Below are 57671 nucleotides of genomic sequence, written 5' to 3' on the forward strand. Positions count from 1 at the left end.
ATGACCTGCTTATTCGCACCTTCCTTAGCGTCAGGGGGTAAATGTGTTGCGGGTTATAAACCCGTGGCTAAAGGCAGCAAAGAGACGCCGGAAGGCTTGCGGAACAAAGATGCGCTAGTGCTGCAAAGCGTTTCTTCCCTGGAATTGCCTTACGAGGCGGTCAATCCTATTGCGCTCAGCGAAGACGAAAGTAGTGTGGCGCATAGCGGCCCGATCAACTACACCCTGTTGTCCAATGGACTCGCCAGCCTGAGCGAAAAGGTTGATCACGTGGTGGTCGAAGGGACCGGCGGGTGGCGCAGTCTGATGAACGATTTGCGTCCGTTGTCGGAGTGGGTGGTTCAGGAACAGCTACCCGTGCTGATGGTAGTGGGGATTCAGGAAGGCTGTATTAATCATGCCATCCTTACGGCGCAGGCGATTGCCAGTGACGGACTGCCGCTGATTGGTTGGGTAGCGAACCGCATTAACCCCGGATTGGCGCATTACGCTGAAATCATCGACGTGCTCGGCAAGAAATTACCTGCCCCGTTGATCGGCGAGTTGCCGTACCTGCCGCGCGCAGAGCAGCGAGAGCTGTCACAGTATATCCGACTGTCAATGCTCGGCAGCGTGCTGTCGGTAGATAGAGTCATGGCGTAACGTTCGCGATAGCACGGAAGCCACGACGCAAGCAATCAATAAGCCGGGGAGTAGACGATACTCCCCGGTCATTTCACAGACCATCAGCGTAGACATAATCGGTGCGTGCGTTGTCGCCGCCAACAACGTCGCCATCCCGGTTAATCCCAGCAGCACCGCAATCTCATCTGTACCGGGAAGCCAGAATCCCCACAGGCGACCCAACAGCATACCAACCGACAGGCCGACAAACAGGGTCGGTGTGAACACTCCGCCTGGCGCGCCAGAACCACTGCTGGCCAGTACAGCCAGTAATTTGCAGATAAAAATCCCGGAGATAACCGAAAGCAGCGGCGGGGAGAGTAAAAACGACTGCACCACGCTGTAGCCATTTCCCCAAACGGTTGGTGTGAATATCGACAGCACGCCAACGATCAATCCCCCCAGCGCCAGCTGCCACGGTGGTGAAAGTTTCAGGCGTAAAAAACCGGTGTGGCTGGTGGTCATCAGCCACATAAAGAGAGGGCCGCAGATCCCTGCCGCCACGCCGGTACTGACAATCATCAGATAGTCCAGCGCGTGCAGCTCTCGCGACAAATGCACGGTATAAAGCAGCGCGTTGCTGTCACTGAGTAAATGAGTGGTGAGCAAGGCGACAACGGCGGAGACGACAACCGGTCCCAGCGATGCCAAAATTAACGTGCCAAACAGGACTTCAGCAATAAACAGGCTGCCGGCCAGTGGCGCATGGTACGCACCGGCCATGCCGGCGGCAGCACCGCAGGCAATCCATAACTTCCATTCCGTGCGTGGGGTAAAGCGTTGTGCAAAACAGGATGCTGCCAGCGCCGCCAGTAAGATCATGGCGCCTTCACGTCCGATGGCACTCCCGCTGGCGACCACCAGCAATGACGCCAACGACTTCACCAGGCTGGCGCTAACGTCAAACTGGCCGTCAGTTTGCAGTGCTTCCATATAATCCGTAGGCGCCTGCGGGCGCTGCCGGTTAAATTTCTGCCAGCCCCACAGCAGTAAGCCTGCGGTAAGGCCGCCCAGAGCCGGGGTCAGCATGCGTCGCAGTGGTGACAGACTGGACGCCGCATTAACCAGACTGCCGGTATCATTACTCAGGAAAAGCCACTCCAGGAGCAACATGGCGTGGCGGAACCCGGCCACCGCCAGTGCTGCCAGGATACCAATCAGCGCAGCGAACACCAGACGGCGAAGCATCGCGCGCAGGTCGGGATAGGCGTGCAAATGATGCATTAACGAAATAATGGCTTCACAGCGACGGGGATCAGCAACTGCGACTGCCAATGCGCCAGCGTGAGTCGGGCCAGTTCCCCCAGGGCCTGATAAAACGGATGATCGGCTTTCTCGATAAAGACTTCGAGGAAACGGCCCGACCAGGGTAACAGATGCCAGGCCAGCAGTTGTTCGCACGCGTTGTGATGGCCATTTTCAGCAAGCCAGGCGGTTAATAGCAGCAGAGAGCCGAAGTGATCTTCGGGTTCGTTTTGCTGCATGTCGAACTGGATACCGTTGTCGCGCATCCACTGACGCAATGCCAGCGTGGATTCACCAAACAAGACGTTTTCACGATCCAGCCAGACGGAACCCCATGGTGGAGAAGGCAGTGCGTACGGACCAACGAACAAACGCTGCCAGGCCTGTGAGAGTGATTCATCGGCTTCAATCTGAAACTGGCTAACCAGTTCGCACAGCGTATCGTCAGACAGTGGCCATTGCGTCTGCCAGCCATTGACTCTTAGCGCACTAATGAGCGGGGCCGCTTCTGCGCTGTCTGGCGCATAGTAAAATAGTGCACCCAGCACGCGCGCTGCGGTGGAGAAGTTGTCACGTTGAGAAAAAGAGGTCATGCAAACAATCCTGAAAAGTGCGGGCTTCCCCGCACTCGTGAGTTAACCTGCAACAGCCATACCGACTGTCATATGCAGACCGTAAAACAATCCGCGGCCAATGATTTCACCGGCAAGCAGGAGAATTAAGCCGAGCGCCAGACCTGTAATATGAGGTTCTTTGCGGCGGATCAGGGGGCAAATCCAGCAACCCAGACCGGCGGCGAGCAACAGGATGCGCCAAACCTGCAAACGGCCATACTCGGGTACCAGCGCCGTTGCGTGTTGCACCGAACTGTGAATTTCACCGAGCGACACGCCCTGTAGAGCAATAACCCCAATGCAAACCAACAGGGCCAGAACGCTAATGCTGGCGTATGTCGCGGCGTTAAATGAGACGCGAACGGTACGCAGTAGCAGGGCAGCAAACAGCGGGCCACTCAGCAACACCGTCATGAAAAAGGCCACGGTGGTGTAACCATTATACCAGGTCGGCACGGTCTCTATCTGGTAAACCTGGGTCATCGCCCAGACAAATACAACGCCGAGGAGCATGCTCACCAGCAGCCAGATTTTACCCAGCGCTGCGGGCATTTTACCGAGAAAAGCCACCAGCCACCAGACGCCACCGATGGCGAAAAATAACGATCCGCTGGCTATTTCGTTACTCAGCGCCGAGGCACCGACCCGGTTTAGTGAATTAAGTGCCCGCAGTGGAGAGCCCAGGTGCATTACCGAGGCGAGAAACCCGATGCCCATCACCACCCACAGAAAGAACATGCTGCGAACGAGACGCTGTCTTGTCGCATCATCTTTGGCGGAGAGCCAACATAGCCCGCTCACAATCAGCGCGCCAACGACGCATTGTCCTAGTACCGTAAACAGTACCAGCGGCCATTCATGCCATCCATTGCCCATGTTACACCTCCCTCGGGTTTGCCAGATAACCGGTGGTATCCCCGGTTGGACGGCTGTTGGCGTTGGGTTTAATCACAATGTTCGGTTTGGTAAAGTGTGCACCCGGTAGTGGAGCCACCGCCGCCAACGTCCCGTGCTTTTTGCGCAGTTCATCAATGGGGCCAAAGTCCAGCGCGCGTAACGGGCAGGACTCAACGCAGATGGGTTTTTTACCGTCGGCAACGCGGTCATGGCAGCCGTCACATTTGGTCATATGTCCTTTGGTCGCGTTGTACTGCGGAGCGCCGTAAGGGCAGGCCATATGACAATAGCGGCAGCCAATACACACGTCCTCATCAACAACGACAAAGCCATCTTCACGTTTATGCATGGCTCCGCTCGGACACACCTTAGTGCAGGCCGGATCTTCGCAGTGGTTACATGAGATCGACAAATAATAGGCGAAGACGTTTTGCTGCCAGACGCCGTTATCTTCCTGCCAGTCACCCCCTGCGTATTCGTAAATACGCCGGAAGCTAACATCCGGGGTTAAATCTTTATAGTCTTTACAGGCCAGTTCGCAGGTTTTGCAACCGGTGCAACGGGCGGAGTCGATAAAAAATCCGTACTGCGCATTCATGAGCTATTCCTTAAACCTTCTCAATCTCAACCAGGTTAGTGTGCTGCGGGTTACCTTTGGCTAACGGTGACGGGCGCTGGGTGGTCAGCGTGTTAACACAGGCACCATGGTCAATTTTGTCGCCAGACATATCGGCATCGTGCCAGGCACCCTGGCCCATTGCGCTAACGCCGGGGAGAATACGCGGGGTCACTTTTGCGGGAATACGCACTTCGCCACGATCGTTATAAACACGCACCATATCGCCATTGGAAATACCACGCTTTTGCGCATCCAGTGGGTTAATCCAGACTTCCTGGCGACAGGACGCTTTGAGAACGTCGATGTTGCCGTAGCTTGAGTGGGTTCGAGATTTATAGTGGAAACCAAATAGCTGTAGTGGGAAATGACTGCGTTTGGGATCGTCCCAGCCTTCAAAGGTCGATGCGTAAACAGGCAGCGGACTAATCACGTCATCTTTCTCTAGTTCCCAGGTACGGGCAATTTTTGCCAGTCGACTCGAGTAGATCTCAATCTTGCCTGACGGTGTCTTCAGTGGATTGGCATCAGGGTCTTCGCAGAACTTCTTGTAGGCGACATAGTGCCCGTTAGGATCTTTACGCTTATAGATCCCCATTTTTTTTAGCTCATCATACGAAGGCAGTGCAGGGTCTTTAGCCAGCATTTTGGCATACAGGTACTGCAGCCATTGTTCTTGCGTGCGTCCTTCGGTAAACCGTTGGTAGATGTCGTCTCCAAGACGTTTCGCGATTTCGCTCATTATCCAGTAGATGGGTTTACGCTCGAATTTTGCGGAAGTCGCGGGTTGAATAAAAATCAGGTATCCCATATTCCCGGCGTAATCGTTCGGAATAATGTCTTCTTGTTCAACGGTCATCAGGTCGGGCAGCAGAATATCGGCATATTTGGCGGAGGATGTCATGAAATTCTCAATGACCACAATCATTTCGCATTTCGAATCATCCTGCAGGATCTCATGCGTTTTATTGATATCCGAATGCTGATTGATAATGGTATTGCCCGCATAGTTCCAGATAAATTTAATCGGTACATCCAGCTTCTCTTTTCCGCGCACGCCGTCGCGGGTGGCAGTCATCTCGGTTCCACGTGCGATAGCGTCGGTCCAGCTAAAACAGGATATTTGCGTCTTGATGGGATTGTCGGGCAGCGGCATGCGCTCAATCGTAATGGTATAGGTGGATTCGCGTGCGCCACTGTTACCGCCGTTGATGCCCACATTACCGGTCAGAATGGGTAACATGGCAATGGCGCGGGAAGTCAGCTCACCGTTTGCCTGGCGCTGTGGCCCCCATCCTTGACAGATGTACGCTGGTTTGGCGCTCCCAATCTCTCTGGCCAATTTAATAATGCGCGCGGCTGGGATCCCGGTGATGTGCGATGCCCATTCTGGTGTTTTTGCAATGCCATCGTCGCCGTCACCCATTATATAAGCTTTATAATGTCCGTTTGCGGGAGCGTCGACCGGAAGGGTTTTCTCATCATAACCAATACAGTACTTGTCGAGGAACGGTTGATCGACAAGCTCCTCAGTAATCAGTACCCAGGCAATTCCTGCCACCAGTGCGGCGTCAGTGCCCGGACGAATCGGGATCCACTCATCTTCACGACCCGCTGCGGTATCGGTATAACGAGGGTCGATAACAATCATTCTGGCATTTGAGCGTTCCCGGGCTTGCTCCAGGAAGTAAGTAATACCGCCACCGCTCATACGCGTTTCGGCAGGATTATTGCCGAACATAACGACCAGTTTCGTGTTTTCGATGTCTGAAGTGCTATTGCCGTCGTTTGAGCCGTAGGTGTAGGGCATTGCGGCTGCAATTTGGGCCGTACTGTACGTCCCATAGTGGCTGAGGAAGCCGCCATAGCAGTTCATCAGGCGCGCCACTAGCGAGGCATAAGGGGAAGAACGGGTAATGTTGCCACCGACAATGCCGGAGGTGTAGTTAATGTATACCGCTTCATTGCCGTATTTCTGTATGGTATTTTTTAGACCGGCGCTGATGGTGTCCAGGGCTTCCTGCCAGCTAATACGTTCAAATTTACCTTCACCACGTTTACCAACACGCTTCATAGGATAATTAAGCCTGTCAGGGTGATTAATACGTCGGCGGATAGAACGACCGCGCAGGCAGGCGCGGACCTGGTGATTACCATAGATGTCATCGCCGGTATTGTCGGTGTCTACCCAACAAACTTCGTCATCTTTGACATGTAACTGCAAAGCACAGCGACTGCCGCAGTTAACTGAGCATGCGGCCCAGACGATTTTTTCTTCAACCGGCGAGATTGATTGCTGTACCGCAGCGGCGGCGGTACGCATCCCGAAAGGCAGTGACACGCCACCTGCGGCAAGCGCGAGTGTACCGATAGCCGAGGACTTCACTAACGTCCTGCGGCTAATACCTCCATATTGGTCAACTTCAGACATAACCCACTCCATTATAGGTATCGCTATATATTACGTGTCACAACGAAATTAATAGCATGCTAATGATGGGCTGAGTTTACCTATTCTGGGGTAGGGCTTATTAATGCATATCAAATTAAGCGTAACCCTCCGCGAACGGAGGGCAGGTTTATTGCGGTTCGGCGGGGTGACCGTCCTGAGATGGCGTACTATTGGCGGGGGCGTTGCCGCTGCTGGTACGCGCGTAAAGGATTTTATGCGTGTCGTTGGCACAATGTCCCACGACCAGAGAATCCGGTCGATCGGCCTGGTCGTTTGGCACGATACTTAAGGTGAAGCTGTCTTGTGCAACGCCATTATTAATAATACGCTGCTCAATATCGCTCCTGACTCTCTCGCACGATTCAGGCGCCGCCAGAACCTGTGGGGAGGCGAGGATAAGCAAACTTGCGACAATTCCTGTAGAGAATTTCATCACCAACTCCTTTCATGACAGACATTTATTAAGATTAGCATTTCTGGTGTAAATAACTGTATTTGCTAATATGATTGAGAATAATCTCTTTATGCCGGTGAAAAATGTGAAGAAACAGACCTTGTTAGGTTTCCTGTGCGTCGTGTTGATCGGCTGTGATAACGGCAAGGAGTTGGTTTCCTTCACGCCGGAAATGGCCAGTTTTTCCAATGAATTCGAGTTTGATCCGCTGCGTGGTCCGGTAAAAGATTTCAGCCAGACACTGCTGAATGAGAACGGTGAAGTGGCCAAGCGTGTGCGTGGCACTCTCTCGCAAGAAGGCTGCTTTGATACGCTGGAATTACACGATACTGAGAGCAACAGCGGAATGGCGTTAGTGCTGGATGCTAACTATTACCTGGACGCCGAGACGCTGGAAAAAAAGATCCGTTTACAGGGGAAATGCCAGTTGGCGGAATTACCTGCTGCCGGGGTGGTGTGGGACACCGACGATAACGGCTTCGTTGTTTCAGGATCGGGGAAAGAAATGCAGGTGCAGTACCGGTACGACGCGGAGGGCTATCCGCTGGGAAAAACCACCATCAGTAAAGACAACACGTTACGTGTTAATGCGAAACCGTCAGCCGATCCGCTGAAAAAACTGGATTATACGGCAGAGAGTCTATTGAACGATCGTTCGTTGGGAAACGTCACGCAAACGTGTGAATACGATGATCATGCGAATCCGCTCAACTGCCAGCTTGTCATCGTTGATGATAGCGTGAAGCCGGCAGTTGAACACCATTACACGATTAAAAACACCATTGATTACTACTAACCGCGTTACTGTGCAGTAGCCTGCAACAGGTTGGAACCGGGTGTTTTATGTTCCGCCAGATACTGATGCTGGAAGATACACATGCGGATGGTGTTACGGTACTGTCCGTTAATAAAGAACTCGTGAATCAACTCGCCTTCCACCATAAAACCAAGTTTGCGGTAGATGTGAATGGCTTTTTCATTCTCTTTATCAACGATCAGATACAGCTTATATAAATTGAGTACGGTGAAACCGTAATCCATCGCCAGTTTTGCCGCGCGTGTGGCGAGACCTTTGCCCTGGAAATCTGGCGAAATAATGATCTGGAATTCGGCACGGCGGTGTACATGGTTAATTTCCACCAGTTCCACCAGACCGGCTTTTTCACCGTTGCACTCCACCACAAAGCGGCGTTCGCTTTGGTCATGAATATGCTTGTCATACAGGTCCGACAGCTCAACGAACGCTTCGTACGGTTCTTCGAACCAGTAACGCATCACGCTGGCATTGTTATCAAGCTGATGGACAAATCGTAAATCTTCACGCTCCAGCGGGCGCAGCTTAACACTGAGGGCGCTTGTCATAACGTATCCTTTCCATTTCCTTTATTGGGCATAAAAATTATGGCGCGACGGTACGGCCGGTGCGGCGGTCAAGGCAGCGCAGGGTGTTCGGTTCCCAGTAGGCATTAATGTTGGCGCTTTGCTCGCATTTATCGCGGCTGTCAAAGGCCACGTCGGCTTTATCCCACTCTTTCTCAGTGCGCGTATTTACTTTCTGGCGTAACTGACGCGTGTCGTTCCACTGTTCCTTTTCCATCGCCGCCTGTTGACGACTTTGGGCACTGTCGCCGGACTCAATGACCAGTTTGCTGGTTTCAGCAAAGGCGGAGGAGGTGTATACAACCGCCGCCAGCGTCAACATGGCCGTCAGGCACAGGCGTTTGCTCAGTGTGTTGTTCATGGTGAATTCCTTTAATGAGAAAGGCAAAAAACGATAAAACAGGGTTAAATTCTACACCATTCCTGTTCCGGGTCATACCCGCCTGGCGGATATGGATAAACTGCTCGCATTCTGTCGTATCATGTTTAAACCAAACGTCACTGAATACTGTCCATGCTTAAAACGACATTACTTTTTTTTATCACCGCGCTGTGCGAAATTATCGGCTGCTTTTTACCCTGGCTCTGGTTAAAGCGAGGCGCAACGGCCTGGTTGCTTCTTCCGGCCGGGGTGTCACTGGCCTTGTTTGTCTGGTTGTTGACGCTGCACCCGACCGCGAGCGGGCGCGTATACGCGGCGTATGGCGGCGTGTATGTGGTGACCGCACTGATGTGGCTGCGCATTGTCGATGGTGTAAAACTGAGCTTGTACGACTGGTCTGGCGCGCTGATCGCGCTGTGCGGGATGTTGATCATCGTGGCTGGATGGGGGCGCGCATAGCGCCTTTTTTTGTGATCAGCTAGCGATTTTACGATCATTATACTTGTATGGTAGTAGCTCAGTTGAGTAGATTTCCTGCATCAGACACAGCGATGTAAGGAATAGAGAATGAAGATTGTAGGGGCTGAAGTTTTTGTCACCTGTCCAGGGCGTAATTTCGTCACGCTGAAAATTACCACTGAGGACGGGATCACGGGGTTAGGTGATGCCACGCTGAACGGACGTGAGTTATCCGTTGCGTCCTATCTGAGGGACCATGTGTGTCCGCAACTTATTGGCCGCGACGCGCACCGCATTGAAGACATCTGGCAGTTCTTCTACAAAGGCGCGTACTGGCGTCGTGGTCCGGTCACGATGTCGGCGATATCTGCCGTTGATATGGCGCTGTGGGATATCAAAGCGAAAGCCGCGAATATGCCGCTTTATCAGCTGCTGGGTGGCGCGTCCCGCGAAGGCGTGATGGTTTACTGCCATACCACTGGCCGTACCATTGATGATGTGCTGGAAGATTACGCACGCCATCAGGAGATGGGCTTTAAAGCTATTCGCGTCCAGTGCGGCGTGCCGGGTATGAAAACCACCTACGGTATGTCAAAAGGCAAAGGCCTGGCCTATGAGCCAGCGACCAAAGGGCAATGGCCGGAAGAGCAGTTGTGGTCGACGGAAAAGTACCTTGATTTTACCCCTCAGTTATTTGACGCCGTGCGTAATAAATTCGGCTTCAACGAACACCTGCTGCACGACATGCACCATCGCCTGACGCCGATTGAAGCCGCGCGGTTTGGCAAAAGCATTGAGCAGTATCGTTTGTTCTGGATGGAAGATCCGACGCCAGCTGAAAACCAGGAATGTTTCCGACTGATTCGCCAGCACACGGTGACGCCGATTGCGGTAGGGGAAGTCTTCAACAGTATCTGGGATTGCAAACAGCTGATCGAAGAACAGCTGATCGACTACATCCGCACCACTATTACCCATGCGGGCGGCATCACCGGCATGCGTCGCATTGCGGATTTTGCGTCGCTGTACCAGGTGCGCACCGGCTCTCACGGACCTTCTGATTTGTCACCTGTCTGCATGGCTGCTGCGCTGCACTTTGACCTGTGGGTGCCAAATTTCGGCGTACAAGAATATATGGGTTATTCCGAGCAGATGCTGGAGGTCTTCCCGCATAACTGGACGTTCGATAACGGCTATATGCACCCTGGTGACAAACCGGGTCTGGGTATTGAATTCGACGAAAAACTCGCGGCGAAATATCCGTACGATCCGGCCTATTTGCCCGTCGCGCGCCTGGAAGATGGCACTTTGTGGAACTGGTAAGGAGTGGTTTGCTATGAAAAGTATTGTGATTGAAAAAGCGAATACGCTGGTGATTGAAGAAAGAGCAATTCCTACTCCAGCGTCGGGCGAAGTCAGGGTCAAGATTAAGCTGGCAGGAATTTGTGGCTCCGATAGTCATATCTATCGTGGGCATAATCCCTTCGCAAAATATCCACGCGTCATCGGCCACGAGTTTTTTGGCATTATTGATGCGGTAGGCGAGGGTGTTGATCGTTCGCGTTTAGGCGAGCGAGTATCTGTTGATCCCGTGATCAGCTGTGGACACTGTTACCCCTGCTCAATAGGTAAACCGAACGTCTGCACGTCGTTGGTGGTGCTGGGCGTCCATCGTGATGGCGGCTTCAGTGAATTTGCTGTTGTACCGGCAAAAAATGCCTGGCCGATCCCGGACTCAGTGAAAGATGAGCATGCCGTTATGGTTGAGCCTTTTACTATTGCGGCAAACGTGACCGGACAAGTTAAACCCACAGAAAACGACATTGCGCTGATTTACGGTGCGGGGCCGATGGGGCTGACGACCGTTCAGGCACTTAAACGTGTTTATAACGTAAAAACGGTGGTGATTGCCGACAGGATTGAAGAACGTCTGGCAATGGCTAAACAGTGTGGTGCTGACTGGACCATAAATAATGGTCAGCAATCGCTACAGGATTTTCTGGCTGAAAAAGGGTTAAAACCCACAATCATCGTGGATGCAGCTTGTCATCCATCTATTTTACAGGAGGCTATTACGCTGGCGTCGCCAGCGGCACGGATTGTGTTGATGGGATTCTCCAGCGAACCTTGCCAGATTGTACAGCAGGGCATTACCGGGAAAGAACTTTCCATTTATTCATCACGGTTAAACGCGAATAAATTCCCGGTGGTTATTGATTGGCTGGTTAAAGGGCTTATCGACCCGAATAAATTGATTACCCACACTTTTGACTATCACCACGTTACAGACGCAATCGAATTGTTTGAGAAAGACCAGCAGCACTGCTGCAAAGTTTTACTCACATTCGCTGAATAATATTAATTACTGCGAGTAAGTGGTACGCATCTTACCTCTTAGAGATAGCCAATATGAATCAAGAAAAACACGAAAGATCAACGAAAGATCTGGTGAGAGCCGCCGTTTCAGGATGGTTAGGCACGGCTCTCGAATTTATGGATTTTCAGTTATATTCTTTGGGTGCCGCACTGGTATTCCATGAGATATTTTTCCCGGAACAATCAGCCGCCATGGCGCTCATTTTAGCGATGGGCACATACGGAGCTGGTTATATTGCTCGTATCGTTGGGGCATTTATATTTGGAAAGATGGGGGACAGCATCGGGCGTAAAAAGGTGCTGTTCATTACCATTACCATGATGGGGATTTGTACCACGCTAATTGGCGTGCTGCCGACCTATGCGCAGATTGGTATCTTTGCGCCAGTGTTGCTGGTGACGCTGCGTATTGTGCAGGGATTGGGTGCCGGTGCTGAAATTTCTGGCGCGGGAACCATGCTTGCAGAGTATGCGCCAAAAGGAAAACGCGGCATTATTTCCTCCCTTGTTGCGATGGGAACAAACTGCGGGACGCTCAGCGCCACGGCCATCTGGGCGGTGATGTTCTTCGCGCTTGATCGCGAAGAGTTGTTAGCCTGGGGCTGGCGTATTCCGTTCCTGGCTAGTGTGGTGGTGATGATTTTCGCCATCTGGTTACGTATGAATCTCAAAGAAAGCCCGGTATTTGAGAAAGTAAATGATGGGGAAAATGCACCTGCATTGAATGACCCTTCAGAGAGTTCGCTGGGTGCGATGTTCAGCAGTAAATCTTTCTGGTTGGCAACCGGATTACGCTTTGGTCAGGCGGGTAACTCAGGTTTAATTCAGACCTTTCTTGCCGGTTATCTGGTACAGACGTTGTTATTTAATAAATCAATACCCACCGATGCGTTGATGATAAGTTCTGTTATTGGATTTATTACTATACCGCTTCTGGGGTGGTTATCTGATAAATATGGTCGTCGTTTGCCTTATATCATCCTGAATATATCAGCCATCATTCTGGCTTATCCAATGCTGTCTATTGTGGTTGATAATTCGTATAGTCCTGGCGTCATCATGACCGCGCTGATTGTTATCCATAACTTTGCCGTATTGGGGTTATTTGCCCTCGAAAATATCACCATGGCTGAAATGTTCGGTGCTCGTAATCGATTTACGCGTATGGCCATTTCAAAAGAGGCTGGCGGATTAGTGGCCGTTGGTTTTGGTCCCGTGTTAGCCGGTATTTTCTGTAACATGACCCAGTCCTGGTGGCCTATTTTAGTGATGGTCATTATCTACTCACTGATCGGTTTAGTTTCAGCACTCCTGATGCCTGAAGTTAAAGATCGTGACCTGAGTGTTCTGGAAGATGCGGCTGAGGTGAGTAAAACCGAGAAGATCCGTGCCGGTGCGACTCAGGTCAGTTGATGCGCTAATCAGCATGGTCGGGAATTCGGCCATGCTGTCACATAACTTCAAATGATGTCATACCAATAGTAAAAAGTTTAATGCAAATCAAAACATACAACCATACAGGCGTTACTCTGAGACAGTCCTGATTTCATTGATAAGTAGGTCATACCATGCAAAACAAACTCTTGGCAGCTAAGGCTGCACTTCCTGACTACGATCGTAGCAAACTGGTCCCACGTATTGTTCATCTGGGGTTTGGTGCGTTTCACCGTGCGCATCAGGGCGTTTACGCGGATATCCTGGCGGCCGAGCACAACAGTGACTGGGGATATTGCGAAGTTAACCTGATCGGCGGCGAGCAGCAGATTGCCGACCTGAAACAGCAGGATAATCTGTATACCGTCGCGGAAATGTCGGCCGATGCCTGGACGGCGAGAGTGGTTGGCGTTGTCAAAAACGCGCTGCATGCGCAGGTTGATGGTCTTGAGGCTGTTTTTGCCGCCCTGTGCGAACCGCAGGTGGCTATCGTTTCTCTCACTATTACCGAGAAAGGATACTGCCACTCCCCGGCAACTGGACAACTGATGCTGGAAAACCCGCTGATCGCCGCCGATCTGCAAAATCCGCATCAGCCCAAATCTGCGCCGGGCGTCATTGTTGAAGCGCTTGCTCGCCGCAAAGCTGCCGGTCTGGCCGCATTTACCGTGATGTCCTGCGATAACATGCCTGAAAACGGTCATGTCATGCGTAACGTGGTTACTGCGTACGCGCGTGCGGTGGACGCCGGGCTGGCAGACTGGATCGAACAGCATGTGACGTTCCCGTCGACCATGGTTGACCGTATTGTTCCTGCCGTAACGCCCGATACGCTGGATAAAATTGAACAGCTTACCGGCGTGCGCGATCCGGCGGGCGTGGCGTGTGAACCGTTCCGTCAGTGGGTGATTGAAGACAACTTTGTTGCCGGTCGTCCACAATGGGAAAAAGCAGGAGCTGAGCTGGTGGCCGATGTTATCCCGTTCGAAGAGATGAAGCTGCGTATGCTTAACGGCAGCCACTCTTTCCTCGCCTATCTCGGCTATCTGGCGGGATACCAACACATTAACGACTGTATGGGGGACGACAATTATCGTGTTGCCGCCCGTGCGCTGATGTTGCAGGAGCAGGCCCCGACGCTGAAAGTGAAAGGCGTTGATTTACAGCAGTATGCCGATCGTTTGATTGAACGTTACAGCAACCCGGCACTGCGTCACCGTACCTGGCAGATAGCGATGGACGGCAGCCAAAAACTTCCGCAGCGTATGCTCGATTCCGTACGCTGGCATCTTGTGCACGGCAGCCGTTTCGACCTGCTGGCGCTGGGTGTGGCGGGTTGGATGCGCTACGTAGGTGGCGTGGATGAACAGGGCGACGCGATTGAGATTAGCGATCCGTTACTGCCGGTTATCCAGAATGCGGTGCAAAGCAGTAAAGAGGGCGAAGAACGTGTTCAGGCGCTGCTGGCAATCGATGCTATCTTTGGTCGTGAGCTGCCGCAGGTTGAGTTGTTCAGAACCCGCGTTACCGAAGCGTATCTGGCGTTACTGGCGGAAGGGGCGAAGGTGACGGTGGCGAAGTATGCCGCGAAATTGAAGTAACGACGTATAACATTGATGTCGCCATCCGGCTTATACTCCAGCCAGATGGCGCGTTATTTGCTGGCACTCACACCAATCAGTTCATACCCAGACGAATCAATTCCAGAGGGGCGTATTTACCTTCACAACCCTCGATTTCCACTGTTTTCCCGCGGCGAATTTGCTCTGCGGTCAGGCCATCGGAATCAATAGCCTTGATGCGGCCAGTAATGCCAGTGTCACTGATCATGACGCGGCTGCCGGTGGTGATTGCGTTACGGTTACGATCGTATGTTTTCATGGTGGTTTCTCCTCTCCAACTTACCGTCAAAGCCCGTGGGCTTTTAGACCCACGTAACGAGCGCAATATAAATACGCTTCTCGTTAAAGAATTTTTTTGTTTTCGATCAAAATCACAGCTTTTTTTTGGCGGTTCAGAGGGGGAGATAAAGGGATGCATAAACTCACCCCGGAACGAGGTGAGGGAGTGATTAATCTTCGCTAAACCAGTCGCTATTTTCCTGACGAATCAGCTGAACAGATTCACCAATTTCCTGCAGGTGCAACATCATCGCGCGCTCAACGGCATCGCTGTCATGCTTCTCCAGCGCGGCAAAAATGTCGTGATGCTGACGCAGGAGCATTTCCGGCGGGGAGACGTGATCGAGGCTCATATAGCGAACGCGATCGATGGTTGCCTTGATGTTTTCCACGGTGTCCCAGGCGAGCTGACAATCCGCTATTAACGCCAGCTTCTGATGAAACTCATCGTCCAGCAGGAAAAAATCGTTAAGCTGTTTACGGTCAATAGCGATGCGCTGCTGATGCAGATTCTGCTCGAGTTGATAACACTGGTTATCAGTGATCATCGACGCGGCGCGACGGGCAACCGCGCATTCAATTGCCTGGCGAACAAAACACCCATTTTGCACCTGCGACAGCGAAATCTTGTTCACGTAACTGCCACGCTGAGGACGGATCTGAATCAGGCCGTTCTCAGCCAGTTTGATGAATGCTTCGCGTACTGGCTGGCGTGATACATTAAAGCGGACGGAAACCTCTTTCTCCGAAAGCGGCGTACCGGGCGCAATCAGACACTGCACGATGTCGCGACGAAGAATACGATAAATCTGCTGATTTACCGGCTGTGTAGGGTTGAGTTGCGTTTCTACGGTCATTCATTCTTACTTTTTAGAGAGTTAACCCGAATACTTTATCACTTATTCGGTGGTATCTATACCCGGCACAAGGCCGGGTATAAAAATTAACCCCGGTGGACGCTCAAGCCTGCAAAAGACTGTGCAACAGGCATCATTTCAAGGGTGTTAATGTTGACATGCGCAGGTAATGACGCCACCCACCACACGGCTTCAGTGACATCTTCCGGCGTCAGTGCGGTGGTGTTTTCGTAGGCTTTGACGGCTTTATCATCGTCGCCTTTGAAACGCACGTTAGAGAACTCCGTACCGCCAACCAGGCCCGGTTCAATATCGGTCACGCGCACGGCAGTGCCATGCAGGTCGGTACGTAAGTTCAGGCTAAACTGGCGAACAAACGCTTTTGTTGCGCCATACACGTTACCTCCGGCATAGGGCCAGCTACCGGCGGTTGAACCGATATTGATAATATGACCACGATTACGTTCGACCATACCCGGCAGTACGGCACGGGTCATATAAATCAACCCTTTGTTGTTGGTGTCGATCATGGTTTCCCAGTCGTCAACGTTAGCCTTATGGGCCGGTTCAAGACCCAGCGCCAGACCGGCGTTGTTGACCAGAATATCTATGTTGCGCCATTCGGCTGGTAGGGCGGCCAGCATCTCTTCAATTGCGGCACGGTTACGTACGTCAAGTTGTGCGGTATACAGGTTATCGCCCAGCTCGTCTTTCAGCTCTTGCAGACGCTCATGACGGCGTCCGGTGGCAATAACTTTATGCCCATTCTCAATAAAACGACGCGTAATGCACTCACCAAAACCTGCGGTTGCTCCGGTTACTAAAACGATCATCTCACTGTTCCTCAACGCTTTTTATGTGCTATTACCATACCACGTCAATAAATCGTTTTCAGGAGTGAAAGATGTCGTTAACGAATCCTTTTTTACGTCAAAGCACTTTGCCTTATCAGGCTCCGCCATTTGATCGCATAGACGTGCATCATTACCGGCCCGCGTTTGACGAAGGTGTTCGGCAAAAGCGTGCCGAAATCGATGCCATTGTGCAAAATTCACAGCCCGCAAATTTTGCTAATACGCTGCTGGCACTTGAGCAGAGCGGGGCACTGTTAACGCGCGTCACCAGCGTGTTCTTTGCCATGACAGCAGCGCATACCAACGATGAATTACAGCGTCTTGATGAAGCGTTTTCCGCTGAGCTGGCGGCGCTGGCGAATGATATTTATCTTAACGCGGCACTTTTTGCGCGCGTAGAGGCCGTCTGGCGACAGCGTGCCGTGTTAGGACTGGATGCAGAGTCCTTACGGTTGTTGGAGGTCGTCTATCAGCGTTTTGTACAGGCTGGTGCCCAATTGAATGAAGAAGACAAAGCGCGTCTCAAATTGCTGAACACCGAATCAGCCACGCTGACAAGCCAGTTCAATCAGCGCCTGCTGGCGGCGAATAAATCAGGTGCCCTGGTGGTGGATAATGTCCATCAACTGGATGGATTAAGCCCGGAAGAGAAAGCCATGGCGGCTGCAATTGCCAGGGAGAAAGGGCTTCAGGACCATTGGGTTATCCCGCTGTTGAACACGACACAACAGCCTGCGCTTGCCGCGTTACATGACAGGCAGACCCGTGAGACGCTGTTTACCCGTGCATGGACGCGGGCTGAAAATAATGATGCCAACGATACGCGCGCCATCGTTCAGCGGCTGGCGGAAATCCGAATGCAGCAGGCGAAGTTACTTGGTTTTGCTCATTATGCAGCGTGGAAAATTGCCGACCAAATGGCAAAAACGTCGGAAGCAGCGCTCACTTTTATGCGCGCTATCGTTCCGGCTGCGCGTCGGAGAGTCCATGATGAACTGGCTGAAATCCAAAATGCCATAGATAAAGAGCAGGGCGATTTTAGCGTGCAGGCCTGGGACTGGGCCTATTATGCCGAACAGGTTCGCCGTGAAAAATATGCTCTTGATGAGGCACAGCTGAAACCCTATTTTGCGTTAGATACGGTGCTGAACGATGGTGTGTTCTGGACGGCAAACCAGCTCTATGGCATTACGTTTATCGAGCGTTTCGACATCCCTGTATATCACCCGGATGTACGGGTATGGGAAATTTTTGACCACGACGGCACGGGGCTGGCGTTGTTCTACGGTGATTTCTTTGCCCGGGAATCAAAAAGCGGTGGCGCATGGATGGGGAATTTTGTTGAGCAATCGATGCTTAACGAAACCAGACCGGTGATTTACAACGTCTGTAACTACCAAAAACCTGCCCAGGGTCAGCGTGCCTTGCTGCTGTGGGATGACGTCATTACGCTGTTCCATGAGTTTGGACACACGCTGCACGGCCTGTTTGCCAGTCAACGTTATGCCACACTCTCAGGAACCAATACCCCGCGTGATTTCGTTGAATTTCCTTCGCAAATTAATGAACACTGGGCGAGTCATCCACTGGTCTTTGCCCGCTACGCGCGCCATGTTGAAACCGGGGAAAGAATGCCAGAATCGCTGCAGGATAAGATGCAGCGGGCCAGCTTGTTTAACAAGGGCTACGATATGACCGAGTTGCTCAGTGCCGCATTACTGGATATGCACTGGCACACGTTGGAAAACGGCGAGAGGATATTGTCAGTAGCGGAGTTTGAGCCGTGTGCGCTGACTACGGAAGGGCTGAATATTTCTGCTGTGCCGCCGCGTTATCGCAGCACTTATTTTGCTCATATTTTTGGTGGTGGCTATGCCGCGGGATATTACGCCTATTTATGGACGCAAATGTTGGCCGACGATGGCTATCAGTGGTTTGTCGAAAACGGTGGATTAACCCGTGAAAACGGCCAGTATTTTCGTGAGGCAATCCTCTCTCGCGGTAATAGTGCTGATTTGCATGGTCTGTATCCCGCATGGCGTGGGCGTGAACCAGGAATTAATGCAATGCTGCGCAACCGGGGATTAGAACAGTAACCGGGATAATACGGTCAGCTTACAATCTGACCGTATTATCGGTGGCCGAGACTGCGGCATATTAATTACTATTAATAAATTTACATAAATTTTCTTTATAGCCGCTAAACTATTGTCTATCAGCAATACTCACACAGGGAAAGGATTCGTGATGATGAGAAAAACGGCAGAAATAGATTCAATCTTGATGGAGTTGAATCACTCGATTGATGCGCACTATAAATGGCTAGTCAAAATGTTTCACTGCGTGGTGTCATCTGATGTCACTCAGGCGGATATTTCAGGTAAGAATTCGCACTGTGCCTGTCAATTCGGACAGTGGCTTACCCCGCGCCTGGTCAAGGATGACGCAGATTATAGTTATTTGAGTAAGATAAATGCGGCCCATGAAAAAATGCATTTATTAGGTAAGGACTTGCTATCGGTAATAGTAGAAGAACGCAGTCAGTCATGGCATTTCGACAGTTTTCAGGATGCGCTTCTGGCTTTTACGTCGGCGGTGATGGATTATAAAATACATTTACTGACTATCCGCAGTAATATCGATGTTTTAACCGGCTTACCTGGCCGAAGAATGCTGGATGAGTCTTTTGACCAGCAGTTACTTGACGCGCAACCGCTTAATTTATATTTATTATTGCTGGATATCGACCGTTTTAAATACGTCAATGATACCTACGGTCATCTGGTTGGTGACGTCGTACTGCGCAGTCTGGCATCAAATTTATTGTCATGGACTCGTTATGATGAGATCGCGTATCGCTACGGTGGCGAAGAGTTCATCATTCTGATCAGAACAAAAACGGATGAGCAGGCATCTCTCGCGGGCTTGCGCCTGTGTCGTCTCATTGAACAAAAAAAGATCTCTTACCCGCAGGGGGAGATTGATATTACGGTAACGGCTGGCATCACTCGAGTTCGTCAGGGCGAAACGCTGGACACGGCTCTCGGGCGTGCTGACCGAGCCATGTATGAAGGGAAGCAGACTGGCAGGAATCGCTGCATGTTTATGGATGAACATGAGCAGATCACACGGGTGGGTGCCAAAGAGCGGGTAACGACGCAAGCCTGAGCGTGAGTTTTGTTGAGATGATTTGGTTTCGTTTAACGTTCATTGGGGTTGTTGATGATACGTTGGGTGACTATTCGTTATCTGCGCAGGGAATTGCCTGATAGCGTATAAAGCAAAACACAAATCTATCCATGCAAGCATTTACCGCTGGTTTATCCGGCGGTTTTTTTTACCTGTCGTTCAGGTAGTCGGCATTCAGGTCAAAAAAATGGCCCCTTGAGCAGTGATGCTACAAGGGGCCGGTTCGGTGCAGGACTATCGTCGTTCATCAATCATCCCATCTGTGGCTAAAGTAGGCGGCCAGAAAACCAGAAAATAAAATAATTCCCAGAACGGCCATAAAAACATTCATATTACCCAGCATTGTTTATGCTCCTTTATTTGTGAGTTTCCTCTCTTACCTTAATTTCACCTCGTTAAGGACTATACTAGCAATTTAATCTTAAACAAAGATTGAACCAGGTGAATTATTTCGTCTGAATAGTAAAGTTATCGCGTTATTGGCAGAGAAAAATAAATAAGGATGTCAAAATATGCGGAGCAGGGAAAATATATCGGGGTTTTCTGAAAAAACGACAGGGCAGCACATGCTCTGTCGCCAGAAAAATTAACAGACTACAGGCTGGCCCCAGGGTTTAGCTCGCATGCCTTTTAGCATCAGCGCCCAGGCCAGAATGATGGCAATCATCAGCACCACAAACAGCGACCATGACGGCAGGGTCGTCAGAATAACGCCGCTGACTAACGGGTTAAATGCCGCGCCAAGCCAGCCCAGTGACTGGGCGGAGAAATAGCTCGCTTTCATCCCCGCGGGCGCAATGTTGTCGATAAGCATATATTCGCCCGGTGCGTAAATGATTTCGCCGATGGTAAAAAACGCTGCAGAAATGCCCCACATCAGCAGACTGTTGCCGGAAAAAATAAAACCCACTAATCCCAGCACAAAGAATAATGTTCCGCCGGCCATTAACGGGCGGATGTTGGCGCTGGAAAGACGGCGCCCGACGGCATATTGCAATGTAACCACCATTGCCGCGTTGACGGGCAGGACCACGGCCACCACTTTTTCTGCGAAATCACCGTCAGCAACCACCATCACGTACTGAGAAATACAGGACGCAAATGCGCCGCCCACAAACGAGGCCAAAAACGCTGACAGGGTAAACCAGCATAACGCTTTATCGCGCAACAGTACCGAGGGGGACCAGACGGATGCGTTCAGTCCCTCGGATGGCACTTCTGAATGTTTCACCCACGTCTGGATAAATACCAACGGGAAGGCTGAGCAAAGCGCTGCCAGCCAGAACGGCAGGTTGATACTTTGCATCACCAGCAGCGTGCCGAGCGGCGGACCCACGGTCCAGCCAATGTTGAGTACTGTATAGTTAAGTGAGAAAATTTTGGTCTTGTTGGTGGCAGAGAGGTTATCGGCAAACCAGGCTTTCAGCACGGTGGCAAAGACGGAGTAGGCGCAGTTGATCAGGGCAAAAAGCAACACCACTACGATAACATTATGCACCAGAGGGATCGCGATAAAGCCAGACGCAAAACCGGTAATCGCCAGCAGCATATAGCGTTTTTTATCGAACTTATCGGCCAGAATACCGAAGCCCAGGCTGAAGATAACGCCAATAGTCAGGGCGACCGTCATGGCGTAACCAATCAGATCGACGCTCAGGCCGTACTGTCGGTTGAGATAGATGGTCATAAACGGGAGCGTGGCACCCCGCCCAATCGTCAGTAATAGTGAGGAGGCGAGTAACGCGAGAGTGGATCTTCTCAGAGTGGTATTCATTTTCTTGCCCGACAATGCATGTTGTTATGTTTTTATTAAATTTCAGACAGAAATAGCACGTCAAAAGTGTGATGTACACTCAAAAAGTTGTCTGAAAATGCCCAGTTATACCTACCTGTATTAATGATCTGTTACCCGGCAACGATTTCCGCTACTTTAACTTGTTTACAAAAATTTAATAATTTCAGGGGCGGGTGAATGTCACGTAAAGACGGGTTGTTAGCACTACTGGTCGTGGTGGTATGGGGGCTAAATTTTGTCGTCATCAAAGTGGGCCTGCACAATATGCCGCCGCTGATGCTGGCAGGGCTACGTTTCCTACTGGTGGCATTTCCGGCTATTTTCTTTGTTGCCCGCCCGAAAATCCCTCTCTCATTGCTGCTCGGTTATGGCCTGACCATCAGCTTTGGCCAGTTCGCGTTTCTGTTCAGCGCCATAAAATTTGGCATGCCCGCTGGACTGGCGTCACTGGTATTGCAGGCGCAGGCATTTTTCACCATTGTGCTGGGCGCATTCGCTTTTGGTGAGCGTTTACAGGGCAAGCAACGGGTTGGCATCGCGCTGGCAGTGTTTGGCGTGCTGGTGTTGATCGAAGCCAGCCTGAATGGACAGCACGTGACGATGCTCGGCTTTATGCTGACGCTGGCGGCAGCGCTGAGTTGGGCCTGCGGCAATATCTTCAACAAGAAAATTATGCAACATGAATCCCGCCCGCCAGTGATGTCGCTGGTGGTGTGGAGTGCCTTGATCCCTATTTTACCGTTCTTTCTGGCATCGCTCGTCCTTGATGGCCCAGGTCTCATCGTACACAGCCTTATTGCTATTGATATGACGACTATTCTCTCACTGGTCTATCTGGCATTTGTGGCGACGATTGTGGGATACGGCATATGGGGGACGTTGCTGGGACGCTATGAGACCTGGCGCGTGGCCCCGCTGTCTTTACTCGTGCCAGTGGTTGGGCTGGCGAGTGCGGCAGTGTTACTGGATGAAACGCTAAGTGGGCTGCAACTTATCGGCGCGCTGTTGATTATGGCGGGGCTGTACATCAACGTGTTTGGTTTTCGTTTGCGCAGGACCGCTCAGGCGAGGGGATAACAGTAGCCCCGCCGTGGCGGGGCATCATGACTTATAAACTGCGCATGTTGTAATAAGGCACACCCAGTTCGTCGGACTTGTCGCTGCCGGCACCCATATGATTAAAATCAAACGGGGACTGCTCCTGCGTAGGAGGCATAATTATTGCGTCGCGATTATTGGGTGTTATGGGCTGCGCGGTTTGTTCCGCCATGCTCTGGCCCGAAACAACAAGCAGCAGGGCCAGCATTGCAGATGACAGAAGTTTCATGATTTCCTCGGTTACGTCTTTATCAGGCGATTAGCAGTTACATTGATTCAGCGGATGCAAATACCGGGATTCGCCGTGCATATTTGTCATACGGTACTTATGGGGGGGCACATCAAAATAGTTTTTGAAGGTCCGGGTCAGCGTTTGCTGAGACTCAAAGCCATAACGCTCCGCCAGGTAGAGGATCGGTTCGTTACTTTCTTTTAATTTTTGCGCTATTTCAGTCATTTTGCGGCTGCGGATATATTGACCTAATGAATGGCCGGTTTCTTTTTTAAACATCCGTTGCAGGTGCCATTTGGAGTAACCTGAACGCTCTGACACCTTTTCCAGTGACAGCGGTGATTCAAGGTTATTCTCGATCCAGTCCAAAATGCTATGAATAGTGATTGTGTCAGTATTGCGTCTGGACATCGTCATACCTCTTTCTGTTTACGGCAGGATTTTCTTAAGCAAATGCTCAAGTGTTGCCACTTCGTCCGCCGTTAAGTTTTTTGTTAGTTCCTGGTGCAGGTCTTGCCCGACTAATTGATGGCACTGCTCACAAATTGTCGCGCCATGCTCGGTGAGTTTCACCAGCACGCCGCGTTTGTCATGTGGATTAGGAAGTCTTTCAATCCAGCCTTTACAGGCCAGTCTGTCGAGCATACGCGTCAGCGCACCAAGATCGACAGACAGCACTTTTTTCAATTCAACAGGGGTGATGCACACCGCGCAGCGGATGGAGCAAAGCACCTTAAACTGCGATGCCGTGATATCCAGCGGTGACAGGTAGTCGTTTAGCAAACGATCTTTTTTCTGATTAACCATATAGATCAAACGGCCCAGTGGGATGATTTCGTTGAACAGATCACTGGTGTTTTTCACAATGGTTGCCCTGGCAAGTAGTTAGTCACGGCTGATATTATTGCTTAGGCAAATATAAGTCAAATGAATGGGTCGGCAAATGCCACGTTTTGCTAAAACGTCAGCACCTGGCTAACCGAACGTTCGTTTCAATATTTTGATTTCACAGGCTTATGCGTAGAGGAGAAAAATGAATCCTTACATCGCGAAAATGGCTTAAACGGGTGTTTTCACCGTATACTTGCCGTTGACGATTAACGCACAGGAAAGATGAATTATGATGGATTTGTTTAAGGCCATAGGTCTGGGACTGGTAGTCCTGTTACCGTTGGCGAACCCGTTAACCACCGTGGCGTTGTTCCTCGGCCTTGCCGGCAATATGAACAGCGCAGAGCGTAACCGTCAGTCATTAATGGCGTCTGTCTACGTGTTTGCCATCATGATGGTGGCGTACTATGCCGGGCAGGTGGTGATGAATACCTTCGGGATTTCGATTCCCGGATTGCGTATTGCGGGTGGGTTAATCGTTGCGTTTATCGGCTTTCGGATGCTGTTCCCGCAGCAGAAGGCGCACGACTCTCCGGAAGCGAGAAGTAAGTCAGAAGAACTTGTAGACGAACCGACGGCCAATATTGCCTTCGTGCCGCTGGCAATGCCCAGTACTGCCGGTCCGGGTACCATTGCGATGATCATCAGTTCGGCCTCGACCGTACGTCAAGGCTCTGAGTTTCCGGACTGGGTTATTATGGTCGCTCCACCGATCATTTTTGCGGTGATCGGGGTCATTCTGTGGGGCTGCCTGCGCAGTTCAGGCGGAATTATGCGTCTGGTCGGCAAAGGGGGCATTGAAGCGATTTCCCGTCTGATGGGCTTTTTGCTGGTGTGTATGGGCGTGCAGTTTATTATTAATGGCGTACTGGAAATTATCAAAACCTACGCATAAAACCTACGCTTAAAAAAAGGGTCCGGTATAGTCTTCCAGCGCGACCGGCCACTTGCGAAAGATAATCACGGACCATATCAGCGCAGCCAGTGCGGGTATCGCACCGATGTAACCGATTGTGGACATCGACCAGTGCAAACTGACCTGATTTCCCACCAGTGCGCCCGCGCCGATACCCAGATTAAAGATCCCGGAAAACAGCGCCATGGCGACGTCGGTGGCATCGGGTGCCAGCGCAAGCACTTTCACCTGCATCCCCAGACCTATCACCATAATGGCCACACCCCAGAAAATACTCAGTATGGCGAGGTGCATCTCGCTGTCAGCGGCTGGTAATAGCAGCACCAGGCACACCGTCAGTAACGCGATAGCCGCACTTATCAGCCCGGATGCATGCTGATTACCCAGCTTGCCAAAGATGAGGCTGCCGATAATGCCCGCCGCACCCAGAACCAGTAACAACACGGTCGCAAAATTGGCACTCAGTTCGGCAACGGTCTGAACAAAGGGTTCTATATAGCTGTAAGCCGTGTAGTGCGCGGTGACCACAATGACCGTCAGTAAATAAATGCTCATCAGCGCCGGGCGGCGAAACAGCAGCGGCAGGCTTTTTAGCGAGCCTGAATGCTCACTGGGTAGTTTTGGCAGCAGTTTAATCAGACAGAGCAAGGTGACTAATGCGGCGACGCCGATAGCGAAGAAGGTTGTGCGCCAGCCAAAATACTGGCCGACGATACGGCCAATAGGCAGACCCAGCACCATCGCCAGCGCGGTCCCGGTAGCAATCAGGCTCAACGCCTGCGCACGTTTGCCGGCGGGTGCCATGCGAATCGCTAATGACGCGGTAATCGACCAGAAAATGGCGTGTGCGAAGGCAATACCAATACGGCTAATGACCAGCACGGTAAAGTTCCATGCCAGGAAAGAGAGCACATGACTGGCGATAAACAGCGCGAAAAGGCAAATCAGAAGTTTGCGTCGCTCCACCTGACTGGTAAGCAGCATAAACGGCAGTGACATCAGGGCAACGACCCAGGCATAGATGGTCAGCATGATCCCGACCTGCGCTGTTTGCATATTAAAGCTTTGCGCGATGTCGGAGAGCAAACCGACGGGAACAAACTCCGTGGTATTGAAAATAAAAGCGGCAATAGCCAGCGTAACGACCCGTAGCCACGCGACCTTGCGGGAAACAGTGTGTGTTGTCATATCAAATAAATTGGATTAGCTGCGAAAAGGTGAGGTCACGATCTTAAAACGGTTACTGGTGGAAATACAATCATTTCGTGATTCAAATCACATTTTTATGCCTAATGCCTGGAAAGGAGGGCCGGGTGAACTTGCGCCACCCGGCGTCAGCTAATCTGCATTCTGCGCCAGTTGGGGGTTCAACACCTCAATAAATGCTTCCAGTTGTCGCGTCATCGCTCCCCGACGCCAGACCAGCCATGTATTGAGCCAACGCCAGTTTTCACTCAACGGCCAGGCGTTAACTTGATGGTGTCCCGGCATACTTTCCAGCATCGATCGCGGAATCAGCGCAATTCCCGCCCCGGCAATCACGCAGGCGAGCATGCCGTGATACGACTCCATTTCATGGATGGTGCCCGGCATTGCGCGATCGGCGTGAAACCAGCTTTCAAAATGGCGGCGGTAAGAGCAGTTCGCGCGAAAGGCATAAATACTGCAGCCGTTGACGTCGCTGGCCCGCTGTATGGGGGCGTGTCCGTGAGGGGTAACGATCATCATCTCCTCAAGGTAGACCGGCATGCCTTCCAGTCCCGGGTGGGTGATCGGGCCATCGACAAAGGCGGCGCTCAGCGTCCCCTCCAGTACACCGTCCAGCATGGTGCCTGAAGGCCCGGTAGCCAACGCAAACTGGATTTTAGGGTAGCGTCGATTATATTCAGCCAGCGTCGCGGGAATGCGTACGGCAGCGGTGCTTTCCAGCGAACCGAGAGAGAACAGTCCCTGCGGCTCATCGCCAGCAACGACCATGCGTGCTTCCTCTACCAGGGCAAGGATCCGCTGGCTATAGCGCAAAAAATTGTGCCCGGACGGGGAAAGTCGCAGGCGCTGGTTTTCACGAATAAACAGATCGACGCCAAGGTCGGCTTCAAGCTGGCGAATACGCGTGGTGAGATTGGACGGCACACGATGTACCTTCGCGGCGGCCTGCGTAATGCTGCCGGTTTCCGCCACCGCATTGAACATTTCCAGTTGCGTCAGATCCATTATTTTTCTCTATTCGTGAATGGTGTAGTTAATATTATTCATTTTTCAGAAAGAGTAAATACGCTCATGATATGACCATACCCTGCAAAAAGAGAGACAGCTATGACCATCACATCAGCAACACATGCGATTTCCGTCAATCCTGTGAACGGCGAAAGGTTAACGGCGATGCCGTGGGCTAGTCGGGATGAGATTGCCCATGCGCTTGATCTGGCCGCCAGTGGATTTAATGAATGGAAACACACCACCGTGGCGCATCGGGCGCAGATGCTGCGCAAGGTTGGGCACGCTCTGCGCCAGCGTGCGGAAGAGATGGCGCAGTGTATCTCACGGGAAATGGGGAAACCGATAAAACAGGCTCGTGCAGAAGTGGCGAAATCCGCGGCGCTGTGTGACTGGTATGCAGAGCATGGACCTTTGATGCTTAATCCTGAACCAACACAGGTGGAGAATAACCAAGCGGTGATCGAATATCGTCCTCTGGGCACTATTCTGGCCGTTATGCCGTGGAACTTCCCGCTGTGGCAGGTCATGCGCGGTGCCGTGCCTATTTTACTGGCCGGGAATGGTTACCTGTTAAAGCATGCACCGAATGTAACCGGGTGTGCCGGTATTATTGCGCAGGCGTTTGCTGATGCCGGTATCCCGCAGGGGGTATATGGCTGGGTGAATGCCGATAACTCGGGCGTTAGCCAGATGATCAACGATCCGCGTATTGCCGCCGTTACGGTAACGGGAAGTGTGCGAGCCGGGGCGGCAATTGGTGCTCAGGCGGGGGCGGCGCTGAAGAAATGCGTGCTTGAACTGGGTGGATCCGATCCGTTCATTGTCCTTAACGATGCTGACCTCGATCTGGCCGTGAAGGCGGCAGTCGCCGGTCGTTATCAGAATACCGGGCAGGTTTGTGCGGCAGCGAAACGTTTTATTGTTGAGGAAGGGATTGCGGCAGAATTTACTCAGCGTTTTGTGGCGGCGGCCAGTGCGCTAAAAATGGGCGATCCTCTGAATGAGGAAAACGATCTCGGCCCAATGGCACGCGTTGATCTGCGTGATGAACTGCATCAGCAGGTTGAGGCTTCGCTGGCTCAAGGGGCGACGTTGTTACTCGGTGGCGAAAAAATTGCCGGAAAAGGTAACTACTATGCCATCACGGTTCTTGGTGACGTGACACCTGAGATGACCGCTTTCCGCCAGGAATTGTTCGGCCCGGTAGCAGCAATTACCGTTGCGAAGAACGCAGAGCATGCGTTAGTACTGGCGAATGAGAGTGATTTTGGCTTGTCGGCAACGATTTTCACCGCTGATGAGACGCTGGCGCAGAATATGGCTGCACGCCTGGAATGTGGCGGGGTATTTATCAATGGTTATAGTGCCAGTGATGCCCGCGTTGCGTTTGGCGGGGTGAAGAAAAGCGGCTTTGGTCGGGAGCTTTCGCACTTTGGCCTGCATGAGTTTTGTAACGTGCAGACCGTCTGGAAAAACCGTATCTAATCTTCAGGGTGTCTCCACACGGGACACCCGTCCACGCATATCATCTGCATCCTGACGCGGTGCATTCAGCTCTGTTATACTCGCAGGCCTTTCAGACCTGCGAGCAAGGAGCATGTTGTGGCCAGGGCCATGGACAATTCAATCTTAGAAACCATTGTGCAGCAGGTTCGCCCGCTGATTGGTCAGGGGAAGGTCGCTGACTACATCCCCGCATTAGCCTCCGTTGATGGTTCCAAACTGGGTATTGCCATTTGTACCGTTGATGGTCAGCACTATCAGGCGGGTGATGCGCAAGAACGTTTTTCAATTCAGTCGATCTCGAAGGTGCTCAGTCTGGTGGTGGCGATGCGTCATTATCAGGAAGATGAGATCTGGCAGCGAGTAGGCAAAGATCCGTCAGGACATCCGTTTAACTCTCTGGTACAGCTGGAAATGGAGCAAGGAATACCGCGCAACCCGTTTATTAATGCCGGGGCGCTGGTGGTTTGCGACATGCTGCAGGGGCGTCTGAGTGCGCCACGTCAACGCATGCTCGAAGTCGTACGGGCGCTAAGCGGTGTGCCGGATATCGCCTATGATGCGACTGTTGCCCGCTCTGAGTTTGAGCATTCGGCACGTAATGCGGCCATTGCCTGGCTGATGAAATCCTTTGGCAATTTTCAACATGATGTTGCCACCGTTCTGCAAAACTATTTCCACTACTGTGCGCTGAAAATGAGCTGCGTGGAGCTGGCGCGTACCTTTGTCTTTCTGGCTAATCAGGGGCATGCCTTTCATCTCAATGAGCCGGTGGTCACGCCGATGCAGGCCCGACAAATTAATGCGCTAATGGCGACCAGTGGTATGTACCAGAACGCCGGTGAATTTGCGTGGCGAGTGGGGCTGCCGGCAAAATCCGGGGTGGGGGGGGGTATCGTGGCGATCGTGCCGCATGAAATGGCGATAGCGGTCTGGAGCCCGGAACTTGATCCGGCAGGGAATTCACTGGCAGGTATTGCGGTGCTGGAGCAGTTAACCCAACAGATGGGGCGTTCGGTTTACTGATGAACTCGCTCGAACCGCTGTTTTCCCGACTGGCGAAATCGACCTTTCGTTCACGGTTTCGCCTTGGTGACAAAGAACGACGCTATTGTATGGAGAAAGGCGCGCCGGTGATTGAGCAACATGCCGCCGATTTTATTGCCAAACGCCTGGCGCCTGCATTCCCGGCCAACGACGGTAAGCAGACGCCGATGCGCGGGCATCCGGTATTTATTGCCCAGCATGCGACGGCAACCTGCTGTCGCGGCTGCCTGGCAAAATGGCATGATATTCCTCAAGGGCTGGCGCTAAGTGCAGAACAGCAGCGTTACGTTGTCACGGTAATTTATCACTGGTTAGTGCGGCAAATGAACCAGCCATAGATAACATAATCCTATGATAAGACCCCTTGTGTTGCGAAAAAGTTAAACGCACTATCATGGGGACTATCTGAGGAGAAAAAAATGGCCACTGGTACCCCCTGCATCGTGCTGAGCGCACAACAGATTGTGTCGAGAATCGACGAGCTTTGTGACGTTCTTGAACAGTGCGTGAATGACGGTGCATCTGTAAGTTTTATACACCCCTTCAATCGCGATAAGTCACTGCCATTCTGGACGGGCGTTGCGCAAAGCGTTGCCCGTGGCGAGAGAATTGTGCTGGCGGCTGAAAACACGCAGGGTATCCTGGTGGGAACCGTCCAGCTTATTGTCGATCAACCTGAAAACCAACCGCATCGTGCCGACGTCGCCAAATTACTGGTACATCCGTCTGCACGACGAACGGGTATCGCCCGGGAATTGATGAATGCGCTGGAAACGTGTGCGCGTCAACAGCATAAAACTACGCTGGTGCTCGACACGGCCACCGGTAGCGCTGCGGAGTTGTTCTACCACAATTGCGGCTGGCAAAACGCGGGCATGATCCCCAACTACGCCCAAATGCCGGATGGAACGCTGACGGGCACCACACTTTTCTATAAATCATTGTAATTTGTTACCAGGGATTGATCAAAACAGGGTTTCAAGGTATTAAAGTTTGCTAACCTATTGGACCAATTCAATCAGGTTGTATGACTAATCAAAAAGGGAACCCATTGTGCAAACACTAAATCGTCGCGATTTTCCCGGTGCTCACTATCCTGAACGCATCATTCAGTTTGGTGAAGGAAACTTCCTGCGCGCCTTTGTTGACTGGCAAGTTGATTTACTGAATGAACATACCGATCTGAATTCTGGTGTGGTCATTGTTCGTCCTATCGAAAGTACATTTCCGCCATCACTGAGCACGCAGGATGGTCTCTATACCACCATCATTCGTGGTCTGAATGAAAAGGGCGAAGCCGTCAGCGACGCGCGTTTAATTCGCTCGGTTAACCGTGAAATCAGCGTCTATAGCGAATACGATGAGTTCCTGAAACTGGCGCATAACCCTGATATGCGTTTTGTTTTCTCCAATACAACGGAAGCCGGGATCAGTTATCACGCGGGCGACAAGTTCGACGATGCGCCTGCGGTAAGCTATCCGGCCAAGTTGACCCGCCTGCTGTTTGAGCGTTACAGCCATTTTGACGGCGCGCTGGATAAAGGCTGGATAATCATTCCTTGCGAACTGATTGATTACAACGGCGATGCGCTGCGTGAACTGGTGCTGCGTTATGCGCAGGAGTGGGCGTTGCCGGACGCGTTCGTGCAGTGGCTGGACACAGCTAACGCGTTTTGTTCTACGCTGGTGGACCGCATCGTTACCGGTTACCCGCGTGACGAAGTGGCCACACTGGAAGCCGAGCTGGGTTATCACGATGCATTCCTCGATACTGCAGAGCACTTCTACCTGTTTGTGATTCAGGGGCCGAAGTCATTAGCGACTGAACTGTGTCTGGACAAATATCCGCTGAATGTACTGATTGTTGATGATATTAAGCCGTACAAAGAGCGTAAAGTTGCCATCCTTAACGGTGCGCACACCGCGCTGGTACCGGTAGCCTACCAGGCAGGGCTAGACACGGTGGGTGAGGCGATGAATGACGCAGAGATTTGCGCTTTTGTCGAAAAAGCCATTTACGAAGAGATCATTCCGGTGCTCGATTTACCGCGTGATGAGCTGGCGTCGTTCGCCAGCGCGGTGACCGGACGTTTCTGCAACCCGTACATCAAGCATCAGCTGTTGTCGATTGCCCTGAACGGAATGACCAAATTCCGCACGCGTATTTTGCCGCAGTTGCTGGCAGGGCAGCAGGCCAATGGTCAATTGCCGGCGCGTCTGACGTTTGCGCTGGCGGCGTTGATTGCTTTCTATCGTGGCGAGCGTAACGGTGAGTCTTATCCTGTTCAGGATGATGCCCACTGGATTGAGCGCTTCCAGCTGCTATGGAGTCAGCACCACGATCGTCAAATAAGCACGCAAGCGTTGGTCCACTCAGTACTGGCGGTCAACGAGCACTGGGAGCAGGATCTGACGCAGGTTCCCGGTCTGGTTGAACAGGTTTCTGCCAATCTGGACGCCATTCTGTCCAACGGTATGCGCGAAGCCGTGAAGCCACTGTGCTAAAATAGTCACATAATTACCCGGTTTAGGCCGGGTTTTTTATACCTGTTTATTAGTTACAACATACAGTGTGTTTCTTAAATACAGTTACCGTCTGAGACTGTAGCGCCTCATTTGTTCAGACAGGTAAAAAGGCGGGATTTAGTGCGGTGAGGTGCTTGCAACATTGATCGCGATCACGTTTAATGGCGCGGCTTTCACATTTTCCGAAGATAACTATGATTGTTCGACCTCAACAACACTGGCTGCGTCTGATATTCGTCTGGCATGGTTCAGTGTTATCGAAGATTTTCTCGCGCCTGCTGCTGAATTTTCTGCTTTCCATTGCCGTTATCATCATGCTGCCATGGTATACGATGCTGGGTATCAAATTTACCCTGGCGCCATTCAGCATCCTGGGCGTCGCTATTGCTATCTTTTTAGGCTTTCGCAACAATGCCTGTTACTCGCGCTACGTTGAGGCTCGACACCTGTGGGGACAATTAATGATTGCCTCCCGTTCGCTACTGCGTGAGGTAAAAAACACATTACCGGACGACGTCGAGCTGGGGCAGTTTGTACGTCTGCAAATCGCCTTTGCCCACTGTTTACGCATGACCCTGCGTCGTAACCCGCAGGCGGAACCATTAGCGAAATATCTCAGTGCCGCAGATTTGCAAACTGTCTTTGCCTGCCAATCACCAGCCAACCGTATTCTGCTGTTGATGGGGGAGTGGTTAGCCGTACGCAGACGTAATGGCGAGCTATCTGACATATTATTTCACAGTTTAAACAATAGATTAAATGATATGTCGGCGGTACTTGCAGGTTGTGAGCGGATTGCTAATACACCGGTGCCATTTGCCTATACCTTGATCCTGCATCGCACGGTCTATCTGTTTTGTATCATGCTGCCATTCGCATTGGTGGTCGATCTGCACTATATGACGCCGTTCATTTCCGTGCTGATTTCATATACGTTCATTTCTCTGGACACGTTGGCAGAAGAGCTTGAAGACCCGTTCGGCACGGAAAATAACGACTTGCCGCTGGATGCGATTTGTAATGCGATTGAAATTGATTTACTGCAAATGAACGATGAAACGACTGTACCTGCTAAACATATGCCCGATAAGCACTATCAGCTGACATAACCGAATCAATTTTCGCCATGTCCTTTTTGCCACCATACCGGCATCATATCGGAAAAAGAGTGAAACTGTGGCGCCAGATTCTCATCATCGGGATCGTCAAATCCCCCGGCTAACAGGGCAATAATCGGGGCGTCATCGATGGCGCCCACGGAACTACCACACTGTGGGCAAAAGGCTCGGCTGGATATTTCTGATGATCGCCAGGTAGCAGGTTGACCCGCAATGCCCGTCCATTCTACGTTTTCAGCGTTAAATTCAATCCACACTACGGTGGGCGCACCCGTATGTCTGCGGCAAATATCACAGGAGCAGGAATGTGAGTTGTTGGGATTCGTTGCGGTAAAGCGTACCGAACCACACAAGCAACTGCCAGAATAGATTTTAGACACGACGACTCTCTTCAGCGAAACGTTATCTGACACTAGCAGATGACAAGCCTCGCCACTAGAAGCACATCTTAAAAAAGCGATGGCACGCATATGCGATACCCGGTGTAAAGATAAAACAGACAATTAAATGAACGACAACCTGTGATTGTCAATACGAAGGCTTGTTTATCTCCGCGGAGCGTAAGGCCATTCACAGAATAGATCATTGTCTCGATAAAACCGTTGAAAGTGTAATCATGGCGTTCGTATAAAAAATCCATGTCGTCAGGGGGATTAACCTGCTGACGCTTTAAAAGGATGTACGCACGATAATCAGGAGGATTATCTATGAAAAACTTTCAGCTAATGCCTGCAAAACGCCCCGGCCGATTAGCGATTATTCCCGGACTGCTGTTAGCGTCAACAGGTCTGCTGGTACCTGTAGACGCCATCGCAGAGGAACGGCTCTGTGAACGTGAATCCGCCGCGTTATGCACGGAAAATAAAAGTAAAACTACAGTGCAAGCCAGTCGCATATTATTGGCGGCCCAACCGTATACACCCGCCAATGCCACCAGTGATGCGATCATTAATAATAACGCCAGTGTTCTGTTATCAAATACTGAAAATACTGACGACGTCTGGAATACTTTTCGTGGCCTGATTGTTGGTAAAGATTCTGCAGGTGCGTTGGTCATTGATGGGCGCCAAATTTCTTCGCTTACAGGCTCAATTGGTCGGGGAAGTGCCGGCATTGTGACCCTGACCAATGGGGCAATCTGGACACTGAGAGGGGGAAATCTTGTTTTAGGGACTAACAGCGGCAGTGGCCGCTTATTGGTGGAGCTTGGCAGCCAAATAAGCGGAATTAACGAACTCCGCATCGGCGAATTTTATGCCGGCGCCTACGGCAGCGTCATGATTGACGGAACGGGATCTACTGTTAAAACGAACTGGGTCGTGGTGGGCGATCAGGACACCGGCAAGCTCGATATTCTTAATGGTGGGCAGCTGGTCGCAACCGAACACATGAATATCGGCTATGTTGGTAAAACAGATCGCAATAACTTGTTTGGTAACGGTGCCGTCAGGGTTGATGGTGAGGATTCGTTACTGGATATCGCTAAGCCGATTTTGTTAGGGGGATACGGAACCGGCAACAATGATGCACGCGGCGTGCTAACCGTGAGTAATGGTGGCACGGTAAAATCCGGGAAATATTTATGGTTAGGCGTCGGTAAGGGAAGTACAGGCATTGTCAACGTAGGGTCTGAAGAGGGGGACGTCGCACAGCGCGCTGGCGTCATTAACGTTCCGTGGATCTATCTTGGCGATACTGCCGACAATACCAGCACCGTTCAACTGAATTTTAATCATAACAGTGACGATTTTTCACTCGCAGCAGATATAACCGGACGTGGTCAGGTCAATCATAATGGTCCGGGAACTACATTATTGTCGGGAAATAATGCCTACACAGGCACCACGTCGCTACGCAACGGTACGCTGCGGGCTGGCAGCACGGATGCCTTTAGTCGCAACTCAGATTTCACTGTGGATGAGACGGCGACTGTCGATCTGAATGGTTTTAGTCAGACTATCCGCTCGCTGTCGCTCGACGGTATGCTCAGTTTTGGCCAGCCGGGAACGGACGAGGCACTAAAACGTTCCAATAGTATCCTGACCGTTAGCGGTAATTACAGCAGCAACAACGGTCTTCTTATCCTCAATACAACAGAAGATGCCGTGCAACAAAAAGCGGTGGTGAACCAACTTCACGTGATGGGGAATACATCAGGGACCACTCGTGTCGCTTTGCAGGCACTGGGCAGCCAGACGGTCAGTAATCTCAATGGTGCACGGGTAGTGCGGGTGGACGGCGAGTCAGGTGGTGAGTTTGTTGCAGTTGGCCGTTTGACCGCGGGCGCCTATGATTACGCACTACTGCGGGGAAATAATACGGATGACTCCGCACTCATTCCTGATTCGAATCATTGGTATTTGACCAATACGTGAACTCCTTCTGAAGAACCGATACGCGATCCAGAAGAACCAATACGTGACCCAGAAGAACCGGATATTGATCCCGACACACCGGTGTTACCTGTCCAACAAGAAGAACCCGCATCTCACGATTCGGTTTTACGCCCTGAATTAGGCGCCTACCTTGCGAATAAATCGGCGGGAAATACGCTGTTTACGACACGTTTGCACGATCGCCTGGGCGAAAGTCACTATATTGACCCCATAACGGGTGAGTCAGACGTGACCAGCATGTGGTTACGCAACGTCGGTGGGCATACCCGGTTTCGTGATAGTAGCGGGCAGCTGAAGACGCAAAGTAACCGTTATGTTCTGCAAATAGGTGGTGATGTCGCACAATGGAGTTCAGACGAGGTTGAGCGCTGGCATCTGGGCGTCATGTTCGGCTACGCAAACAGCCAAAGTAATACGCGGTCAGACGTCAGCCATTACCGCGCTGACGGTTCGATATCAGGTTACAGCGCCGGATTGTACGCAACCTGGTATGCCAACAATGTGGAGAAAAGCGGGGGATATCTTGACAGCTGGATGCTTTATAACTGGTTTGATAACACCGTTCGCGGTGAACAACTGGCGACAGAGAAATATCGTTCACGGGGGGTGACCGCCTCGCTTGAAGCAGGATATGCCTTTAAGTTGAAGGAGACGGCACGCCTGAGTTACTGGCTACAACCCCAGGTTCAGTTGACCTGGATGGACGTATCGTCTGACGATCATCAGGAGGCAAACGGCACCGTGATCCGAGATAAAGGCAAAGGGAATCTGCAAAGCCGGTTGGGGGTTAAAGCGTATTTGCGAGGCTATAACCAACGCGATGAAGGAAAAGATCGGCTTTTTCAGCCATTTATTGAAACTAACTGGCTTCATAATTCCCGAAATTATTCGATATCAATGAATGAAATACAGGGTGACGTTGATGGCGCAAAAAATATCGCTGAACTCAGAGCAGGTGTTGAAGCGAAAGTAAATACGCGTCTGCACCTTTGGGGAAACGTAGGTCAACAAATTGGCGACAGTGGTTACAGTGATTCTCAGGCAATGTTCGGTGTGAAGGTGTTATTCTGACAACACCCCGCATCCTAAATCAGGATGCGGGGTGTTTATTTCGCCACTACCATTCGCACGCGGAAAATGTATTAACCAAAAGTGTTAATTCACAAATCGCATAATAATCTTACGGTGTGAAAATATACCGACAGGCGTGTTACAAGGTTATTTCATCTAACTAAAAGACAGTGGTTAAGATCAATTGATTCCTGCGTACTATCATGTAAAAAAAGTAATGGCTCGTCGAATCGCTAATATCTCTTTATTGATCATCTTAAAATCAACACTGTATTAACCCATGAGATATATTTCATTCCCGTTTTTTTACAATAAAGCATTTGACGTTGCTTATCCTCTCTTTATGAATAGTGAATAAACAGGTTAATTTTATGATAAATCAGTCAAATAGGGCAGGTGAACAGTCCCAACAAAAACACCATGGTCATTTTCATATTCCAGACGAGATCCGCCATCTTGGTGATATGTCGCTTTACAGGGCGGTAGCCTGGTGGGGTTTTCTGCGTAAAACTGAGTTTACTCGGGATGATGTTAGCCAGGCGTTTCAGATAGATTTGAGACGCTCCAGTGGCATACTTAGCTATATTTGTCATCGACATGGGTATGATGATATCACATTTGAAATGCGTAAAATCCCAGTACAGGGCGGTTGTTGTCAACTTGCCGTACGAATTCTCAAGGTAGTAACGCCCCCGACATCGGTAAGAAAACCAGAAAAAAGCAGCAATACCAGAAAGGACGTGAAAACAAACAATCAACTGGACCAGCTTATGGCCCGTTGGATGTTATCAAGGCCGACTGGTAATAATGCAACACAATTGGAGGCATGGAAAGCGGGGTGCCCAATTTATGATAATATCAAATTCACCGAAGAGTAATTGTTGAATAGTCACTTTTCGAAATAAAATAATACCAACTAAATACTATTTCTATTTACCTACATTAGCCTCTGCAATGAAAGGCCAATGCAAGTATAAGGGGATTAAAAATCGCGTCTGGCAACAATAAACAAGCGTGGGAATGCCAGCAGGATTTTGCCATTTTCCTGCAGCGGATATTGCTCCTGTAGAAGTTCATGGTATCGAGCCAGATACTTTCGTTGCTCACTTTCGCTCAGATCTTGCAACCAGGGACGTAAGCCTGTCGCACTGACCCAGTCGATAATCGACTGATGTGAATCCATAATGTGGTAATAGGTCGTGCGCCAAATATCAACGTCACATCCCGCTTCAGTCAAAATATCATAATAAGCATGCACGCCGGGAAGAGGCGATCGACCGCGATTGGGATAATCCTGCTCATAGGCGACTTCACGCATTAAAATATGTGTTGGCTCCAGCCAGTTATCCGGCATTTGCACAGCAAGTACGCCGTTACGGTGTAACTGCGAGACAAGATATGGGAATAATTCGTAGTGATCGGGTACCCACTGTAATGAAGCATTCGCATAAAGCAGATCAAGAGGTTGCTCCGCCCGGAACTCGCTGATATCTGTTTCAACAAAATGACAGTTCGGTAAGGTTGCACGCGCCTCGTTGAGCATATTTGGCGAAGAGTCCACGCCTGTTATGTTGGCCGAAGGCCATCGTTGATACAGTAATGACGTGCTATTTCCCGGACCGCACCCCAGATCGGCGACTGAACGAACATTTTCTAACGCTACTCTGCTCAATAATTCTGCTGCGGGTCTTGAGCGTTCGCTGCCATATTGCAGATAAAGTGCAGGGTTCCAGTCGGCCATGTAGCTATCTCCTGTGTAAGATGAGATCGTATTCAATCTTCACGTTAAGCGTACGACATTATGGCTGTATTTGCTGAAGCGGGAAGGGCGCAGAAAAGTGTCTAGCGCGTAGAATAACGCTGAGTGATGATGTAAACATAATGGTAAGGAATGCAATATGATTGAAACATCAAGGCTCATTTTAAGGCAGTGGGGAAAAACAGATATGGCAGCATTTGCCGATCTGAATGCAGACCCAGATGTGATGCGCTTTTTTCCGGCACCGATGACGAGACAGGAGAGCGACAGTCTGGCAGAGAGATTCAGGGACGGAATAGAACAACGCGGCTGGGGTTTTTGGGCCGTTGAATCCAAAGAAACGCATGAATTTGTTGGCTGTGTCGGTCTGCACCCGCAGCCTGATAAATTTCCATTTTCTCCCTGTACCGAAATAGGCTGGCGTCTCAGCAAAACGTACTGGCATCAAGGGTTAGCCATGGAGGCTGCTGAAGCCTGTCTGCAATATGCTTTTACGGTTCTGATGCTGGATGAAGTCGTATCGTTTACATCGGTACTCAACAAACCTTCAGAACACTTAATGAAACGGCTTGGTATGAAAAAAGTGGAAGAGTTTCCGCATCCAGCGTTGCCGGCAAATCATCGGCTGTCCCCGCATGTTCTGTATCGAATACAAAAGATTTCTGTATTGGTTAATTCTGAAGGCCAAGGATGAAAATGAGAGACAGTATTCGAGCAAAGATAGTGAAGGTATGTGAAGCCAAGATTGCAGCTAAAGGATCCGATGTGGGAGTCTCATTTTATGCTTTTTTTGCCAACAAGAATGATGACCCTGAATTGCTCATGGAAGTAGCCCAATGGTGGATTATGGAAATGAAACTGGATCACTTTGAGAAAGCCCGAAAAGTTATAGCGCTTGTATTGTAGAGCGTACTTGAGGTCATGGTTTTGTCTGTGAATCGTACAATGACAGACATCATAACTATGTGAGGGCCGCACTGGAGAAATAGCGTTCAGAGTCTATCAACAACCAGACCAAGGATGACCATAAAGCGCTGGATTTTGTCTGATTCCACATTGGTGCGCATAATGTATATTATGTTAAATGCAAAAGAACATGTAAAAAAGACGTGTTAATGCAGTCTGAATCGTGCCTGTCCGTTTGATCCCTTCCCTGTCGTGACGCTGCGTGAATTCTGCAGATTTTCACCAGTAATCCTGCACACGATTTCACGCAGCACACCACGCAGACATAAAAAAACCGGCCATTGTGGCCGGTTCGTCGTGACGGTTTCTGACTTAATGTATTTTTGCCTGGGCCGCTGCTTTCTCAGACTGACGCTCTGCAGCTCTGACAACGGCCATAAACGCTTTGACACCCGGATCCACATCCGGCGACAACATGCGCATAATTGATTTTGAATTCCTGCCGACCTCGTCTGAAATCGCTGGATAACCGCACGTGACCTTAATCAGCGTGCGCAGCATTCCTTTTGCGACTTCGATTTCACCGGCCAGGATTAACTCGTGGATCTCCTGGATAATCTGAACACGTGACCCGATGTCCTCTTTAAGCAGGCGAATTATTTATCGTCTGAAATCGTTTTGCATTCATACTTGCCACCTACACTGGCAGCGGTCAGACATAATTCACCGGTTATCGGTTCGTATTTTAGCGTTGCACCTGGCATGACCTGCGCGTGTGTAACCGTGCCGCCGCCTGACCTGTTTGTTTTTGTATACGACGCCGCCGAGAACCCAAAAAAGTGACAACGTAACTTTACCAGAATGTATTTACTGACCATCAGTGACCCTGCTAGCGCGTGCGACTTTTTCGGACGTCAACATGTGTGAATTTACAGCAGTCAGCGTCTTGATGGCACTGACCGTCCAGATAAAAAAATAACCACCACACATCCACCACTCTTATGAATTCAGCTCATAGCGCCTATTTAAGCAGCGTAATTATCTTTAACCGCAACTTCGTTAATCTGGGTCTATCGCGTGAACACGCAAGCGGAAAGTGGCTACAGCTGATGGACACACCCCAGCCTGCAAGGCTGGGGCTTCATTAGAGGCTAACTAAATATTCTTATCGAAGAAGACGTCTAACTTTTGCATTGCCTGGTCAACGTATTTGGGCACCCAATACGTCTCGATATGGGTAGCGCCATCGATCAGGACGGGTTCTTTGTCCTTCGTACCGGTGGCTTTCGCGAACGCATCTTCAGTCATATAGAGCGTATCCGCTTTTGTACCGGCAATCATCAGCAGCGGTTTATTAATGAGATTGATATGGCAGCGGAGCAAAATCCCGCTGTCCATATCGCCCCCGCAGGCAGTCAGAATGCGGTGTTCGGGCCAGCCGATAACTTTACCGGGCGCGTCAGGGTTGATCCTCTCTTCAAACCGGATAACGACATCCCTGTTTCCGGGGCTTATGTCACGTTTGAACCCGGTGCGCGTTCCGCCTGGCATACGCATCCGGCAGGCCAGCGGCTGATTGTGACCTCGGGTGTTGGGCTCACCCAACAAGAAGGCCAGCCGGTGCAGGTTATCCGCGCCGGTGATGTTGTCTCTTGCCCGGCGGGCGTCAAACACTGGCACGGGGCGGCACCCGGCAGCGCGATGACGCATCTGGCGATAACCGGGATTGTGGATGGCAAAAGCGTTAACTGGATGGAGAAAGTGACAGATGAACAATACCACGCCCATTAAGGCATTAACGGCAGCGGTACTGCTGACCTTTGGTTTTGGTCTCGCAGCGCATGCTGCGCCCGGCAACAAAGGAGCCTCAGAAATGAACCACGAACAAACGGTTTCAGATACGCTGTCAGCCAGCCAACAGGCCATCCCGTTGATTGCGGCATCGATGGCCAGCAGTCAGATGGATAAGCTGAATGCAGCCCTCAATCAGGGTCTTGACGCAGGACTCACGATAAACGAAACCAAAGAGATTCTCGTCCAGCTTTATGCCTATACGGGCTTCCCCCGTAGCCTGAATGCACTTAATGAACTGATGAAGGTCGTCGAAGCACGTAAACAACGTGGTATCAAAGACCTTGAGGGTAAAGAGCCGGTTGCCCCGATCCCTGTCGGGGATGAACTTCGCCGTGTCGGTACCGCAAACCAGACAAAAATCTCAGGCGCTCCCGTCCAGGGCCCGCTGTTTGATTTTGCCCCAGTGATTAACCAGTTCCTGCAAACGCATCTGTTTGGCGATATTTTCGCCCGCGATAACCTCGACTGGCAAAGCCGCGAGCTGGCAACGGTTGGCGCATTAGCCGCCACTCCGGGCGTGGAATCACAACTGCTGTCACATACGCGAGCCAGCATGCGGGTCGGCCTGACGGCAGCGCAGTTGCGCCAACTGGCAAAGGTGCTGCGTGAACATGGCGAAAGTGATGCAGCAACGCGAGCTGAAAAGGCGTTACAGCAGGCGCTCGATAGCAGATAAGTTAAGTTGGCTAGAGACGATACGCAGTTAATCGTCCGCATTCATGAGTCTGCCAAATAAGGGCAATCAGGGGTGCTAAATAATTAACGCTGACAACTCAGATATGATTGAACGGCAAACATAACAGAGGATGTAATATTGAAGACAATCTTAAAAACGCTGGCCATCTGCATCATGGCGGGTGGCCTGGTGGCTCAGTCGGTCTATGCCGAGCCGCTGGTCATTCAGGAACAGGGAAGCTTTTCTGCAGGTGGCACTATCATCACCGCGCCTGGAACATTTGACGCGAAAAAACCGCTGGATTCTGCTGGCCAAACCTATCATGGCGATCATGCCTCTGTGTTCTACCAAATTCCGGAAAATCCGCATAAATACCCTATCGTCATGCTGCACGGCGCAGGTCAGTTCTCCCGTACCTGGGAAAGTACCCCGGATGGTCGCGAAGGGTTCCAGAACATCTTCCTGCGTCGCGGGTTCTCAACTTATCTTGTCGATCAGCCACGCCGGGGCAGCGCCGGTCGCACGACTGTAGAAGGTACTGTTACGCCAAAACCGGATGAACAGATGTGGTTCAACCAGTTCCGCGTTGGCGTGTGGCCAGAGTATTTTAAAGGCGTTCAGTTCTCTCACGACAAAGAAGCACTGAATCAGTATTTCCGTCAGATGACCCCAAATACCGGGCCGTTTGATATCAATGTCATCTCTGATGCGATGTCCGCCGTCGTGGATAAATCCGGCCCCGCTATCCTCTTCACCCACTCTCAGGGTGGCGGACCAGGCTGGTACACGGCGATGAAAAATGACAAGGTCAAAGCCATTGTCGCCTTCGAGCCAGGCAGCAGCTTTGTCTTCCCGGAAAAAGAACTCCCTGCCCCTATGCCAAGCGCATTCGACACGCTGAAGGGTGAGCCTGTGCCAATGGCGCAGTTTATGGCACTGACCAAAATCCCGATTCTGATTATTTACGGCGATAACATACCGGATAAACCTGTCGCCATGCCCGCGCAGGACAGCTGGCGCGTACGTCTGGCAATGGCTCGTGAGTGGCGTGACGTGGTGAACAAACATGGCGGGGATGTGACGGTGACGCATCTGCCAGAAGTGGGAATCAAAGGGAATACCCACTTCCCGTTCTCTGATTTAAATAATGTGCAGATTGCTGATTTGGTGAGTCAGTTTTTGAAAGAGAAAAATCTGCAATAGAAAGAAGTCGTATTGAGCCTTCATTATTGAAGGCTCAATACTAATATCAGCATTAACGATCGTGAATTTTTACACCAAGACAGCCACGCACAAATTCAGGATTAAAGTGTTTCACGGCATCACCAACGTAGCCTAAATCGAGTGAGCTGATTTGCGCCATTTCGCTCTCAGTCAATGAGAAATCCCAGATGGCAAAGTTCTCTTCAATACGTTCCTGACGGGTGGATTTAGGGATGACAGTGACACCACGCTGTACATTCCAGCGCAGGACAACCTGAGCAACCGTTTTTTTGTGAGCATCGGCAATTTGTTGCAGCATTTCATTCTCATAGGGCTTATGTCTTCCGCCACCTAAGGGCGCCCATGCTTCCGGCTGAACGTTGTAATACTTCATAGTTTCAAGTGCAGCAGGCTGAGCAAAGTAAGGATGCAATTCAACCTGATTCACCATTGGCTTGATTCTGACGGTTTCGCAGAAGTTTGCTAATACATGAGCATAGAAATTGGACACCCCAATTGCCTTAAGCTTACCGGCATCATAGGCATCTTCCAGTGCACGCCACGCGCTGAAATAATCACGCATGGCCTGATGCAGTAAATAAAGGTCAAAATATTCCAGCCCAGATTTTTCTAACGACGCTTCAATCCCTGCTTTGGCCATATCGTAATTGGCCATGTCCTGTACCCACAGTTTGGAGGTAATAAATAGCTCTGCGCGGCTACATAACCCTTCGGCAATGGCCTCGTGCACTGCGTCACCAACGGCATCTTCATTACCGTAAACTGCTGCGGTATCGATAAGGCGATAGCCAGCACGAATAGCAGTCAATACAGACTGTTTACATTCTTCTTTATCTGTTACCTGAAAAACACCAAAGCCAGCCATCGGCATTTTCAGGTTGTTGTTTAATAATGAATAATCCACTATTGAATTCCTCTGTTATACCTAATCAATCATTCTAGAATAAAAAGACAGACATGAGTAAGGCGCGAAATCTGATATGACTTATGCACGATTTTCATAAATTACGCCCTCTGAAGCCGACCCGGTTAAAATCAGTAAATTGCCCATCCATTAAGTGCCCCTTCGCTATGCATTACGCTACACTACCCCTTCACTCTCTTTTGGCAGTAAGGGGCACAGGTTGGCACGGGAAAACCTTAATGATTTAATGGCGTTTATAGTCGTCGCGCGTGAAAAGAGCTTTACCAAAGCAGCGGCGCATTTAGGCGTTTCACAATCAGCCCTCAGCCATACCATTCGAACCCTCGAATCCCGTCTTGGGATGAAACTTCTGACCCGAACCACGCGCAGTATTTCGTTGACCGATATAGGGCAATCCATGTTGGATGACCTCGGCCCTTATATCGATGGGATCCAGGGGCGATTACAGTCACTGAAGGACCTCAACAGTAAAGCCGCCGGTACGGTACGTATATCAACGTCAGATTATGCGATCGGCTCTGTTATCTGGCCCAAGCTTGAGCCGCTACTCAAGGAATACCCGGATATTACTCTAGAGCTGATTGATGACTACGCGCTGACGGATATTGTCTCCGGCCGCTTTGATGCAGGAACGCGGCTCGGAGAGCAAATATCTAATGGCATGATCTCAGTGCGTATCGGCCCGGATGTACGCTTTGCCGTCGTGGGTTCTCCTGACTATTTTTCCCGTCACCCTTACCCGCAGCATCCTAACGATCTTATTGATCACAACTGCATCAACCTTCGGTTTCCAACTCACGGTAATTTGTATGTCTGGGAGTTCGAAAAAGAGGGTAAGAGCCTGAACGTCAAAGTTAGCGGTCAGCTTGTGTTTAGCCGTATCTATCAGAATCTACAGGCTGCCATAGAAGGATACGGACTGGCATATGTTCCCCGTGATATCGCTGAGAAACAGCTCGCCCACGGCGAACTGATTAGCGTCCTTGAAGACTGGTGTCCTTACTGGGATGGTTATTACATTTACTACCCGGAAAACAGAAATCACTCGAAAGCTTTCCAGCTCGTTATTGACGCGCTGCGCCACTACAAACATCCCTGAGTATTCCCTGGCAGGATTAACGACATATGACTCCAGGGAGAATAAAGCCAGCACCTGTTCAGGTCCTGGCTTTTGCTCATCGTCATCCGTCAGGTGTGATTTCTGCCTGTAAATACCTCTTTAAATACGGGTAATGCCGAGAAAATGTTTGGCCAGCCCGCCACAAAGGCCAGCTGTGTCAAGACCTCTGAGGCCTGAGTCTGGGTCAAACCATTATCCATCGCCCGATTAAGATGATACGGCACTTGCGCCACTTGTCCGGCGGTAACCAGTGCGCTGACGGTTACCAGGCTTCGGTCCCGTGGTGCCAGACCCGGCCGCAGCCACAGGTCGAGGAATAGCGCATCCGTGGTGTATTTCACTACACCTGGTGATACCTTGCCAAAGTTTGACTCAACCATCGTGGCACGTTGGTTTTCCGACGCTTTATCAAGAGGCAGGAAATCCACTTTATCCCCTGACAATGACGCCGTATCGATATGGCGTTGCGCAAAGACGTTGCGGGCAACCAGCGCCGCAGAGGTGGCATTTGGCCAGCCAGCATAAAATGCCAGATGGGTAATTACTTCAGAGATTTCAGCAGGCTTAACGCCGCTATCCAGCGCCACGTTAAGGTAGTGCGGAAGCTCAGCCGTATCATTGCGGCTGATGAGTGCAGCAACTGTGACAAGGCTGCGGTCGCGACGCGACAACTCCGGACGATTCCAGAGATCCTTTTCAATAAATCGTTCAGCATACGCAGCCATAGCGGGTGCGACTTCAACGACAGCGTCATGTGTATCTTCTGGTGTCATTTTCAAACTCCTGTTTTGCGTGGTTTGGGAAACGCATCCGCTCATCAATAACAGAGAAACAATCGCCAGGAATGCCCTGTTTATCATTCATGTTCTCCCGCCGAGTGACGATTATTCTGTCATCAGTTCAAATCTGGCGCTGTAGGCATCAGGGGGGACGGGCAATGCGTCAGGCTCATCTAATTGCCCCAGTTTAATTAAGCCAGACACATAACTATGGGATTTATAAAAAATAGCCAGATTTCCCCATGGGGCATAAATCGTTATATCCCTTTTTTTGCTGTCGTTCCTTCGGGTGAACCTTCGGTGGTCAACCGGGAAGGTAAGTCACTTATTTTCTCCTCTCCTGCAGTATCTGCTTACTCTGCGCTCAGCGAGGCCATATCAATGACGAAACGGTGGGCCATGTCTCCCTGCGCAAGGCGGGTGAACGCATCGTTTATCTGATCGATACTAATCATTTCGCACTCAGGATAGATATCATGCTTCGCGCAGAAATCCAGGACTTCCTGAGTTTCCGCAATGCCGCCGATCAGCGAACCCGCAACGCGACGGCGTCCCATGATCAGAGGTACCGTGAGCGGTTCATCCATCAGACCAACCTGGCCGACAATGACTAACGAGCCATCAATATCTAATAATGGGGTATAGATATTCAGGTCATGCTTAACGGGAGCAGTATCAATAATTAAATCGAATGCGCAGGCTGAATCCTGCAATGACTGTGGATCAGAAGAAGGCAGAATTCCTTTCGCACCCAGTGCTTTTGCCTCTTCCTCTTTGTTCTTATTGCGGCTGATGACGGTCACCTCGGCCCCCATCGCCACGGCCAGCTTAACCGCCATATGACCCAGGCCACCTAATCCGATCACGCCAACGCGACTTCCCAAACCCACATTCCAGGTACGCAGCGGAGAGAAGGTGGTGATACCAGCGCAAAGGATCGGTGCGGTCTTTGCCAAGTCCATATTTTCCGGTACGCGCAGTACAAACTCTTCGCGGACGACAATATGTTTGGCGTATCCACCCTGAGTGATTTCACCGCTCAAGCGGTCCGGTGCGCCATAGGTAGGCGTCATCCCGTTACGACAGAATTGCTCTTCGCCATGCTCACACTGATCGCAGTGCATACAGCTATCCACCATGCAGCCAACGGCGACATGGTCGCCTACATGATATTTTTTGACGCGCGGTCCCACGGACGTGACGACACCCACAATTTCGTGGCCCGGGATCAAAGGATAAGGCTGCGGGCCCCAGTCCCCATTGACCGTATGCAAGTCTGAGTGACAGACGCCGCAGTAAAGTATTTCAATGGCGACATCGTTTTCACGTAAATCGCGACGCTCAAAATGATAAGGAACCAGTTTCGCGTCATCAGTGTGCGCTGCATAACCAACCGTTTTCATAACTACCTCATATCGTGACGGAAAAATGGCGTTGTTTTAATATGCAATCAGATAATTATGACAGATGAAGCCGTATCGCCTGTTAACGATTGTTAATAACAACGCCCTTTTTCAATTTCAGAATCAGTAAAGCCTCTGGTTAGCGCGTGCAGTTATCTGGCAAGAGACGCGCCAATTAATGAATTGGTGCCATTTTGATGCGAAGATTATTCATCAAAACGTTCATAAAGGTAACAACAACGACTTTCTCCGCACAACAGCACAATTGTGATATCAATAATGAACATAATTAATAAATCGCAGAGATCATCATAAACGTCCACGAGATTCACCGCTCTGTACTTAACAGTGGATTGCTGGTTTTTATCACACCGTTGTGGCTATCAGAAAATCGATCAGCGCTTTCACTGTTTTGGTTTTACCCGCGTTTTTATCCTCATCGCAACGTCTCCCCTTGATTAAGCCAATGAAAAGCTGGTCTCATTGCTGGGTGAACTGGCGGCAGAGAAAAGTGTGACGTCTGCACAAATCGCGCTGGCATGGCTGCTGGCACAAAAGCCGTGGATTGTTCCTATCCCTGGTACCACCAAGCTATACCGGCTGGAAGAAAACCTGGCGGCTGCCGACATTGTTCTTTCACAGGATGACTCACGGCAGATAACCCAGGCGCTTGAAACGATTAAAATCGTCGGTGAACGTTATTCTCCTGAACACCAGGTACGCGTAGGCCGTTAATACCCAAACGGGTCCACAGCAAAATGCGGGCCCGTTACTCTGAATAGCGAAGTGCATCGATCAACAGCGCAAAAGCCGGCGGATGCTGCTTACGGCTCGGGTAGTAGAGGTAATATCCGGGGAAAGATGGGCACCAGTCCTGCAAAACCTGAATAAGCTCTCCTGACTTTATATAATCCTGCACCCTGTCTTCAGGTATACAGGCGATGCCAAAACCGGATAACGCCGCATCAATCCTTTCTGCCTGCAGATTAAATGTGACCTGCCCTTCCACTCTGACCCGTAACGGTTTCCCATCCTTCTCAAACTCCCAGTGGTAAAGCCCACCGGCTGTCGGCAGGCGCATATTGATACACCGATGATTTTGTAGCTCGTGCGGCGTTTGGGGTGCAGGGTTTGTAGCGAAATAAGATGGGGCTCCCACTACGGCCATTCTCATGTCCGGCCCAATTCTTACCGCAACCATGTCCTTATCCACGCTTTCACCCAGTCGGATCCCGGCATCAAAACGCCCCTCAACAATATCGACAAAGCCGTTATCCACCACCAGCTCGAGATTAATTTCCGGATATTCCCTGAGGAAGGGTTTTAGCTTCGGCCAGACCAGACTTCGCGCGGCATGCTCCCCGGCAGATAAACGGATATTGCCGGAGGCAGTACCGTTCAGTTGAACCAGCGATTCCAGCTCCTGTTCAAGATCGGCAATACGCGGTTCAAGGCAGGCAATAATTCTCTCACCAGCCTCTGTAGGGGCAACGCTTCGGGTCGTGCGGGTCAGAAGGCGGATATTCAGCCTTTCCTCCAGGGCCTTCATCGCGTGGCTGAGTGCAGACTGAGAAACCCCCAGTTTACCCGCTGCTTTGGTAAAACTTCGCTCCCTTGCCACCACAAGAAAGATTTGCAGTTCGTTGAAGTTTTCTTTGAGCATAGGCGATTTCCTTATGGAGGCATTCCCTTCATCGCACACTCATGAAGGGTGTTCATAGACACAATCATTTTAGCCCTATTACTGACAATAATGATAATTGATATTCTGGCTGTATCGAAAATAAGTCTGCATTATCAGAAGGTTTATCATGAAAATACTCGTTGCCGGGGCGACAGGAAGTATTGGTCTTCATGTCGTCAATACCGCTATTGAAATGGGTCATCAGCCCGTGGCGCTGGTCAGAAATAAACGCAAAGTAAAATTGCTTCCTCGGGGAACGGATATTTTTTACGGCGATGTTTCAATGCCTGAAACACTCACCGAATTACCGAAAGATATTGATGCCATCATCTTCACACTCGGTTCTGATGGTCAGGGTCGAATTGGTGCCCGCGCTATCGATTACGGCGGAGTACGCAATATTTTACGAATATTCAAGGGCGTACCTGTTCGTATCAGCCTGATGGCCACGATTGGCGTGACTGAACGGCTCTGCACCTGGAATCAGCGCACTGAGGTTCATGACTGGAAAAGACGTGCCGAGCGTCTGGTCAGGGCCAGCGGTCATCCCTATACCATCGTCAGGCCCGGCTGGTTTGATTACAACAATGATGATGAGCACAGAATCGTGATGCTCCAGGGAGATCGTCGCCATGCGGGAACGCCGGAAGATGGTGTGATATCTCGAGAGCAAATCGCCCAGGTCCTGGTCAGTGCCCTGACCAACGACGAGGCAAAAAATAAAACATTCGAGTTGGTGGCTGAACGAGGCGAAGCACAGCAGGATCTTACGCCACTGTTTGCAAAGCTGAAGGCTGATGATCCACAAAAAAATGATGGGGTTTTAGACATAGACAATATGCCTCTCAGGGAAGAACCGGAGTGCATTATTAACGAGCTGAACCTGTATTCAAAAAAATCAACCAATCTACAACCCTGACAATTTTGTCAAATAGCGGTCAGTCTCATGACAGCTTAGGCCTGTATATTTGAATGTACAGAGGGGGATAGTTCCCCTGATATGAGTCCAGTTTCAAACATAGATTTTAGAGGAGGTTATACCCTGCCGTTTTGACAGTCAGGACTTTCATTTGTAGTGGTCAAGTAATACGCATTCTGGCGATTCAGGAACAATACGGTTGCTTAAATTTTGTAGAACAACGTATTTGCCGCTATTGGGGACTGAACGAAACCGAAATATTCATAGAACGCTCTGGCCTTACCATCAATAGCATGTACCATGATGGCTTTGATACCCACTTGATCGGCTAAGTTGGAAATGCGCAGTACAGCATCATTAAGCAGCCATTTTCCATAACTATGACCTTGCGTACTGGCATCAACAGCAAGACGGCCCAACAGAACAACCGGAACAGGATCGGGCATATTCTGACGTAAGCTACGCCCTAAGTCAGCGTGGCTCACGGATCCAGTTGCAATGGAATAGTAACCCACTACGCGCTGAGTAGACTCCAGACAAATGACGAATGTGCGCGATGCGTTGAGGTACTGATTTTTAATCGCCCGGCGACGTAGCCAATCATTTAACACCTCATTACCGCAATCGAATGGCTGCAGCTCATGCCCTTCGGTCAGCAACGCCGGCGCCGTGACGTTTATTTCCATTCTGGCTTCACATCCATCAGGCGTTGACGCCCCTCAACATTTTGTACAGGCGCTTCAAGCTGCTCAATGAAAGACTGATATCGGGCATCGTCCAGGACGAACACACGCTGATCCAGAATGATATTCTGGGCCTCATGCACGGCCTTCTCAATGATAAAGTCAGTGCGGTTTTTATTAACCAAACTTGCGGCATAATCAATCACTGCGCGTTCCTCATCAGTAGCGCGGATATTAATTTGCTTATCGCGAGTTGGCTTACGAGCGCTGGTTTGCATAAGTTTCTCCATATGGTAACAAATTGCTATACACAAACCTTAGCCCAATTGGTAGCAGATTGCTATACGAAACTTGAGTTGCACCCGCCTGATTCGGCGGGTTTTAACTTCACCTTCTACATAATCAAGGTGTTACAATATTAAACCAGAAATCGAAGCTGTCTAAATAGCCGAGGAATTCGTCAAGTTTTGCGTGATTACCGCTGACGTGTAACTCGCCTTTTTCTTCTGCTTGTTTTAGCGACTCCTCTTTGAGGATGATTTTGTTCAGGGTCGCGCGGTTCAATACAATTGAAGCATCAGCGTTACTGGCCTGCACGTTAGCACTATGATTAAGCACGCCATTTTCCAGCTCCAGCTTATAGTTGCCACCGTCATTGCCTAAATCGACATTAAAGACCGCTTTTGCATTTGCTGCCTTTTCGCCGTTGATGTGCACCGCCAAATAATCAAAGAACATCTCCGGTGACATAGCTTTAACCGTATCTGGGCTGGCCGTATTTGGTGTCGCACCTTTCACCACGCCGTTGCGTAACTCCTGGGCACCGGTCAGATAAAAATTCCGCCACGGACCTGATTCAGCCTGATATCCCATTTGCTCCAGGGCATCGGCCTCGAGGTTGCGTGCCTCTTTGTTGTTAGGATCGGCAAAGACGATATTGTTCGTAACTTGCGCCACCCAGCGATAATTGCCCTGGGCATAATCTGCTTTTGCTTTTTGCATAATGACATCAGGGCCGCCCATGTAATCAACATATTTCTTTGCCGCTTCGACGGGTGGCAATTCATCGAGGGTTGCCGGGTTGCCGTTGAACCAGCCGAGGTAAAAAACATAGGTTGCTTTCACGTCATGGCTGACAGAACCGTAATAACCGCGGCTGGCCCATGATTTTGCCAGACCGGGCGGCAACGTGAAGTTCGCCGCGATTTCATCACGGGTCAGTCCCTGGTTAGCCATGCGTAAAGTCTGATCATTAATGTAGCGATACATATCGCGCTGGCTCTTCATTAGCGTCACGACATTTTCATTGCCCCATGTTGGCCAGTGGTGTTGAGCAATAATAATGTTTGCTTTACCGCCCCAGCGACCAATCACGTCGTTGATATATTTTGACCATGCCAACGGATCGCGAATTTTTGCACCGCGTAGCGAATAGGTATTATGCAGCGTGTGAGTCACATCTTCTGCCGCTTCAATCATGCCCTTCTCTTCTACATACCACAGCATTTCTGATGGAGCTTCCGAACCTGGAGCCATCATAAAATCGTAGGTCAGCCCGTCGATAACTTCTTTCTGCCCGGTGTGGGTGATGTAGTTGGTAGGTTCAATCAGCGTCACCGTCCCGGCGGAGGTTGTCGTCCCAAGCCCCGCCCCAACCTGTCCTTTCGCATCGGGCTGTAATAAGTTGCCATACATATAACTGGCGCGGCGACTCATGGCATTACCTGCCATAATATTTTCTGACACCGCTTCTTTCATAAAACCAGCCGGTGCATACACCTTCACTTTCCCGGATTTTACGTCGGATTCATCAACGACGCCGCGAACGCCACCATAATGGTCAACATGGCTGTGAGTATAAATGACCGCCACGACGGGTCTCTTTCCACGATGTTGATAATAGAGATCCATCCCCACTTTTGCGGTCTCAGCGGATACCAGCGGATCAACCACCGTAATACCCTCTTTACCTTCCATTATGGTCATATTTGAAAGGTCCAGATTTCGGATCTGATAAACCCCTTCGGTTACTTCAAAAAGTCCACCGATATTGATCAGTTGTGACTGACGCCACAGGCTTGGGTTCACTGTATCGGGCGCTTTTTCACCTTCTTTAATGAATGCATACTGCTGCGGATTCCAGACTATATTGCCTTGTTTTCCTTTAATCAGGTCAGCCGGAAGCGGAGCAATAAATCCTTTGTGAGCATTAGAAAAATCAGTTTTATCATTGAAAGGCAACTGCCCGTACAACGCATCGTTTGCACTTTTCGTTTGTGCCGTGGCATCTTTCGCTCCCTCTTGCGCCATAACTGGCAGCGACATTAATGATGTGGAACACACACCAGCGATGACCATATAACCCACTATTTTATTAAGTTGCATAAATCCTCGGCTAATATACTTTATGAGCAGGGTTTCCCTACTCTTTTGAATGTTGAAAAATTGTATAAGGGTGAAAATGTAAGTCTGTATTATTCAATAATAAAAGACTAACACCAAAAACCAATGGGGTTAATTAAAAAGATGTTTAATTATAAATTTTCATTTACTCTTAAATGAGTGTGATGATTATCTTTTTCATATCTTACCTATTGTGGAAATGCAGCTATGGTTGATGGATATAACGTACCACCACAATAGAATATTCAAGCCCTGCTGATAACTGATATTTAATTTATTTTTGGATTTACTCAAAACCTCTCAGGTAATCTGCTGATTGATGTCAGATACCCCCCACGTTCGAAATCAATATAACCACCTTTTTTTAACGCGGAGACAACATTCAAAATGCTGCTACGCGATAAGTGCGTACGCTCTTGGATATAATCTAAAATAGCGACTCGCTGGCGTGTCTCCTCGGGTAAAAGCATCATCTCCTCCAGATGATTGCGTATTACTGAATAGGTACGCTGCTGTACCACTAAATCATCACGATAGAAGAGATAACCGGTATGGTAGGAAACTATGGAGGCAACGTCTTCCCATAAACCATTTTTATGAAACAGCTCTCGCGCTTTATGCGCATCGACGCGTAGTATTGTTGACTCTGTTTCTGCACGTAATAAATGACCGTGAATTGGTTGGAGCATCTCCGCGAGACCGAACAGATGAGGTTCATAGACCGTGACGATCAGTAGGCCATCCGACGAACGCAAAATAGAAAGCTCTCCTTGCAGAAAAAGATACAACTGAGGCTGATTTTTGTGCATCCAAAGGATACGCCGACGTGGCACAACCTTGAGTTTTTCTGCTATGGGTTCAAGCGCTTGCGTCAAGCGTTGGATACTTTGTTCAGGACGTACCGGTGGTAAAATTTGCATGATAAAACCCGTACTCTTTCATTTGAGCTAACGATGTAAACCAAGATAACTTCAATGAAGATAGACCATATTCCAGCCATAGGGTTCCTATTAATAAAAGAACAATTTTATTTTTATTATGATATGTCATATGGAAAAGGCCACCAGCCGGTAGCGACAGACGATTAATTATGCCGCTGTACGCTCCCTGTATGACACGGGAACAGATGTTGTGAATTCAATAGTCCACAACCGTTACTATTAGCATCACTCTAAAGCCGGGTTTATTAAAATGATGCGCTAAAATTGATAGCTGTAATTAACGCTGACAAACCAAAGCCACGGTTTTTTATATTCGCCCGCAAAAGCATCTGATTTAACCTGAGAAGACTGCATATGCAAGTACTCCACGGCAAACCCAATATTACTGGCAGGTGTAATCTGGTATTGTGCCCCGGTGCCAAATCGCCATTCGTCGCCGGTAGGTAACGACAGAGCAACATCACTTTGTGTTTTGTACGGCGAACTGTCAAACGCAACTCCCGCATTAATTCGCCACTGCTCATCAGGGCGATACTGTACGCCTAACGCGGTATGCCATGTATCTCTCATACGATTGGCGTGTTCGTTCGATTGACCATTAACGGTTATTTGTGGGCTACCAAACTGACTCCAGTCCTGCCAGCCAAGATCGCCCATCACCGACCACTGCGTGTTGATATCGTGAACCAGACTCAACATCACCTGCTGCGGTGCACGAACTTGTGCGGAGATCGGCAGGTCATACTCAACATTTGGCAGGTTTGGGAAACGCGCTTTTCCATCGATATTGAAATGATAATCGGTCTTACTGGTCCAGGTAATACCTGCTCGGGTGCGATCGGTTAAATCCATTAGCAAGCCAAGACGGTAATTCGTCGCCCAGTCATGATCGTTTTGTTTCTCATCATTACCCCCGACATTTCTGGTTAGCGACAGAAAACCATAGTTTAGCCCCACAGCCGCACCCACTGAGACTTTATCATTCAACTTCCAGGCCATCCCAGGGCTGAGGGTCATTGCTACCATCGTACTTTTTTTAATTAACCGATCCCCTGCCCAGTTGCCAAAATCGATACCCAGTCCATAGTTGCCATATAACCCAATCCCCGCCGAAACGGAGTCACTGAGTTGCTGTGTATAAAACAGACTGGCATTAGGAAAAATTGTCATGACGTTGCCGGGGCTTTGTCGATCCACCGATTCGTTATTCAACGAATAGGGAATATCTCCCCCCATTGCCTGCAATCCTGTGGTAACCATGTGGTCAGGTAAGCGAGTCATGCCTGCTGGGTTAGTGAATAGCGTTGACGCATCCTGGGCCCGGGCGGCCTGCCCGGCTCCCGCTAGCGCGGTATCTTCCGTACCTATTTCGTAAAAATAGAGCGCACTTGCATGACTGAGCGTTGAAAATAGCATCCCGGAGATGAGAATGATTTTTTTCTTCATTTGTTTACCTGCATTGATGGATAATCTTTTTGTGTAAGGAGTATGGCCAACAACGTGCCCGTCTCTCTAAAAACTATAGAGTTACCCCTCTGTTTCGCAAAGATTGTCTTATTGTTTTCGGTAACATCATAATCAGGGGACTGGCGTGGTGTCGTGACAAAATCGATCCAATATTAAATTTTCAAATTCAGTACTACGACTTCACTATTACAAAACACATTTAAATCATCTGTTTTACGTAGAGTATTAAGAATAAGACTACATTGACGATCGTCACAGGGTTTGCATACCCTCAGTGGCTTAGTTTGTTAAATAATGACCAAAATGCTTAAAGAATCATAGGTCCTCATACCTTACCACTCCTCAATACATATTGGTCTCTGAAGCATTATTTAATGGTGGGCGCCAGCACCGCGCGGTGATAATTAACTCAAGTGTAAAGAAATGAAAATTTAATATTTTCATTATAAAGTATGAGTGAAGTCGCCACAGGAAAATCCATAGTTATGATCATAACAAAAATGTCATGTGAGATAAAAACGCCACTTTTAACCCTTGCGAAGACGTCGTCTTCGCAAAACTGTGTGCCCTGAGTATGTGATTAGATTCAATGGGTTAAAAATACTTCCATTTTTTCAAACCTAATCAATAAGTGAGGTGAATATATTAGCACGCAAACCAGGAGAATAACTTTAATAATGACGCCAGTATTTTAACTATTTGAAGAATGGAATCTGTACACGTAATAGCACACGAGAATCAAATAAGACTCATTCTCATATCTGTTTTAGTTAGTAACAGAGATGACAGATGATAGCTAATCCAAAGTAAAGATAGGGGTAATTATTTATGGCCTCACAATATGACTTTACTGTCACACTCCACGATCTCGCTTTTATTCTTAAGCAGATCAAAATATCTGAAGCAGCAACTAATCCGGATGGTTCGATCAATGGCGATGCCCTTCGAGAGTCAGTATCCAGTCCGCTATTACACTATGGACTGCGCACGGTAGACGGTTCGTGGAATAGCCTTTTGCCCGGCCAGGAGTTATACGGCTCCGCCGACCAGACAATGCCAAGGTTAACCGCATTGAATTGGCAGGATGCCGATCTAGGCACCAGCTACTTCCAAATCGGCGGTACGGTAGTTGATGCAGACCCTCGTACTATCAGTAATTTAATATCTGATCAAACAGCCTCTAACCCTGCCGCTCAGGAGGTGTTTGACGCATTAAAGGGTGTGCCTGGTGGTGGGACCATCACCGGGGAAGGCAACACCTTAACCATCCCTAACCAGTCTCCGGATGTTGGGCTCTCCCCCGCTTTTAACGGCTGGATGACGTTCTTTGGTCAGTTTTTTGACCACGGACTGGATCTGATCCCCAAAGGTGGCAACGGGATTGTTTTCATTCCGTTGCAACCCGATGACCCGTTGTACGTGGAAGGTTCACAAACTAACTTTATGATCCTAACCCGGGCCACGGTTGATGAAAACCGTGAAACGGTCAACACGACGACGCCATTTATTGATCAAAACCAAACCTACACCTCTCACCCTTCGCATCAGATTTTCATCCGTGAATACGTATTAATTGACGGTAAACCTGAGCCTACCGGTAATTTGTTGGGCGGTGCTAACGGTGGTCTGGCGACCTGGGCTGACGTCAAACAGCAGGCTGAGACCTTACTCGGTATTACACTCACCGATCAGGATGTCTTTAGTGTTCCACTGCTGGCGACCGACCGTTACGGTAATTTGATTTTAAGTGACAGCGGTAAAGTACAAATTGTGACTAAAGGTGGCCTGGTTGAGGCTAACGGTGGCGTGTTACCCGCAGATACATTCCGGACGGGGCATGCGTTCCTCGATGATATTGCCCATACGGCTGCACCAAAAGCGGGTCTGGTCGCAGATGATGATGATGTCATTGGCGGCGAACAAGCTCCCGGAACGTATGATGATGAGCTTCTCGATCGCCACTTTATCACCGGCGACGGGCGTGGTAATGAAAACATTGGCCTGACTGCCGTCCATGCGGTGTTCCACAGCGAACATAACCGCCTGGTGGAACAATATAAAACCACCCTGCTGGAAACCGGCGATATTGACCTCATCAACCAGTGGCTGATGCCGAACCATCAGATAACTGAACTACCCGCAGATACCAGTACCCTGGTCTGGAATGGGGAGTACTTATTCCAGGCTGGACGTTTCTCTACGGAAATGCAGTACCAGCACCTGGTGTTCGAGGAATTTGCACGTACAGTGCAACCTGCCGTCGACCCGTTTGTCTTCTCTAACACGGCGGATATTAACCCGCTGATCTTTGCCGAGTTTGCACATGTGGTGTATCGCTTTGG

Annotated in this window: 58 protein-coding genes and 2 pseudogenes (1 of these 60 running past the window's edge); 29 read left to right on the top strand and 31 right to left on the bottom strand. The window is 50.1% G+C overall.

Annotation, left to right across the window (positions count from 1 at the left end; genetic code table 11):
* Positions 1–642, top strand: coding sequence for a dethiobiotin synthase (gene bioD, locus FDW88_RS20835; RefSeq protein ID WP_137363275.1), 642 nt, complete (start codon positions 1–3; stop codon positions 640–642).
* Here the strand turns inward: bioD and clcB are convergent.
* The 6 genes from clcB to FDW88_RS20865 form a co-directional block, all read right to left on the bottom strand.
* Positions 598–1887: a voltage-gated ClC-type chloride channel ClcB gene (gene clcB / locus FDW88_RS20840; RefSeq protein ID WP_137363276.1), complete on the bottom strand. Its 1290-nt coding sequence runs from the start codon at positions 1885–1887 to the stop codon at positions 598–600. The genes bioD and clcB overlap by 45 nt on opposite strands.
* Positions 1887–2501 (bottom strand): Tat proofreading chaperone DmsD, encoded by a 615-nt coding sequence (gene dmsD / locus FDW88_RS20845; RefSeq protein ID WP_137363277.1) that lies wholly within the window; start codon positions 2499–2501, stop codon positions 1887–1889. The genes clcB and dmsD overlap by 1 nt, the downstream gene beginning before the upstream one ends.
* 42 nt (positions 2502–2543) lie before the next feature.
* A complete protein-coding gene (locus tag FDW88_RS20850) occupies positions 2544–3398 on the bottom strand; it encodes a dimethyl sulfoxide reductase anchor subunit family protein (RefSeq protein WP_115258536.1) in 855 nt (284 codons plus the stop codon).
* 1 nt (position 3399) lies between these two features.
* Positions 3400–4017, bottom strand: a complete 618-nt coding sequence (locus tag FDW88_RS20855; protein ID WP_117343090.1) for a DMSO/selenate family reductase complex B subunit — start codon at positions 4015–4017, stop codon at positions 3400–3402.
* A 10-nt stretch (positions 4018–4027) separates the two neighbouring features.
* Positions 4028–6466, bottom strand: a complete 2439-nt coding sequence (gene ynfE / locus FDW88_RS20860) for a selenate/tellurate reductase subunit YnfE (protein ID WP_137363278.1) — start codon at positions 6464–6466, stop codon at positions 4028–4030.
* A 148-nt stretch (positions 6467–6614) separates the two neighbouring features.
* On the bottom strand, positions 6615–6920 hold the full coding sequence (locus tag FDW88_RS20865; protein ID WP_117343092.1) for a DUF1161 domain-containing protein: 306 nt from the start codon (positions 6918–6920) through the stop codon (positions 6615–6617).
* A gap of 106 nt (positions 6921–7026) precedes the next feature.
* On the opposite strand from FDW88_RS20865, the gene FDW88_RS20870 reads away from it, so the two are divergent.
* Positions 7027–7737 (top strand): YnfC family lipoprotein, encoded by a 711-nt coding sequence (locus tag FDW88_RS20870; protein WP_137363327.1) that lies wholly within the window; start codon positions 7027–7029, stop codon positions 7735–7737.
* A gap of 5 nt (positions 7738–7742) precedes the next feature.
* Here the strand turns inward: FDW88_RS20870 and speG are convergent, their stop codons facing one another.
* On the bottom strand, positions 7743–8303 hold the full coding sequence (gene speG, locus FDW88_RS20875; protein WP_115258532.1) for a spermidine N1-acetyltransferase: 561 nt from the start codon (positions 8301–8303) through the stop codon (positions 7743–7745).
* A gap of 37 nt (positions 8304–8340) precedes the next feature.
* Positions 8341–8682, bottom strand: a complete 342-nt coding sequence (locus tag FDW88_RS20880) for a DUF1283 family protein (protein WP_096757095.1) — start codon at positions 8680–8682, stop codon at positions 8341–8343.
* A 153-nt stretch (positions 8683–8835) separates the two neighbouring features.
* Between FDW88_RS20880 and FDW88_RS20885 the strand changes: the two genes are divergently transcribed.
* The 5 genes from FDW88_RS20885 to FDW88_RS20905 all read left to right on the top strand — a co-directional run bounded on the left by FDW88_RS20885 (position 8836) and on the right by FDW88_RS20905 (position 14573).
* Entirely contained in the window at positions 8836–9162 is a 327-nt protein-coding gene (locus tag FDW88_RS20885) for a YnfA family protein (protein WP_115258531.1), read from the top strand.
* Between the two features lie 108 nt (positions 9163–9270).
* Positions 9271–10485 carry a starvation-sensing protein RspA gene (rspA, locus tag FDW88_RS20890; RefSeq protein ID WP_135912070.1) on the top strand — a complete coding sequence of 405 codons (1215 nt, stop codon included), beginning with the start codon at positions 9271–9273 and terminating at the stop codon, positions 10483–10485.
* A 13-nt stretch (positions 10486–10498) separates the two neighbouring features.
* On the top strand, positions 10499–11518 hold the full coding sequence (locus FDW88_RS20895; RefSeq protein ID WP_135912069.1) for a Zn-dependent oxidoreductase: 1020 nt from the start codon (positions 10499–10501) through the stop codon (positions 11516–11518).
* Positions 11519–11571: 53 nt separating this feature from the next.
* Complete coding sequence (locus tag FDW88_RS20900) at positions 11572–12951, top strand: MFS transporter (RefSeq protein ID WP_117343094.1); 1380 nt, start codon at positions 11572–11574, stop codon at positions 12949–12951.
* 155 nt (positions 12952–13106) lie between these two features.
* Positions 13107–14573 carry a mannitol dehydrogenase family protein gene (locus FDW88_RS20905; protein WP_137363279.1) on the top strand — a complete coding sequence of 489 codons (1467 nt, stop codon included), beginning with the start codon at positions 13107–13109 and terminating at the stop codon, positions 14571–14573.
* Positions 14574–14649: 76 nt separating this feature from the next.
* Here FDW88_RS20905 and ydfZ read toward each other — a convergent pair whose 3' ends face one another.
* The 3 genes from ydfZ to ydfG form a co-directional block, all read right to left on the bottom strand.
* Positions 14650–14853 carry a putative selenium delivery protein YdfZ gene (gene ydfZ, locus FDW88_RS20910; RefSeq protein WP_096757090.1) on the bottom strand — a complete coding sequence of 68 codons (204 nt, stop codon included), beginning with the start codon at positions 14851–14853 and terminating at the stop codon, positions 14650–14652.
* Positions 14854–15043: 190 nt separating this feature from the next.
* Positions 15044–15730 carry a GntR family transcriptional regulator gene (locus FDW88_RS20915; RefSeq protein ID WP_115258527.1) on the bottom strand — a complete coding sequence of 229 codons (687 nt, stop codon included), beginning with the start codon at positions 15728–15730 and terminating at the stop codon, positions 15044–15046.
* 86 nt (positions 15731–15816) lie between these two features.
* Entirely contained in the window at positions 15817–16563 is a 747-nt protein-coding gene (ydfG, locus tag FDW88_RS20920) for a bifunctional NADP-dependent 3-hydroxy acid dehydrogenase/3-hydroxypropionate dehydrogenase YdfG (protein WP_096757088.1), read from the bottom strand.
* 71 nt (positions 16564–16634) lie between these two features.
* Between ydfG and dcp the strand changes: the two genes are divergently transcribed.
* Together dcp and FDW88_RS20930 are read left to right on the top strand one after the other, a co-directional pair.
* Positions 16635–18680 (top strand): peptidyl-dipeptidase Dcp, encoded by a 2046-nt coding sequence (gene dcp / locus FDW88_RS20925; protein ID WP_137363280.1) that lies wholly within the window; start codon positions 16635–16637, stop codon positions 18678–18680.
* A 151-nt stretch (positions 18681–18831) separates the two neighbouring features.
* The gene (locus tag FDW88_RS20930; protein ID WP_137363281.1) at positions 18832–19752 is read left to right on the top strand and encodes a diguanylate cyclase; all 921 of its coding nucleotides are present in this window, start codon (positions 18832–18834) and stop codon (positions 19750–19752) included.
* 268 nt (positions 19753–20020) lie between these two features.
* Here the strand turns inward: FDW88_RS20930 and mgtS are convergent, their stop codons facing one another.
* Positions 20021–20116: a protein MgtS gene (gene mgtS / locus FDW88_RS20935; protein WP_096757085.1), complete on the bottom strand. Its 96-nt coding sequence runs from the start codon at positions 20114–20116 to the stop codon at positions 20021–20023.
* Positions 20117–20359: 243 nt separating this feature from the next.
* Positions 20360–21547, bottom strand: coding sequence for an efflux MFS transporter YdeE (gene ydeE, locus FDW88_RS20940; RefSeq protein ID WP_137363282.1), 1188 nt, complete (start codon positions 21545–21547; stop codon positions 20360–20362).
* Positions 21548–21745: 198 nt separating this feature from the next.
* On the opposite strand from ydeE, the gene eamA reads away from it, so the two are divergent.
* The gene (gene eamA / locus FDW88_RS20945; RefSeq protein WP_117343106.1) at positions 21746–22645 is read left to right on the top strand and encodes an O-acetylserine/cysteine exporter; all 900 of its coding nucleotides are present in this window, start codon (positions 21746–21748) and stop codon (positions 22643–22645) included.
* A 31-nt stretch (positions 22646–22676) separates the two neighbouring features.
* On the opposite strand, the gene marB is transcribed toward eamA, so the two are convergent.
* From marB to marR, 3 genes are read right to left on the bottom strand one after another with little or no spacing between them, the layout of a single operon-like run.
* The gene (gene marB, locus FDW88_RS20950) at positions 22677–22895 is read right to left on the bottom strand and encodes a multiple antibiotic resistance protein MarB (RefSeq protein WP_096757082.1); all 219 of its coding nucleotides are present in this window, start codon (positions 22893–22895) and stop codon (positions 22677–22679) included.
* A 30-nt stretch (positions 22896–22925) separates the two neighbouring features.
* Positions 22926–23309, bottom strand: a complete 384-nt coding sequence (gene marA, locus FDW88_RS20955) for an MDR efflux pump AcrAB transcriptional activator MarA (protein ID WP_138140554.1) — start codon at positions 23307–23309, stop codon at positions 22926–22928.
* 18 nt (positions 23310–23327) lie between these two features.
* On the bottom strand, positions 23328–23762 hold the full coding sequence (gene marR, locus FDW88_RS20960; RefSeq protein WP_096757081.1) for a multiple antibiotic resistance transcriptional regulator MarR: 435 nt from the start codon (positions 23760–23762) through the stop codon (positions 23328–23330).
* Positions 23763–24018: 256 nt separating this feature from the next.
* Between marR and FDW88_RS20965 the strand changes: the two genes are divergently transcribed.
* Positions 24019–24684 carry a MarC family NAAT transporter gene (locus FDW88_RS20965; protein ID WP_096757080.1) on the top strand — a complete coding sequence of 222 codons (666 nt, stop codon included), beginning with the start codon at positions 24019–24021 and terminating at the stop codon, positions 24682–24684.
* A gap of 9 nt (positions 24685–24693) precedes the next feature.
* Here FDW88_RS20965 and FDW88_RS20970 read toward each other — a convergent pair whose 3' ends face one another.
* Both FDW88_RS20970 and FDW88_RS20975 read right to left on the bottom strand, forming a co-directional pair.
* Positions 24694–25893 carry a sugar transporter gene (locus tag FDW88_RS20970; RefSeq protein ID WP_137363283.1) on the bottom strand — a complete coding sequence of 400 codons (1200 nt, stop codon included), beginning with the start codon at positions 25891–25893 and terminating at the stop codon, positions 24694–24696.
* A 150-nt stretch (positions 25894–26043) separates the two neighbouring features.
* Positions 26044–26919, bottom strand: coding sequence for a LysR family transcriptional regulator (locus FDW88_RS20975; protein ID WP_115258521.1), 876 nt, complete (start codon positions 26917–26919; stop codon positions 26044–26046).
* A 102-nt stretch (positions 26920–27021) separates the two neighbouring features.
* Between FDW88_RS20975 and sad the strand changes: the two genes are divergently transcribed.
* The 6 genes from sad to FDW88_RS21005 all read left to right on the top strand — a co-directional run bounded on the left by sad (position 27022) and on the right by FDW88_RS21005 (position 33110).
* Positions 27022–28410 carry a succinate-semialdehyde dehydrogenase gene (gene sad / locus FDW88_RS20980; RefSeq protein ID WP_137363284.1) on the top strand — a complete coding sequence of 463 codons (1389 nt, stop codon included), beginning with the start codon at positions 27022–27024 and terminating at the stop codon, positions 28408–28410.
* A gap of 117 nt (positions 28411–28527) precedes the next feature.
* Positions 28528–29454 carry a glutaminase B gene (gene glsB / locus FDW88_RS20985; RefSeq protein WP_096757076.1) on the top strand — a complete coding sequence of 309 codons (927 nt, stop codon included), beginning with the start codon at positions 28528–28530 and terminating at the stop codon, positions 29452–29454.
* Positions 29454–29813 carry a DUF4186 domain-containing protein gene (locus tag FDW88_RS20990; protein ID WP_115258519.1) on the top strand — a complete coding sequence of 120 codons (360 nt, stop codon included), beginning with the start codon at positions 29454–29456 and terminating at the stop codon, positions 29811–29813. The genes glsB and FDW88_RS20990 overlap by 1 nt, the downstream gene beginning before the upstream one ends.
* Before the next feature lie 81 nt (positions 29814–29894).
* A complete protein-coding gene (locus FDW88_RS20995) occupies positions 29895–30422 on the top strand; it encodes an N-acetyltransferase (RefSeq protein WP_137363285.1) in 528 nt (175 codons plus the stop codon).
* A gap of 106 nt (positions 30423–30528) precedes the next feature.
* Positions 30529–31980, top strand: a complete 1452-nt coding sequence (locus FDW88_RS21000; protein WP_137363286.1) for a tagaturonate reductase — start codon at positions 30529–30531, stop codon at positions 31978–31980.
* A 215-nt stretch (positions 31981–32195) separates the two neighbouring features.
* On the top strand, positions 32196–33110 hold the full coding sequence (locus FDW88_RS21005) for a bestrophin family protein (RefSeq protein WP_305764106.1): 915 nt from the start codon (positions 32196–32198) through the stop codon (positions 33108–33110).
* Positions 33111–33115: 5 nt separating this feature from the next.
* On the opposite strand, the gene FDW88_RS21010 is transcribed toward FDW88_RS21005, so the two are convergent.
* Positions 33116–33499 (bottom strand): GFA family protein, encoded by a 384-nt coding sequence (locus tag FDW88_RS21010; protein ID WP_137363288.1) that lies wholly within the window; start codon positions 33497–33499, stop codon positions 33116–33118.
* A gap of 327 nt (positions 33500–33826) precedes the next feature.
* On the opposite strand from FDW88_RS21010, the gene FDW88_RS21015 reads away from it, so the two are divergent.
* The 3 genes from FDW88_RS21015 (at position 33827) to FDW88_RS21025 (ending at position 37464) form a co-directional block, all read left to right on the top strand.
* Positions 33827–35494 (top strand): hypothetical protein, encoded by a 1668-nt coding sequence (locus FDW88_RS21015; protein WP_137363289.1) that lies wholly within the window; start codon positions 33827–33829, stop codon positions 35492–35494.
* An 81-nt stretch (positions 35495–35575) separates the two neighbouring features.
* Positions 35576–36586, top strand: coding sequence for an autotransporter outer membrane beta-barrel domain-containing protein (locus FDW88_RS21020; protein WP_170974190.1), 1011 nt, complete (start codon positions 35576–35578; stop codon positions 36584–36586).
* 371 nt (positions 36587–36957) lie between these two features.
* Positions 36958–37464, top strand: coding sequence for a CaiF/GrlA family transcriptional regulator (locus tag FDW88_RS21025; RefSeq protein WP_137363291.1), 507 nt, complete (start codon positions 36958–36960; stop codon positions 37462–37464).
* Positions 37465–37568: 104 nt separating this feature from the next.
* On the opposite strand, the gene tam is transcribed toward FDW88_RS21025, so the two are convergent.
* Positions 37569–38327: a trans-aconitate 2-methyltransferase gene (gene tam, locus FDW88_RS21030; protein WP_137363292.1), complete on the bottom strand. Its 759-nt coding sequence runs from the start codon at positions 38325–38327 to the stop codon at positions 37569–37571.
* Between the two features lie 157 nt (positions 38328–38484).
* Here tam and FDW88_RS21035 point away from each other — a divergent pair, with 157 nt between their 5' ends.
* Together FDW88_RS21035 and FDW88_RS21040 are read left to right on the top strand one after the other, a co-directional pair.
* On the top strand, positions 38485–39039 hold the full coding sequence (locus tag FDW88_RS21035) for a GNAT family N-acetyltransferase (protein ID WP_137363293.1): 555 nt from the start codon (positions 38485–38487) through the stop codon (positions 39037–39039).
* Between the two features lie 2 nt (positions 39040–39041).
* Positions 39042–39251 (top strand): DUF6500 family protein, encoded by a 210-nt coding sequence (locus tag FDW88_RS21040; protein ID WP_137363294.1) that lies wholly within the window; start codon positions 39042–39044, stop codon positions 39249–39251.
* 1155 nt (positions 39252–40406) lie between these two features.
* Here FDW88_RS21040 and FDW88_RS21055 read toward each other — a convergent pair.
* Positions 40407–40622: pseudogene (locus FDW88_RS21055) on the bottom strand (alpha/beta hydrolase); the annotation flags it as partial.
* Here FDW88_RS21055 and FDW88_RS21060 point away from each other — a divergent pair.
* From FDW88_RS21060 to FDW88_RS21070, 3 genes are all read left to right on the top strand, one after another.
* On the top strand, positions 40620–41042 hold the full coding sequence (locus FDW88_RS21060) for a cupin domain-containing protein (protein ID WP_137363296.1): 423 nt from the start codon (positions 40620–40622) through the stop codon (positions 41040–41042). The pseudogene FDW88_RS21055 and the gene FDW88_RS21060 sit on opposite strands and share 3 nt — an antisense overlap.
* On the top strand, positions 41020–41781 hold the full coding sequence (locus FDW88_RS21065; RefSeq protein WP_117342773.1) for a carboxymuconolactone decarboxylase family protein: 762 nt from the start codon (positions 41020–41022) through the stop codon (positions 41779–41781). Before FDW88_RS21060 ends, FDW88_RS21065 begins: the two co-directional genes overlap by 23 nt.
* Before the next feature lie 138 nt (positions 41782–41919).
* Complete coding sequence (locus FDW88_RS21070; protein WP_117342774.1) at positions 41920–42984, top strand: alpha/beta fold hydrolase; 1065 nt, start codon at positions 41920–41922, stop codon at positions 42982–42984.
* A 52-nt stretch (positions 42985–43036) separates the two neighbouring features.
* Here FDW88_RS21070 and FDW88_RS21075 read toward each other — a convergent pair whose 3' ends face one another.
* Positions 43037–43909 carry an aldo/keto reductase gene (locus tag FDW88_RS21075; RefSeq protein WP_137363297.1) on the bottom strand — a complete coding sequence of 291 codons (873 nt, stop codon included), beginning with the start codon at positions 43907–43909 and terminating at the stop codon, positions 43037–43039.
* Between the two features lie 220 nt (positions 43910–44129).
* Here FDW88_RS21075 and FDW88_RS21080 point away from each other — a divergent pair, with 220 nt between their 5' ends.
* Entirely contained in the window at positions 44130–45029 is a 900-nt protein-coding gene (locus tag FDW88_RS21080) for a LysR family transcriptional regulator (RefSeq protein ID WP_117342776.1), read from the top strand.
* Positions 45030–45118: 89 nt separating this feature from the next.
* Here the strand turns inward: FDW88_RS21080 and FDW88_RS21085 are convergent, their stop codons facing one another.
* The 3 genes from FDW88_RS21085 to FDW88_RS21090 all read right to left on the bottom strand — a co-directional run bounded on the left by FDW88_RS21085 (position 45119) and on the right by FDW88_RS21090 (position 47232).
* Positions 45119–45910 carry a carboxymuconolactone decarboxylase family protein gene (locus tag FDW88_RS21085; RefSeq protein WP_137363298.1) on the bottom strand — a complete coding sequence of 264 codons (792 nt, stop codon included), beginning with the start codon at positions 45908–45910 and terminating at the stop codon, positions 45119–45121.
* A 24-nt stretch (positions 45911–45934) separates the two neighbouring features.
* The gene (locus tag FDW88_RS22510; RefSeq protein ID WP_161959027.1) at positions 45935–46090 is read right to left on the bottom strand and encodes a cyclophilin-like fold protein; all 156 of its coding nucleotides are present in this window, start codon (positions 46088–46090) and stop codon (positions 45935–45937) included.
* Positions 46091–46182: 92 nt separating this feature from the next.
* A complete protein-coding gene (locus FDW88_RS21090) occupies positions 46183–47232 on the bottom strand; it encodes an NAD(P)-dependent alcohol dehydrogenase (RefSeq protein ID WP_137363299.1) in 1050 nt (349 codons plus the stop codon).
* Between the two features lie 462 nt (positions 47233–47694).
* Here FDW88_RS21090 and FDW88_RS21095 point away from each other — a divergent pair.
* Positions 47695–47967, top strand: a pseudogene (locus tag FDW88_RS21095) (aldo/keto reductase); the annotation flags it as partial.
* Positions 47968–48001: 34 nt separating this feature from the next.
* Here the strand turns inward: FDW88_RS21095 and FDW88_RS21100 are convergent.
* A complete protein-coding gene (locus FDW88_RS21100) occupies positions 48002–48895 on the bottom strand; it encodes a LysR family transcriptional regulator (RefSeq protein ID WP_137363300.1) in 894 nt (297 codons plus the stop codon).
* Between the two features lie 148 nt (positions 48896–49043).
* Here FDW88_RS21100 and FDW88_RS21105 point away from each other — a divergent pair, with 148 nt between their 5' ends.
* Positions 49044–49835, top strand: a complete 792-nt coding sequence (locus FDW88_RS21105) for an SDR family oxidoreductase (protein ID WP_137363301.1) — start codon at positions 49044–49046, stop codon at positions 49833–49835.
* A 203-nt stretch (positions 49836–50038) separates the two neighbouring features.
* On the opposite strand, the gene FDW88_RS21110 is transcribed toward FDW88_RS21105, so the two are convergent.
* From FDW88_RS21110 to FDW88_RS21130, 5 genes are all read right to left on the bottom strand, one after another.
* Positions 50039–50521 carry a GNAT family N-acetyltransferase gene (locus FDW88_RS21110; protein ID WP_135912047.1) on the bottom strand — a complete coding sequence of 161 codons (483 nt, stop codon included), beginning with the start codon at positions 50519–50521 and terminating at the stop codon, positions 50039–50041.
* Positions 50512–50808 carry a DUF1778 domain-containing protein gene (locus FDW88_RS21115; protein WP_168246960.1) on the bottom strand — a complete coding sequence of 99 codons (297 nt, stop codon included), beginning with the start codon at positions 50806–50808 and terminating at the stop codon, positions 50512–50514. The genes FDW88_RS21110 and FDW88_RS21115 overlap by 10 nt, the downstream gene beginning before the upstream one ends.
* 112 nt (positions 50809–50920) lie before the next feature.
* Positions 50921–52903, bottom strand: coding sequence for an alkyl/aryl-sulfatase (locus FDW88_RS21120; RefSeq protein WP_137363302.1), 1983 nt, complete (start codon positions 52901–52903; stop codon positions 50921–50923).
* Between the two features lie 308 nt (positions 52904–53211).
* Positions 53212–53841 carry a winged helix-turn-helix transcriptional regulator gene (locus FDW88_RS21125; protein ID WP_117342784.1) on the bottom strand — a complete coding sequence of 210 codons (630 nt, stop codon included), beginning with the start codon at positions 53839–53841 and terminating at the stop codon, positions 53212–53214.
* A gap of 279 nt (positions 53842–54120) precedes the next feature.
* Positions 54121–55308, bottom strand: coding sequence for an OmpP1/FadL family transporter (locus FDW88_RS21130; RefSeq protein WP_137363303.1), 1188 nt, complete (start codon positions 55306–55308; stop codon positions 54121–54123).
* Between the two features lie 849 nt (positions 55309–56157).
* On the opposite strand from FDW88_RS21130, the gene FDW88_RS21135 reads away from it, so the two are divergent.
* Positions 56158–57671, top strand: the 5' portion of a protein-coding gene (locus tag FDW88_RS21135; protein WP_137363304.1) for a peroxidase family protein. 3814 nt of this gene lie beyond the right edge of the window; 1514 of the gene's 5328 nt are visible here — the first part of the coding sequence; its start codon is at positions 56158–56160; its stop codon lies off the right edge, out of view.

This window comes from Citrobacter sp. wls829, from assembly GCF_005280825.1.
Classification (GTDB): domain Bacteria; phylum Pseudomonadota; class Gammaproteobacteria; order Enterobacterales; family Enterobacteriaceae; genus Citrobacter; species Citrobacter gillenii.

Coding starts and splice junctions, on each gene's coding strand:
- FDW88_RS21035 (WP_137363293.1), top strand. CDS start 38,485: ATGATTGAAACATCAAGGCTCATTTTAAGGCAGTGGGGAAAAACAGAT.
- FDW88_RS21130 (WP_137363303.1), bottom strand. CDS start 55,308: ATGAAGAAAAAAATCATTCTCATCTCCGGGATGCTATTTTCAACGCTC.
- FDW88_RS21125 (WP_117342784.1), bottom strand. CDS start 53,841: ATGCAAATTTTACCACCGGTACGTCCTGAACAAAGTATCCAACGCTTG.
- ydfZ (WP_096757090.1), bottom strand. CDS start 14,853: ATGAAAACATACGATCGTAACCGTAACGCAATCACCACCGGCAGCCGC.
- FDW88_RS20850 (WP_115258536.1), bottom strand. CDS start 3,398: ATGGGCAATGGATGGCATGAATGGCCGCTGGTACTGTTTACGGTACTA.
- ynfE (WP_137363278.1), bottom strand. CDS start 6,466: ATGTCTGAAGTTGACCAATATGGAGGTATTAGCCGCAGGACGTTAGTG.
- FDW88_RS20970 (WP_137363283.1), bottom strand. CDS start 25,893: ATGACAACACACACTGTTTCCCGCAAGGTCGCGTGGCTACGGGTCGTT.
- bioD (WP_137363275.1), top strand. CDS start 1: ATGACCTGCTTATTCGCACCTTCCTTAGCGTCAGGGGGTAAATGTGTT.
- FDW88_RS21115 (WP_168246960.1), bottom strand. CDS start 50,808: ATGGAGAAACTTATGCAAACCAGCGCTCGTAAGCCAACTCGCGATAAG.
- dmsD (WP_137363277.1), bottom strand. CDS start 2,501: ATGACCTCTTTTTCTCAACGTGACAACTTCTCCACCGCAGCGCGCGTG.
- FDW88_RS20995 (WP_137363285.1), top strand. CDS start 29,895: ATGGCCACTGGTACCCCCTGCATCGTGCTGAGCGCACAACAGATTGTG.
- sad (WP_137363284.1), top strand. CDS start 27,022: ATGACCATCACATCAGCAACACATGCGATTTCCGTCAATCCTGTGAAC.
- FDW88_RS20895 (WP_135912069.1), top strand. CDS start 10,499: ATGAAAAGTATTGTGATTGAAAAAGCGAATACGCTGGTGATTGAAGAA.
- mgtS (WP_096757085.1), bottom strand. CDS start 20,116: ATGCTGGGTAATATGAATGTTTTTATGGCCGTTCTGGGAATTATTTTA.
- FDW88_RS20965 (WP_096757080.1), top strand. CDS start 24,019: ATGATGGATTTGTTTAAGGCCATAGGTCTGGGACTGGTAGTCCTGTTA.
- FDW88_RS20900 (WP_117343094.1), top strand. CDS start 11,572: ATGAATCAAGAAAAACACGAAAGATCAACGAAAGATCTGGTGAGAGCC.
- FDW88_RS20905 (WP_137363279.1), top strand. CDS start 13,107: ATGCAAAACAAACTCTTGGCAGCTAAGGCTGCACTTCCTGACTACGAT.
- eamA (WP_117343106.1), top strand. CDS start 21,746: ATGTCACGTAAAGACGGGTTGTTAGCACTACTGGTCGTGGTGGTATGG.
- FDW88_RS20915 (WP_115258527.1), bottom strand. CDS start 15,730: ATGACCGTAGAAACGCAACTCAACCCTACACAGCCGGTAAATCAGCAG.
- FDW88_RS21085 (WP_137363298.1), bottom strand. CDS start 45,910: ATGATAAACAGGGCATTCCTGGCGATTGTTTCTCTGTTATTGATGAGC.
- tam (WP_137363292.1), bottom strand. CDS start 38,327: ATGGCCGACTGGAACCCTGCACTTTATCTGCAATATGGCAGCGAACGC.
- FDW88_RS20880 (WP_096757095.1), bottom strand. CDS start 8,682: ATGAACAACACACTGAGCAAACGCCTGTGCCTGACGGCCATGTTGACG.
- ydfG (WP_096757088.1), bottom strand. CDS start 16,563: ATGATCGTTTTAGTAACCGGAGCAACCGCAGGTTTTGGTGAGTGCATT.
- FDW88_RS21005 (WP_305764106.1), top strand. CDS start 32,196: ATGATTGTTCGACCTCAACAACACTGGCTGCGTCTGATATTCGTCTGG.
- dcp (WP_137363280.1), top strand. CDS start 16,635: ATGTCGTTAACGAATCCTTTTTTACGTCAAAGCACTTTGCCTTATCAG.
- rspA (WP_135912070.1), top strand. CDS start 9,271: ATGAAGATTGTAGGGGCTGAAGTTTTTGTCACCTGTCCAGGGCGTAAT.
- FDW88_RS21060 (WP_137363296.1), top strand. CDS start 40,620: ATGGCAGCGGAGCAAAATCCCGCTGTCCATATCGCCCCCGCAGGCAGT.
- FDW88_RS20865 (WP_117343092.1), bottom strand. CDS start 6,920: ATGAAATTCTCTACAGGAATTGTCGCAAGTTTGCTTATCCTCGCCTCC.
- FDW88_RS21015 (WP_137363289.1), top strand. CDS start 33,827: ATGAAAAACTTTCAGCTAATGCCTGCAAAACGCCCCGGCCGATTAGCG.
- FDW88_RS21110 (WP_135912047.1), bottom strand. CDS start 50,521: ATGGAAATAAACGTCACGGCGCCGGCGTTGCTGACCGAAGGGCATGAG.
- FDW88_RS21025 (WP_137363291.1), top strand. CDS start 36,958: ATGATAAATCAGTCAAATAGGGCAGGTGAACAGTCCCAACAAAAACAC.
- FDW88_RS20855 (WP_117343090.1), bottom strand. CDS start 4,017: ATGAATGCGCAGTACGGATTTTTTATCGACTCCGCCCGTTGCACCGGT.
- FDW88_RS20930 (WP_137363281.1), top strand. CDS start 18,832: ATGATGAGAAAAACGGCAGAAATAGATTCAATCTTGATGGAGTTGAAT.
- FDW88_RS21105 (WP_137363301.1), top strand. CDS start 49,044: ATGAAAATACTCGTTGCCGGGGCGACAGGAAGTATTGGTCTTCATGTC.
- FDW88_RS20990 (WP_115258519.1), top strand. CDS start 29,454: ATGAACTCGCTCGAACCGCTGTTTTCCCGACTGGCGAAATCGACCTTT.
- FDW88_RS20975 (WP_115258521.1), bottom strand. CDS start 26,919: ATGGATCTGACGCAACTGGAAATGTTCAATGCGGTGGCGGAAACCGGC.
- marB (WP_096757082.1), bottom strand. CDS start 22,895: ATGAAACTTCTGTCATCTGCAATGCTGGCCCTGCTGCTTGTTGTTTCG.
- speG (WP_115258532.1), bottom strand. CDS start 8,303: ATGACAAGCGCCCTCAGTGTTAAGCTGCGCCCGCTGGAGCGTGAAGAT.
- clcB (WP_137363276.1), bottom strand. CDS start 1,887: ATGCATCATTTGCACGCCTATCCCGACCTGCGCGCGATGCTTCGCCGT.
- FDW88_RS21040 (WP_137363294.1), top strand. CDS start 39,042: ATGAGAGACAGTATTCGAGCAAAGATAGTGAAGGTATGTGAAGCCAAG.
- FDW88_RS20885 (WP_115258531.1), top strand. CDS start 8,836: ATGCTTAAAACGACATTACTTTTTTTTATCACCGCGCTGTGCGAAATT.
- FDW88_RS21120 (WP_137363302.1), bottom strand. CDS start 52,903: ATGCAACTTAATAAAATAGTGGGTTATATGGTCATCGCTGGTGTGTGT.
- FDW88_RS21090 (WP_137363299.1), bottom strand. CDS start 47,232: ATGAAAACGGTTGGTTATGCAGCGCACACTGATGACGCGAAACTGGTT.
- ydeE (WP_137363282.1), bottom strand. CDS start 21,547: ATGAATACCACTCTGAGAAGATCCACTCTCGCGTTACTCGCCTCCTCA.
- FDW88_RS21100 (WP_137363300.1), bottom strand. CDS start 48,895: ATGCTCAAAGAAAACTTCAACGAACTGCAAATCTTTCTTGTGGTGGCA.
- FDW88_RS21065 (WP_117342773.1), top strand. CDS start 41,020: ATGAACAATACCACGCCCATTAAGGCATTAACGGCAGCGGTACTGCTG.
- marA (WP_138140554.1), bottom strand. CDS start 23,309: ATGTCCAGACGCAATACTGACACAATCACTATTCATAGCATTTTGGAC.